Below are 56,914 nucleotides of genomic sequence, written 5' to 3' on the forward strand. Positions count from 1 at the left end.
CTGGTCAAAAGGCGAGACGTTGCGTGAAACGATAGATTGCAGCGCCAGCACAATATGGCAGGCCACCAGCGTCGCATCGGTGGTTTTTTCCGGTATCGCGCCGTGCCCGCCCTTGCCGATTACCTCAATATGCAGCGTATCGGAGGAGGCCATCATCGCGCCGGTTTTAAAATGAAAATGCCCTTTTTTCAGGCCCGGCATATTGTGCAGCGCATAGATGGCATCGCAGGGAAACTGTTGAAACAGCCCATCCTCCAGCATCAGCCTGCCGCCATACAGCAGCTCTTCGCCCGGCTGGAAAATAAGATGCAGCGTGCCGTTAAAACGGCGGGTGGCGGCCAGATATTCGGCGGCGCACAGCAGCGTCGCGGTATGGCCGTCATGGCCGCAGCCGTGAAACTTTCCTGCAACGGTGCTGCGCCAGGCGGGATTGCCGCTTTCCGCCATCGGCAGCGCATCCATATCCGCGCGCAGCCCCAGCGTTTTGCCGCCGTCGCCCACCTTCAGCGTCCCCACCACGCCCGTTTTCGCCATGCCCCGGTTTATCTGATAGCCCCACTGTTGCAGTTTATCGGCAACGATGTCGCTGGTACGCGTTTCTTCCAGGCCAATCTCAGGATGCTGATGCAGATCGTGACGCAGCGCGATAAACTGCGCCTGGCTATTAACGATATGTTGATATAATTCTTTCATTATTTTTCCTGTTTCCTGTCCGAAGATGAAAATAAGGCAAAATCACTCGCTATATTTACGCGCTCCGCACTAATTAAAATGCGCTCGTTTTCACATAATATAGAAAAAAGCAAACAGGCCGTTAACGATAAGAATTATTATATTATCCGTTCTGGTTAATGTTTAAATCCCGCCTGAATACCCTGTAAATATATCGCCGCTCACGCCATTCCCGTCGCAATATTCTTCATCTGCGGCGAAAAATAAACTTTTACCCTTAATAAAAATTAGATTTAAAGCGACGGATAAAACAATTAATAATGCCGTTAATTAAGAAAAGTATGCGGACTGTATTCGTTTCACCCTTTCGCTGACAAAATATAATAACGGCAGACCTATAGTCTGCCGCCGTTTCTGCTTAACTCAGCTTATCTTCAGTGCGCAGATCGAAATCGGAAGCGTCATGCCGCTCGCGCAGCTGCCGATCGGGCGCGCCTGAGGTGCGGTTAACGATGCGCCCACGCCGCACCGCCGGACGATCGGCGATGTCCTGCGCCCAGCGTTGCAGTTGGGGATAAGAAGCAACATCGAGGAACTCCGCAGCCTCATACAGCTCGCCCTGCGCCAGCGCGCCATACCAGGGCCAGATAGCGATATCGGCGATGGTATACTCTTCGCCGGCGATATAGCGCTGCTGCGCCAGCTGGCGTTCCAGCACGTCAAGCTGGCGCTTCGCTTCCATCGAGAAACGGTTAATGGCGTACTCGATTTTTTCCGGCGCGTAGTGATAGAAATGACCAAAGCCGCCGCCCAGATAGGGCGCCGATCCCTGTAGCCAGAACAGCCAGTTCAGCGTTTCCGTGCGTGCGGCGCGCTCCTGCGGCAGGAAGCGACCAAATTTTTCCGCCAGATAAAGCAGGATCGCTCCCGATTCAAATACCCGCACCGCTGGCGTTTCCGAACGATCGAGCAGCGCCGGTATTTTTGAGTTGGGATTCACCGCCACAAAGCCGCTGGAGAACTGATCGCCCTCACCGATGCGAATCAGATGCGCATCATATTCCGCGCCGCTTTCTCCCAGCGCCAGCAGCTCTTCCAGCAGGATCGTCACTTTCTGACCGTTGGGCGTGCCCATCGAATAGAGCTGCAGCGGATGCTTGCCGACCGGCAGCTGAGCGTCATGGGTCGCTCCGGCGATCGGGCGATTAATTTTCGCCCAGCTGCCGGCCCCTTCTCTGTCCCACTTCCAGACCTTCGGCGGCTGATAATTTTTCTCTGACATGATGTCCTCTCAGGTAATCAGGCAATGTGGATGGTGCTGCTATCGAGTGTAGCAGCCGCATTTCAACAAACTTAACCCTGCTGGCTTTTACCGCCGGCTACGCGGCGGGCATTGTCAAAAATACAAATGATTGTCATTTTCACTTGCTATGACCGCATCAAAAAGACAGCGTTCCCGCAGCGCTTCCTGCTATTTCAATAAGTTACTTCTGGCATGGCCTTTGCAGTTGGAGCACAGAGTCGCTTTATGCGTTGTTAAGCTCACCGTTAAGGAGCCCGTATGTCCTGGTATGATGATTTACAATGTCAGGTAGAAAAATGCATCTGTCATGCACCGAATCCGTTAATGAGCGAGATGCTGGCGGATATCGGCGTGGAGGCGATGATTAACCAAAATGAAGATCGGCGTTATCTCCCTTGCGCACGCCGGACGCTTGTAAGCCGCTTACGCCGCTATTTATTACGCTTATAGCCAGGGTACGGCCGCGCCGCACACAAAGCCCCCTTCCCGCTACACTGAGAACTCTTTTTATGAAAATTATTGCAGTTGAAGCCAACATCGCCGCCGGTAAAAGTACGCTTATCGGGCCGCTGGCGGAAAAACTGACGGCGCTGACGGGCGAGAAATGGCAGCTGATGGTGGAACCGGTGGATGCCGATGCGCAGTTTCTGGCGCTGCTGAAGGATTTCACCGCGCATCCCGGCGACGCCAATATCCGTATCCGTTTTCAGCTCTACATTACCCGTATGCGCCAGCGTCTGTTGCAGAACCTGCCGGAAGGCAACTACGTGATTGAACGTTCGCTTTACAGCGATATGGTGTTTTGCCACGCCAATTTCCTGCAAACGGAGCGCCCGGACGCCAGCTACATGGATTACTACTACACCATTAAAGCCTGCTTTGCCGATTATCCGCCGATCGATGTGGTGCTCTATATCGATCGCGATCCGCAGGCCTGTTTTGACAGCTGCATGCGGCGCGCCCGCCCCGGCGAGACCGACTACCCGCTGGACTACTTCTTCGATTTAAAACGCTTTCACGACGCCTGCCTGCCGCAGCTGGTGCGCCAGTACCCGGCCCGGCTGATTAGCTGGCCGGTGGAGAAAGATTTTGCCGATGTGGATCGCCTGGCAGCCAGCCTGCTGGCGCAAACCGGCTGGTAATTGCCGGCGCCGCGCCTTAGCGACGCAGGGTTAACAGCGTAAGTTGCTTGCCGGGTGAGTGAAACCTTTATATCCGCCTGACAAAGCTCGCGCAGTTCAGGCGCGTTCAGCATCTGCCGCAGCGCGCCGTTTGCGGCAATCCGCCCAGCGTTAAGCAGCAGAATGCCGATCGCCGCCCCGCGTAGCGCAGCGCATTTCAAGCGAAGCAAACGCTTACCCAACCGATGCCGCAAATACGCAAAAAAATCAGCAGGTAAAACGAGGAAACCCGCTTTCGCCGGCGCGAAAAAATGACTTCCCGTTGGTAACGGAGGCGTAAAAACAGGGGCGGCGCGCAGGTTAGCAGGAGATAAAGGCGTGCCGACGGAAAACGCCTAAGATTTTTTTTTCGGCTGATATTTTTCCGGCAGCGGCGGAACGGGACGTTTATCGTCGATCAGATGGCGGATCGCCAGAATCGGATGATACAGCAGCATTCGTGGCCCAGCCCAACGCATAATCTGTTTCATCTCTTCGCGCGGCGCAGGTTGATAGCAGTGAATCGGGCACTGTTTACAGGCGGGTTTATCTTCGCCGTAAGCGCAGCGATCGAGACGCTTTACCGCATACTGATACAGCTTTTGATAACGTTCAGGTTCAGGCATCGCCTGGGGACAGCCGGACTGATACAGCGCGATCATTTTCTCAATGGTGCGCTTTTCTCGCTGAATACGCTTTCCTGACATCACGATATGCCTACAACATAAATGATCTAATAACGGCGACCCTCAATCAAAGCGGCCGTCGACCAGGCTGCTTTTTATAGCAAATCGCCGCTGCGGACTTTAATCCTGATCAACAGACTTTTCTTATTTGCCGCAGACGAATCTGACGCCGCCGTGATGAATGGCGCGCCATCTCCTTGCTGATAACAGGGTTTTTAACTTTGGCCTCGCCCGAATCCCTGCTGATAACAGGGTTTTTATCTTTGACATCGCCCGACTGCGGCTGCGCAATGGCTATCGCCAGGCTAAACATTAATGAATCTGACAAAACCACCGATAAATTTAACAGCGGGAAAATTAATAAGCGCCAAACGGACAATCGCGGCTTTACCGATGATGTTATTCTCATTTGCGCCGCGTCTGCTATATGAATTATTCCTCTGGCGATAAATTTCCGGCGCATGCTGAATAACCAGATTTTACCCTAAGCCGCGCGGCTCGCGTCTTTAAACCGTCGGGTAACGGGGTTCAGCAATAATGAAAGAATCTGCGCAGAAGCTGTTGCCAGATTGTCGAGTTGCTTTCTACGCCCGGTTTGTTGACAGGGATATTTAAGCCGCGAAAAAAGGCCGCTATATTTGTAACAAAATATTACATTAAATTCCATACCGAACGAATGCCTTTTATTTTATCCTTACAAGCACTTAATTGTCAGAATTAAATCCTTAAGTCAAATTGAGATAATAGCTTTAAAAATCAAACAAATAACCGCAAACGCGCGTAGCCATGCGCCGCATAAAGGCCATATGGTTTGTATGCTTATTTCAATTTCCTATCAATGCTGTATTTTTAATAGCCGCTTTCTCATTTTTCATGCTCGTCGCCTTATGTATAAAATTGCCGTCACAAATATTTCCGTCTACAGCAATAACCATTTAGCCCTTTTCGGCACTAATAAGATCAGGATCCACAATGAAAAAGATAAAAACTTTGCGTAAGCTGTTGCTTACGGCAGCGGTGAGCGGCGTTTTGTTTTCCCCCAATACTTTCGCCACTACGGCAAATAATGTTAGCGGCGGTATTATTACCTTCAGTGGCTCGGTAACTGATACCACCTGTAATATTACTACCAACGACGGCAACGATTTCACGGTAAATTTAAACCCTATCAGCACCGAAGATTTAGGCACTGATATCGGCGTCGTAACGGCGCAGGCGGCACAATTTACTTTGCATGTAGCAGGCTGCACCGGTTACCGCAATGACTCCACCTCAGCGCAGCAGCTTGATATTACCTTCAGCGGCGCCAATATATCCGACGATGAAAAATATCTGAAAAACGATCTGGGCAGCGCGCGCGGCGTCGGTATTACCATAACCAGAGATGGCGGCAATACGCTGGTACCGCTTAATCGCGCGGTACAGACTGGTTTAGCCACCACCAAAAGCGGCGAAACGAATTATGACACCGCGCCCGAAGGTGATATTACCTGGTTTGCTAATTACTATAATTACGGCGGCGCGTCTGTTACTACAGGTTCTGTTATCACCACAGCGACCTACTCCTTTAGCTATGAGTAACCCAGGGCGGGCCGCTGCTGCCCGCTACTCATTGGATAAAGCGCGTTTATGAAAAAAAGAATCGCTATTCTCCTGCTGCTTGGTGTTCAGCATACAACTTTTGCGGGCGTAATCATTGAACAAACGCGAGTGATTTTCCCTCAGGAGAATCCATCCGTTGCAATACAACTCTATAATAAATCGCGTACCACTCATCTGGTGCAAAGCTGGATTGATGATGGGCGTCCTGAAATTAAACCTGAGAATATGAGCGTGCCGTTTTTTGTCTCTCCTCCGGTGGTTAAAATAAATGCTCATGAAGGCCAGATGCTAAAAATTATACCTAATGAAAAAATAGCTTCTTTGCCAGCAAACCAGGAGCAGGCGTACTGGTTAAATGTTCTGGACGTTCCTCCGGAGCCTGAGGTCAAACCTGCCGGGAAACATTACCTTCAGGTGGCGCTTCGCCATCGTATTAAGCTGCTGTGGCGTCCGAAAAAGCTTGCTATGCCGCCGGAAAAGATTCCTGCTCACGTTGGCTTTTCATATACGCGCGCGGGGAAAATCTGTCTGAATAATGAAACGCCTTATTATCTGACGCTGACGCATCTCTTCATCGGCGGGCAAAAATCCGAGCAGGAAAATCTGTTGACCCATACGGCTTTTATTCCGCCCTACTCATGCAGCGCGGACTTTATAAAAGCTAAGAAAATTATCAGGGGCGAATATCGCGCTACCTATATAAACGATGACGGAGCCAAAGTTAACTTTACATTCCTCTACTAAATAACACAATAAACTCATCATTTACTTGTGGCTGTTATGAATACTAATAAAAAAGCGATAGTCGTGCGCTACGTCTGTTCTTTGCCAATGGTGGTATGTTTCATTACGGCTACTCCTGCACTGGCTGAAAGTTTTAACAGCAGCTTTCTGTTAGGAGAGGCAGCGAACAACAGCTGGAATGATGTAAAAAAAGTCATATCGCCGGGGATATATGACTTTGATTTATTCATTAACAACAAATGGCAGGGAAAGTACCGGATAAAAGTAGACGCACAGGACATTATTTATATCGATGCTGAATCAGCTGGTCAGCTGGCCTTAAGCGATATCAGGGAAATTATCAATAATAAAAAAGGCTGGATTCCCGTCGAGTTTTTTTTACACGGCGGCACCAGCCAGCTTAGCCCTGCGCAGATGAGACTGGAACTGGCGATTCCTCAGGCCTGGGTGCTGAGCCAGGATAATCGCTGGATAACGGCTGGGCAGTGGGATAAAGGGATTAACGGTCTCTATGCTAATTATAATTTTAATTACTATCACACCTGGCATAAGGGCGATATGCAGAATGCAGATAATCTCTACTTATCCTTACGCAGCGGGTTTAACCTCGGAGCCTGGCATATGAAGGATCGTTCCACCTATCAGAAATCGCGTAACGGCTCAGGAAGGTGGAAAACCAGCGAGCGTTACCTGGAAAGAGCGCTGCCGGATTTTCATGCCACGCTAAAGCTGGGCGACACTTTTTCGGAATCACTATGGTTTGATAGCGTTAAGTTCAGAGGCGTAGCGCTAAAGAAAGAAAACCGGATGTATCCCGATATCTATAGCACCTATATGCCGGTTATCCGCGGCACCGCCGCTTCAAACTCGGTAGTGAGGGTGTATCAGGATGGAAATACCCTTTCTGAGATAACTATTCCAGCCGGCCCCTATGCGATCCGCGATCTGATGCCGACAGGATCCAGAAGCGATCTTAAGGTAGAGCTTGAAGAGGCATCAGGACGACGCGAATCTTTTATCGTCCCCTATTCTACGGTGCCGGATATGCTGCGAGCCGGTTCTTCTGACTGGCAGCTTAGCGCCGGAGAGATGCAGCTGGACGGCAGCAGCTATCAGCCCAACTATATACAGGCAGGCTACGCCTATGGCCTGAACAACTACTTCACTCTGTTCGGCGGGGCCAATATAAGCCAGAAGTATCGCTCATTTCTGGCGGGTACAGCTATCTCCGCACCCTGGTTTGGCTCAATATCTTTCAACACGGAACGTTCTGACGCGCAGTTATTTAACCAACGCACCTATAGCGGCAACCGATACAAAATCGCCTGGAGCCGCTATTTGCCAACCAGAACCAATATTTCACTGGCGACTTACTATTATTCGACGGAAAATTATCTGTCGCTGTATGACCATGTCATGTTGAATAATCTGCTGCAGCACCAGCAAAGCGCCAGCCGTTATCTGAGAAATAAAAGCACCCTGAGCTTTACCATCGATCAGCCTCTGCCTGAGGGCTGGGGCAGAATAACGCTGAACGGCTACTGGCAAAGATACTGGCGCTCGCCCGAACGTACGCGCCAGTACCGGCTGTCGTGGTCGGATACGCTGTATGGAATATCTTACGGCCTGGCGGCAAGCCGCACGCAATATGAATATGGCCGCAACCAAAGCGCGAACGCGTTTGATGAGCTGTTTTACGGCAGCAGGCGAAATAATGAAAATCGCATTGAACTTACCATTAGCATCCCCGTCACGCTGTTTAACGGTTACGGCAGCGTCAACACATCGATGGTCGCCAGTAATAACAGGCTGAGCGGTTACTCTGCCGGAGTCAACGGCTCCAACCAGGTGTTTGACTATAGTCTTAATCTGACGGGCGATCGCGAGCGTGGATATCACTCTGTTAATACCTTTGACACCTGGCATTCTGACTACAGCACCCTTACCGCTAACTATACGGAGTCGGAGCACTACCGTCAGCTGGGCGCTGGCGCATCCGGGGCCTTGCTGGCGTGGAAAGGAGGCGTTCTGGCCTCTAACAAGACTGGCAATACCTTTGTCATTCTTGAAGCGCCGGGGCTGAAAAATGCCCGCGTAAACAGCGACCCCACCCTTAAAACCAACGCTAAAGGCCGTATACTGATACCTTCTGCCGCAGCCTGGCGAATAAATACCTTCAGATTAGAGGGCGAAGAAAAAGAAAGCGGCGGCGCCGAGCTTATTAATAATATTGCCCGTACCGCGCCCTGGGATGGCAGTATCTCTTACGTAAAATATAAAACCGATCGCAGAAAAACTTATACCTACCGTGCCAGATTACCGCAAAACAGGCCGCTGCCTTTCGGCGCCGATGTTATCAACCGCGACGGCAAGGTGATTGGTTATGTTGCCCAGGACAGCCTTATCTATCTTAAAGCCGATAAGGCTCCTGAAACGTTTAGCGTAGTTTTATCGGCATCCTATCCTGCCGCTATCTGTACCGTTAATACGCCTGACGCTGCTGCTGCCAATCTCTGTCAGCCTGCAATGGAGCAACGGGGAGAGATTAAATGAAAGCTGATACTTCACTTAAGCTTGCTTTTTTGCTGATGATTTCAGTCTGGGCAGTCAGAACCCAGGCTTCCTGTACGACCTTAAGGAATGGCGTTAGTAATGATTATATTGCCAACTCCGTCAGCTATCTGAATCTGAAAAAAGCGTTTATCTCCAGCGCCGAGTACACTACGCAATTAAATACTAACTGGGCGTCAGATTTTAGTTTGCTGTGCTCAGGGATATTCCCCGTTACGCTCTATTATCACTCGGCAACCGGCAGTGGTTTTGCGGTTGAGTTTATCGATAAAAGCAAAGGGCTCGATCAGTGGATTACATTTATCGCGACGCCGCAGCAGAGCAGCGTCGTCAACTCTCCCGGAACGCATGTCTTTTCCGGCAAAAATATTGACTACAGATTGACGGCGAAGCTGGGGAAAAGCGGGGAAGATTTTACCCAGGCCAACGGCAACCGTTATCAGCTACTGACGGTGGCTTTAAGCGATTACGATAAACATACGCCCGCATGGTTACGCAGCTATTACAACAAAGATACCGGCGTTAAAGGCTACGCGCTGCTTGACGTAACATACGATCCCGACGCGACAACATGTACTATCGATAATCAGACCTTTGTTTTACCCGCTATTACGCTGGGGCGGCTGCAGCGAGGGGAGACAGCCAGCAGCGTCTATCCGGTTGCGGTAAATTGCCAGGGGGTTATTTTAGAAAAAACCACCCGCAGCGTTACCGCCCGGCTTTACAGTAATGATTTAATCGATGGCGGCAGCTACATTATCCGCAATCAAAGCTCTACTTCTGCAGGCGTTGGCTTTCAGCTGTTCAATGATAAAAACGATCCGCTTATCTTTAGCAGCAGCGAAGATCGCAACGCAACCGTTATCTGGCGTAAAGAGCAGAACAGCGCTATTACCGGCGATGAGCAGTTTTTACTGGGCGCCAGATATAAACTTTATGATGAAAAAAAGTTTAAGCCGGGAACGGTAACAGGAACCGTTATCGCCTGGTTTGAATATGATTAATAGCAGCCTCAACTAAAAATATAAAATACGTTAAACCACAAGCGTGCTTTTGCGCTTTTGTTACTTTACTCTAACCAGAGCGACAGCATCATGGAAATTATTTCTAATGACTTTTATTTTAAAACTGGGGTCATGGAATTGAGCAAAAAAATCTATCATCCTAACGCCCCCTCTTTTATTTTATTTGACAGAGGGGACGGGAATATTATTCTTACCTCACCGTCGGCGATATCAAAAATACTTAAAAATCAATATGCTTTTCTGGAGTTTATATCATACCCCTTCTTTACGATAAGTAAGAAAGATTCGCTTAACGATATCAGGCTGGCCATGATGGTTTTTTCCATGAACCACATGGATAATAAAACCCACAAGCCGTTACTTACCAAATCAGAAAGGCGCGTACTTTACTACTTGCTGGTTCATCAATCAAACAAACAGATTGCAGAATCGCTTGGCATGAAGACCCGCAGTATCAGTAATCATAAATATAATATTTTGAGGAAGTTAAACTTACACTCAACTTCCTGCCTGATAAAAATACATCATCACTGGCAGCGGTTTTTAGCCCTGCACGGCGGAGATTTTTACTATATCTGACAGCTATCGCTGCACCAGAGCGAATGCTGGCTGGCTGGCGGCGCAGCAACCTTACCGGCCGGTAACAACCCTGCGCCAGGTATCGTTGCCGCGCCGTTACCGGTTGTTGCCTGACATGCCTCACTTAACTTTACAAGCTTAGCTGGCACTTTCAGATGAATTCTTTGTTGAGCTAGTTCCTGAGTTGTTCCCAAAAATCAGAGAGCGGATCAAGGGCGGAAAGTGCATAAGCTACTCTTATGCTCAGACGGCGATTGAAGGGGCCAGTCTCCCTGGCCTGATTAGTGGAAGCGCCATTACATCAGAAACGTGGGCGGTAAAACCAGGGGACGGGAGACTTTATATCGCCTCCCGAAGGCGATCCTCACAGGCTACCGGAAGCTTGGTAGTCGTAAAAACAACAGTTCAGCCATGACATAATTAAACCACCGTTAAAAATGCCAGCCAGAACCGATAAAGATAACCGCCAGTTACTGTATGTTATAGGTAAGCTGCACGGTTACTGGTTTTCCTGCATTTTCATAAGTCGCCGTAGGATCGAGACTGTATACCCGGCCACTGTATGCCACAGCAACCCTATCGCCATCACGTGTAATCGCCGAAATGCTGCCTGTTCCGGTCAGGAACGGCATCTGGTCATGCAACACTTTTGTGATCTGATCCGGCGAGCCAGAGAGCTGCTGCGAGAGATAGTATCGATAAACGATCGGAACGGTTGCATTGCCACTGCTGTTTTTCGTTGTGTAAAGCCATAGATCCGGGCTAACCTGGTGACTCCCCTGATATACGTCATCAGCCTTTGCATCCCCGCCAGTCAGCCAGACGAACCCGATAACAACGACCAGCAGAGCTACTGTCACCAAGGCATGCAAAACTTTAAAAACCGCACTGGCGGGCATACGCGATCCCCTCTCTGATAGCGGCCTGATCCTTCGGATCATCGCCATAGGGCGGCTTCTGCCACGGGTAACCCCACTGAGGATGTGAAGTTTTTGCTCGCAGCTGAGCGGCTCCAGCACCCATTAACAGAATGTTTTCCGGAATGCCCGCTGCGGTGCCAGTGGCGCCATAGTTGAAATTTCCAAACTCAGCCCAGTATGGATTGAATTGTTTGTAATCCCATGGCCCTCGGTTTCTCACCTTCTGATAGAACCAGATATATGTCTGCGGCGGCGTCATATTCCTGCCATAGCTGTGTTGCCTGGCTTCGGCCATATTGTTCCTGATTATCTGCGGGTCCGGACCGACAAGTGGTATTGATGCCATGCCTTCCTGTCCCTTTCCTGTTGTGACTCCATCCTGCACAGAAAATCACAGCCCTGTTTGTGGGTCAATGTCATTTACCCGATCGGGTCTTTCTTGCGGCGCATTTCCAGAGAGTGCCGCTTTGCCGTCAGTCCCACCGCCTCCGGCATACAATAGCGACTAATCTGATGAAGTCCCCGGACAGGAATATTCAGGCGGTTAAGCGTTTGCTGGGCTATTTCAGTTTGCGCTCTACGTTGGTGTACATCGATGAAGTAATTGATTCACAGAGCTAAATTCTGAAACAGGAGCTGGTAAGACGAGATGTCAGAGCATAATAATACACCCTCGACATAATTTGATATTTTCAGTCAGAAACTGTAGAAACCGAATATGAAAAAGCCCGCTTGCGGTAACAAGCGGGCTTTTCAAGAGCCATTTACTCAACAACCGGACAATGGTATTGCTGTATAGATCTACCATTTAACTCCTGGTTATTGCCTGTTCGGACTCATTTCGTACCTGTCGAACTTTCGTTCTGATACATCGACAAGTATTTCTGAATAGTGGTGCCCGGACTCGGAATTGATTTAGTTGCGTATTTGTATTGATATATATGGTTTTTATTGTGTTTTATAAATATTGAGGCCCCCAGTAAGGCCCCCATCTGCAGGGCGTCAAAATTTGACGGTTGAACGGGAATTTTTACGCCCATCTGAAGTGTTTTGGATTGCACGGTGCCCTGGCTGTTTACGGAATCGTAGTGAGCACCATCAGCGTTTGAAAATGATACCATAACCTGGCTCCTTAGTGTTTAGTGGGCAACGCCCCTGGATAGTGTCGGGCGATGATATCGTTCAGTTTATCGACCAGTTCAGGTCTCTTGAATACGATGTGCGCTGTTCCCTTCTGAAAATATTTGATTGCAAACATTTCATCCTCATAGTGATTACTGTGCCTGTTTTCATGGATATGATCGCCGAGACGACGGGTAACATCAGCTCGGTTGTCAGGAACAGGCTTTCCGTCCAGGATCATCAGCATGCGTTCAAGATCCGCCAGACGATCACGTTGCCATCCCCAGTTAAGCCCAAATCCCCAACGATCATATTTCACCAGCCCTGTCACGATGATCTTTTTCCCAAACTTACACGGGCTGTTACTCTTGTAGTCCCAGCTCAGACCTTTAAACACATTTATCGCCCCACGTTCAAATACGTCACCTTTACTAAGATGCAGCTGCTCGAATGTGTTGAGAATATTCTCTTCGCTGATAGCCGGAATATCGTCTATTTCCAGACTGTTGTACCACTGGTCACGCGCCTGAGCGTCCATGAGCGCCAGCATTCCCGACTTATTCATCAGGTCTTTCCAGATGCTGCGATCGATATTTCGGGTGATGGCTTTTATCGCTGTTTCTGGTTTTTCCATCAACCAGCAGTCGTAACGGTATTGCCGTACTCCCCATTCATTCGATTTACCTCCGCCGACACTGCTTGTCAGGGCAGAGATATCGTCAAGTTGTTGTATCAGCGTTTCAATCTGCACCAGCGCGGTATTACGTCCGGTGACGATGCGTTCAATGCTGGTGGAGCAAATCACATCGGTGTGGCCGGTGATGACTTCGGGTTCGGTGAGGGTAAGGTCTGACATCATTTTTTTCCTTATATAAAGCAAAACGCCAGCCGGTGAGGGCTGGCGCTTATGAGTAAGTGATGAGTACGGTTCGGTGGTTAATCTGTACTGGCCTGTTGCAAAAGCTGAAGATGGTGGAGATCGCGAACGTTCTGTAATGCCTGTTCAACTCGGGGCAACAACTTTGCTGAATCGGTGTTGTCTTCGTCGTTGTCGAAGATAATCTCGCTGCCACAATCGATGTTGTCCTGCAGCCAGCCAGTCAGGATGTTGAGAGCCGCTTCAGTGGTTAATTCCGGCATGTGAAAACCTTATGGAGATTGAGGTTGCGCTACCAGTCAAACGTAGCGAAGCCCGGCAGCACTTCGCCAAAGGCATCCAGATGAATGATGCCAGCGGAGTAGTGACGGATAAGCGTCACCACTAACTGACGGCAGGATTTTGACACCCCGAGGCGCTTGAGGCGTAAGACCGGAAACGACCACGCGCCCAGGTGGAGCAGATAACCCGAGCCGGTGTACAAAATCCATTCAGACTCACCAAAGTCTTCATGCTGGTGTGAAAGAGTAAACAGCAGAGCATTGTCTTCCTCCGTGATATGCGCGGTACTGCACTGAATGCCGTTAACGCGGGCGACGGGCGGAAGCGGATCTTCAACAACCAGTTTCCCCGGGGCATCAGCAACACGAAGCGAGTAGCCATTATCACAGACCATATCAATCAGTTCGGCCAGTTCAATTCCGTCGATATCAACAGCGACCCGGCCCATATTGAGGGCCAGTATATTGACGGCATCAGCCTTCACGGTCAGAGACAGCTTCATTGAGTCGCTCCGCTGTATTTGCCGGTGGTGATATCGGTTACCATTCTGTAGCCGTTGCGCGTCATCAATCCACAGGCCTTACGGGCGCGGAGGATATCAATACTGCTGATGAGCGTGGACTGTGTTTCTGCACTGACACTGCGACGATCGATACGGACAAGATCGTACTTTTCGACGATGAAATTCACCGCGTCGCACAGTGAAATACCTGCGTCAATATGTTCCGGAATGACACCATCGGTGCCAAACGGAGTGTCGTTAAGTGAAAGGCCGTAATGCTGTTCCAGCAGATATATAAGAAGTTGCTGCCAGATTTCAACGGGCGTCGGACGTGGCGAAGCCTCCTGCGTGGAGGATAGTGGTTGGGTTTGCATAGTGGGATCTTTTTGTTGATGGGTTAAAACGAGGGAAAGTAGTGCGAAAGTTTACGCGGTTGCTTCAGATGGTGTCGGGTAAATCGCTACGTACATGTATCCATGCGAGCCGAGGCTGTCCGCCTCGCAGGTCAGCCCTTTTGCGTATAACGTGACACAGTGCTGATGGCGGGGACTGAGCTCACCGGAAACCAGCATTAACTCCAGTTGTTTGAGCAGTACCGGAAATGCCTGGTCGAGATGGCGTAAATCCGCGTCGCGGAACTGCCCAGTGATACTGGCACGGTCAGCGAGATAGTGCAGCCGGTTGCCCTCCTGCACCAGGCGAGCGCCAAAACAGGGCGTGATACTGCGTTTAAGCCCCCACCAGGGGTCAGTGATATCGTGGTTTTCTGCCGGTATTTTATTCGACAATTTTAGCCTTCCTTAAACGTGTGTTAATTCAGCGTGACGCTGCGTAATACGACATAAGGGCCATTGCGGTCCTGGCGACGCTCTGCGAATACGGCCAGTACCCCTCTGATATCTTCCACCTCGCGACCGGCATAGTGGCAGACACTGCCGGACCACTTATATTTGCCGGTACAGAAGCGAAACAACCGAGACTGCGGATGCTGGCGGTATATCGCCATTGCCTGGCGTTTACTGATAATCTTCATCGCTATTTTCCTCCTTAAAGCCAGCCTCTCTCAGAAAACGAGACGATCTCCATACCGCCGACCACCAGGTGATCCAGCAGACGAATATCAACCAGTTCCAGCGCCTGCTGAATACGCGTAGTGACCTGATGATCGGCCTTGCTGGGTTCCGCCTCCCCGGAGGGATGGCTATGTGCCACGATGACAGCGGCGCAGTTATGCTTCAGACCGGCCTTCACCACTTCGCGGGGATGGACCTGCGTATGGTTGATGGTGCCGGTGAAAAGTGTTTCATGGGCTATCAGGCGATGCTGGTTATCGAGAAAGAGCGCGGTAAACTCTTCCCGCTCCAGTGAAGCAAGCTGCAGACGCAGCCAGTCGCGGACGGCATGGCTGGAAGTAAATGACGCGCCGGGTTCACGTAGCTGGCCCTCCAGCAGGGTTAAGGCTTCCCTGACCGTCTGCTGGTCGGCAGGGGCTAATTCACGGGCAAACAGTGGTAACTGTTGTTCCATAGCAGCTGACCTCAGTCGATGATGTGCATGATAGCGCTGCATTCCGCATGGTTGAGCGCGTAGTCCCGCAGGCGATAATAGTGTTCCGTCATGGCGTCGCATTCAGTGCGGCAGGCGTGGTGGCTGTATGCCATCAGACAAACTGCTATCCCGGCAGCTTCAGCGCTGAGTGCACCGCCGTTACCGTTCAGGGTGTTGAACAGCGTCCAGGGTTCATTGTTCTCCGATTCCGGGGCCATAAACGCGCCGCCGTTGTTCAGCGTGTAAAACTGCCAGATGCCGCCGCTGTAGTCAGCGCAGAAGCGGTCCATCCAGGCGAAGACGGTCGGTTCGAGGATTATCCACTGCGGTATGCTGCCGAAGTGCTGCGGCCAGAACCCCACGCGCTGCTCGTCCTGTACGAGGGTAGCGGTCAACGCGGGTGCAGAAGCGGTACCTGCAGGTTGTAACGGTAACGGTAGAGCGTCGTTGAGGTTGATAATGTCGGTCATGTTAGTTTTTCCTCGTTTATTTATCGGGTTGGGGATGCAGATTCAGCCGGAGTGACGGACAGGACTGCGCATAGCCATCCTCATCACAGTGGGAGGGCCAGTGGCCATCAGCGAGACTTAACCGGCAGAGACTGAGCTCGCCGGGGCGGTAAAGCAGATGTGCGCACCAGGCGCACAGGTCGTCATCAGAGATGGAGCGACAGCCCGGGAGGGGCTGCAGGGTGAACAGGTACGGTGGAATCGGATTAGCGCCTTCAGGGATGCGCGGCATTAACACAGGGTCTCCAGCAGGCTTTCCGCCATGACCCACAGTGCCCGGTTGAGTTTAATATCGCCGTCAATACTATTGACCGCGCGGGTGTGGCTGCGTTTGCCCTTCGCGGTGCGGCCGGGCAGACCGCCTTTCAGCAGATTTTCCTGCAGCCTCTGGTAGGTCGTCCACAGGTCATCCTGGCGGTCTTCATAGCGTCGTGGGATCAATATCTGGGATGCCGTTACCGGTTGGTGCTCTTCGCCAAAACGGTATGTCAGTGCCGCCTGTGCCAGCGCCTGTTGTGCCGGGGGCGGGAGATGCAGTGACTGCATGGCGTCACGTTTCTCTTCCACCTGGTCAAAGACGCCAAGGACTTCGTAAGCGCCTTCGATAACCTTCTCCACCACATTCCCCCGGTGCGGAACTCTGATCTCGCCAAACGACTGTCCGCAGACGAGCGAATTCGTGCACACGCTTCGAAATATGCCTGGAAGTAACTGAAAACTGGACTCACCACCGTGCGAATTCAGGATGATGATTTCCGGCACCTGCAGACTGTTTATCTGACCGGCGCGACGCAGCCGGAGCATGTGCTTGGTATGCTCCCGGCGGCCCGGATCGCGGACGCGCGACTGGCAGGCAAAAAACGGCTGAAACCCTTCACGCTGCAGGTTCTCCAGCAGGGTAATGGTCGGGATGTAAGTATATTTTTCGCTTCTGGATGCGTGTTTGTTTTCCCCGAAGACGCTGGGGACGACCTGCATCAGTTCTTCACGGGTTAACGGACGATCGTGTCGTATCTGGTTAATGTGGCCAAAGCGGCTGGCTAATCGCATGATTAACTCCTTGTATCGATAGTGAAATAAAAACAAAAAGGCCATGCTCCCGAAGGAGCATGGCCTTTTTGTAATCAGGTGTAGATGGCTTACTGGCTGGAGAGCCAGAAATGTGAGAAATTAATCGCTGTAGTGTATGGTCCGGCAGCCACTGAGGTCAGACAACTCTTTTTGCGTATTCTTCAGGCCCGGACTGAAGGTGCCTACCTTATTATCGTTGACGTACACATCAAACGTCGCGGCCTGAGCCAGCGCGTTAATAAATGACACCCAGGCGTTATCACCGTTTCGCCAGCCAAGGAATGATGGTAGCTGATACTGACTGTTATCAATAACCACCGTTATCTCTGTTCCGTCATTGCTGGAATTGACGGATGTGCCATCAGGCAGGGTGAGATAGACGCTGTGTTGCAGAATATTCTGCTCATCCGGGTTACCGGTGCAGTTCAGATTAAAAACGACTTTCTCCGGGCTGGTGATGAGATATTCGGTCACGCCCTGACCAAAGCCGCTGGTCCACATATTTGGCAGGGCATGGGCCGTTGACGCGAAAACCAGTATGGCTGCTGTGAGAATACAGTGAGGCAGTCTCATGATATTGTCCTTAAAGTAATGAATACTGTTAATATGTTGATAATAATGGTTGAAATTAAACGAGCTGATACTCAGCTTTCTTCCCGCCGAAGAATCATCAGGCGGCCAGCAGTACCAGTATCAGCGTGACCAGCCAGACCCAGAAGTAAGCCTGTTTCTGACCGAGGGCTTTTGCCCTGCGCCACAGATAAAACGGAACCAGCCAGGCCAGCCAGCCAAAGGCAGCGGTATCGACACCGGATTTACGGAGCCGCCGTTCATCCAGATATCCCAGCGCAATATTCAGTATCAGCGTGATAAACCAGTATTGCCCTTCACTTACTGCGGCATACGCCTCCTCAAATTCCATTCCGCTCAGCCCGGCTGTCCACATCTCCAGGGCATACCCAATCAGGGGGGCAAAGGCCAGCGTCCAGACCACGCTACTAGGGATACGATTGCCGGGGAGCGCAGGGGGAACCGCACTTTGTTTCAGGACGTCAACCAGCGATGTGGCTGACAGCGGCTGCCACTCTGTCATTCCCTGTTGCCATACCAGCGTTGATGCATTCAGCTCTCCGCGTTGAATGCGTTCGGTTATGTCGGCTTCGGTCACATTGTCATGACGCACGCCATTTTTCTCATAATGCCAGTTCATTTTTTTCCTTATTTTTTACTGTGTTAAATGAGTGCGGGAAGCTTATCCCGGAGGCTGGGGTAGTTTATTCTTCAAGGTATTCGAAAGAATCGATCGGTTTGCCGTTGTAGTACATCACGACGTCGGCCAGTGATTTTCTGTTCTGTGGTTTGACAAAACCAGCACTGAATGCCTTGCTGCAGTACTGCTCAAGGGACATTTTCGCCGCCGGGATCAACTCCATAGCGTCACCATTAGAACGGTCAACCACACCCCAGATACCGTTGGGGCATTTCCAGTCGGTGGGGACCATTCTGACGATGGCGACGCGCCCGTTTTCCGTTTGCGAGACCACTTCACACATCTTTCTCACCAGTTTGTACTGGTTACACCAGAAGGGTTTGTTGTGCTTCATATCGCGGGTGTAGGCCGGAATGCCGCCTTTGATGGCACCTTGAAAACCGCCAAAGACATCAGCATGGGCCGGTGTCAGCAAATACAGACTCAGGGCTGCAGCAGAGACAACACCTTTCAGCTTATGGCTCATGGATTGTTCTCATGATTATTCGGCAGATAGAGCTTCCCCATTTCCTTGCCATCATGCGAATACACCACCGATTTCTCACCCGTGTAGCTGTCGGTCTCAATCCGGAAGCTCAGAGTAATATTGTCAGCGAGGCACAGGGCAGCCATCAGCGGCTGCACCGTTTTCTGCCGCATATCAGCAATATAGTAATAATTGCCTGACTCACAGCCTTCCGGTGACTCATGGGTTTTCATGACCGTGTACTGCGGTGTACCAAAGGCATCTTTTTTTACCCACTCCTGGGCAATATCGGGTTTATGCGACACCACCTTGCTGAACGGCGGCGGGGTCAGGTCCTTAAATTTGGCTATCGCTTTAACCCCCGCATCTTCCTTACTGTCACAGCCAGAGACCCCCATGGCACCGATAATCATCAAAACGGTGAGAACAGGTCGATAAAATTTCTTCATGGCGCAGCTCCCTTATTAATCGTCCGTACCATTGCTTCAGCAGTTACCGGTGCGTCGGCACAGTTCGGCCAGACTCTGTTGAGCCACCCATTGCTGCAGTTCCCGGTCTGATTCCGAACGCTTTGCCGCTAGCGCGGCCTGCTGCTGTTTGTTGACACAGTTTTCCGGGAATGCAGCAAGCACCTGATTACTGTGAGGCTCATCAGCCAGCTTCAGCTGATACTGGGTATCAATGACAGTGAAGTAACATCCTTTCCCCTGGTCTTCGCCCTGATAGACCGATGTCAGATCGGAGTAATAACCGCTGGCAGGTTTCAGATTCAGCTTGCGCACGGTATGCGTTTTCTTGTCAGCGAGAAAATAGGCACCGCCACCACGCTGGCGTAGCAGGAACTGCCTGGTCCAGGGATAATTTCCAATGACACTGGCCTGGTAGAGCATATTGTTCAGCGTGTCGTTGTCCATGCCATCGGCAGATCTCCAGCCATCCGCCTGCATGTACTGCCAGAATTTGACGGTACCCACGACAGTTTCGGCAGACGCAGGAAAGACAGCGCCAGTGCAGAGACTGACGGCCAGCGCCGTTGTGGTCAGTAATTTCTTCATCATGATTCCTTCTGAGGTAAAAGACCGCCGCCGCTTCTGGCGAGCAGTGAGTGAAAAACGTGAAAATGGGGAAGAGCCCTGAGGACCTCCGGGCGTGCCAGCATGTGGGTGAAATGTCCGTCGGGTGTGAATGTTTCCGGGTGAAAGGTAACGGAGTGAATGGTACGCAGAGGAAAAACGGTTATCTGCCCATGATGTTCACCTGCCAGGAACCACTCACCGGAACTGAAAATCAGCCGGTAGGGCGCAAGGCTGCCACAGCGACAGCCATCGGCCAGCAGGGTGACCCGCCGCTGTTCTGAAACCGCCCTGACCAGGCGCGTGAAGATCCCCGGATGGGAAGAAGGCACGGGCATATCCTGATGCCAGATAAGGCACGGTGATCCCCCCTGGCCGCTCAGGAGTGAACTGACCAGATGGCTGTCTATATCCGGAAACAGGGCGCTAATCCCCGACTGGCGGGCAAACAGCATTGCTGCCCCTTCCCTGATTTCATGGCGCCCCCCGGTCAGCAGGCGACAGCAGCCATCCCGGTATTCAAGGTCGAGGTAAATCAGCCGCTCCCGAAAATCACGGTGCAGGGTGCGTTCTGAAACACCGAACTCTGCCGCCAGATGACGCACATTCAGCGTTTCCCCCGCGAGCAGACGGCTGATAATTAGCGACAGTCGGACAGACAGCCGATCATAACGACGCTCAGCCTGAGACATGTATTATCTCCGTATTGGGTAAGTGATTAATAAAGAAGGTATTACTGTAAATGAGGGTATTGACAGGTTGTGTCCGCAGCGCGTGGTGCAATACCTGGCGCAAAAAGGCAGCGCTGATGCACTGCAGACAGAAATGATGTACTTATGTCTGGTGGTATCTGCTGTTGGTGAGGACAGGTTGTGTCTGATGAATGAAAATCATCGGTTCAGCATCGAATAAACGAAACAATCCACTACCGACCTGAGGATGATTTATTCATTCAGAAGAAGATCCAGTCCCAGACGGCCCGCGCGACTGACATAACGGTTTCCCGCACGGTACGAATGACCGCCCGAACCGGTGCCGGAAGCAGAGGGGATGACTCAACGCCATCAAACACCTTTCCCACCGCATGGCTGAAGCTGTCCCTGGCCTGCTTTTTTACCGGCCCGGTGCAGAGCCTGCCATGCAACTGGGTTGCCAAAGGGCTGGTTGCCCGGTCAGGTAAACTGCGCATCATGGTTTCTACCATCTCCCCAATGCCCCATCCGGCCAGTGCTGACACCATGCAGACCGGATGATGTGGGTCAAACTGTGCCACGATAGCCGCCTGCTTTTCCCTGAGATTTACCCGTTGCTGCAAGGAAGGTGAATTTGTAACGGTATCCCATTCATGGCTAGGTGCCATTTTGTCCGCCTGGTTGATGACGAACAGAACCTGCTGTCGGTGATTTTTCATCACCCGATGCCAGAACTGTTCGTCCACGGATAATGCGCGATCGTCGGCTTTGATAACCCACAGCACCAGATCCATCTCCGGCAGAATACGGCGGTACAGCGCAGTATATTCATGATCCCGTTGCCCGCTTTCCCCCACACCCGGCAAATCCACGATAACGAGACTGCGGTCGCCGCTGTGCAGGCGAAAGCGTAACGCATCGCGGGTACAGGCATTCACATCGCTGACCGGAGACATTTCGCCCCGGAACAGTTCGTTGCACAGTGAAGATTTGCCTGCGCCCGTTTTCCCCATAATGCCAATTACCGGTTCGTGGTGTGCCAGCTTGTGGATGTGCTTAAGGATTTGCCCGCTAATAGCGACAGGTAGTGAAGACAGTGTTTTTTCAATGGCCTGCAGGCCGTCAGGTTTATACATACAAACTCCGTGAAGAAATTAAAAATCCCCGCTATCCGGTAAAGGATGCGGGGGATTCACGAAGATAATATCTGTCTGAAATTATTTTGAATGCTGTTTTATTTTCCTGCTTTGCTTTTGTAAAGCATATCCAGTGCGCTTTCAATTACCCGATCATTCGATATTGTTTCTTCTGTGGCGATGTACCTCAGGATATCATGGGCTTTTTGCGAAATATTCACATTCAGAGGTTTGAGATTTTTCTCAACCTTGTTTTTAATTCTGTTCTTCTGCGTCGACCAGGCACTCTTAAACTTCCTGATAAATAGTTCTACTGTATCAGGTGAATGCAGATTGTTTTTTCTCCAGATAAAATAACTGGTATAACACCAGGCCATGATTTCTTCAGGCGAGTCACCGCAAATACGGTTTGAGGAAATAATTGTGTTTTCCTGGAGGTGTTTTTTTAGCCATGAACAGACATCGACCTGTTTAGCATAAACATCCTTGAATAAATTATGCTTATCCATTAATTCAGCCCATTCTATACTTTTTTCTTTCATATAGTACGCAGGCGTAAACAGCATTAATGGCCAGTCGTCAATACAGCGTCGAATGGCATCCACTCTGACGTTATGAGCTGGTTGTAATGAGGTTGGTGATAAGTAGCTGGCGCTATTTTCAGTCCTGTAGCTTTTCAGTTCCTCATATAACTCGCAAACCAACCATAAACTGGCACGTGGATCCCGGTGATACCATTCAAGTTCATTTTCGGATGGAAAGGTTTCTGCGTATAACTGTTCCGTCTCAGCAAAGAATGTAATTACCGCCTGTTCTGCGGCACCTGCTGAAATCAGTGAACGCAGAACCCGTTGCTGATAGGTATGATAATCTTTATCCGCTGAACTGGATGGCAAATGATAATTTTTATCAGAAAGACGCTTTTCCAGATAGCTGATTTTGCCTCTGCCGTTCGACACTAATTTGACCATGCTCTTACCTCATCGCTTTTCATCACTAAGTGAATTTGTGTGACTTTGGGTCTTTTTAGCATGGTTTCAGCAGGGATATCAACCTGTTTCATGTGCATAATTTAGGGGGGAATGGAGGTTTTGTGATTTGCCGCGCGTAAATATCTTTTACCGATTGACATTCATATCATCACCCTGAAAGAGAGATGATTACCTGACAATGATGAAGGCATCGGGCGGAGGGGGCTTTCGCCCTCTGATATTTATTATTTTGTCTGCTCACTCTTGTTTCTACTATACGTAATGACAGGTACTCAGGCAATTATTCCTTTGCTGAGAGAGGTAAGAAGCGATGGAAACGATACATTTTGTTTTTTCCGATCGCGGTATACCAGTATGGAGGTGGGGAAGGGAACTGAGGTAAACATATCTCTCTTTTTTTACGTATTAGTCCGGTAAGTATGTCGGAGCAGTGGTCGTTATCAAACATCACTAATCCGGCTTACCTTTTATCACCGGAGAAAACAATCATGATTACCCGCCCCTCTCTTACCGAAGACCAGTTCGTTGACATGGCCTTTATCACCAGTCTGCTCCAGATGACAGACAAGTGGATATATAAGCTCATTAAGGATGGCTCTTTTCCCAAACCTATTAAACTGGGACGCAGTTCCCGCTGGTTAAAAAGCGAAGTGGAAGCATGGCTTCAGGAACGTATTAACCAGTCCCGCATGTAATTCACCTTACCCGCGTTAACTAAACCCGCAGCATAAAAATGATTATCCGGTTGCTCCGGAGGTTTTCTGCTGCCTGTCATTTAAGCCAGAAGGAATATGCACCATGAAAGATTACAAACCGCGTTACGAAGAACTTTATAAATATTACCAGATCTGGTTGGCCGATTTTACGAAGCTGACGGTCAGATCGGGTATGTGCCACCAGAATATCTACCACCATCATACCCTGACGGTTGGCAGCCTTAAGTTTCCGGGAGAGGAAGAGGTTATTGCTATTGTCCCTCAATGCCTGCACCGGATTATTTATGGCAGAGCTGCAGCCCCACTGACGGTTAATGATGACCTGAGCGTCAGTTTATTTACCCAGGAGCATCTGCTGGCTCACCATCCCATGCTGGAGGGGATTTTGCTGTCTGAGTGCGTGCGTTTAAAACAACGCCCTCTGGCAAATAAGCTCATCAGTTTGTTCCGGCAATTCAGCGGTAATGAGTTGCGTCTGAAGCTGGTCTGGCTGTGCTGGTACGATTTGATGCTGGGGAATTGCCTTGATGACTGGACCGACAACCTCAGGTTCAAAAAAGACAAAGAAATGGATATCTGGATCAATGACCGGCAGGCTGAAAACCCTGCGCTGACCAGTCTGATGGACGAGTATGTCTGCTTTGCATGGCGGACGACAGCTGAACCACTGAGTTAGGCTTCATCCATAGTCCTGCAAGGGATTTGAGGGTTATTGGGGAGTGAAAATTAATTTAGGTTAATTAATATAATTAATAGGCACTCCCTTTTTACAACCATCCCTCAATCCATGCAGTTCCCCCAGCCATGGCCCTTCCTGAAGGCCTGGTGTATTCCACTGGCTGGCCCTCGCCAGCACTAAAGAAACTCATCCTATGCAAAATAATCAACGATGGGAGCCAGACTGGTTTCTACAGTCACTCCTGAACAACCATATCGACAAACTGGTAGAGCGCTATTCCTGCCTGCGGGCATTCCGAATAGATCTGTTTTACCAGGATCATACCGCTAAGTATTTCCTGCGGGATCACCAGCAGCTCGAATGGGATATCCGAAAGCTGATGAACCATGTGATGCAACTCGAAGCGATGGTCGGTTTCTTCTGGGTTATCGAATGGACAGAAGACCATCACTATCATGCCCATGTCGTGTTCTGGCTGGATGGTAGTAAAACTCAGAATACCTATCCCTGGGCGCAGCAGGTCGGTTTGTACTGGAGTGATATCACTGACCGGGATGGCTGGTATCACCGGTGTGAGTTTAAAGAGCATTACGAAGCCAACATCAACATTCCGGTACGTTACAGCGACCCGGACAGTATCACCAACATCCGTCAGGTACTGGCGTATATGACCAAAATTCAACAAAAAGAGGGGATGCCGTTGTTTGGTTGCAACGAAGTTCCACCCCGCCCACCGACAGGTCGGCCACGACGCAATCTCTGAGAGTTTTTTACGTCACAACGCCTTAGTGTGACAACCACCGGACAGAAACGACTGCTAACGCAGACTTACTTCCCCTACTGACAATTCTTAACAAACCCGCCATTCACACCCAGACCACGCTGCCCGGACCGGGACGGCTGACGCCTGCGTGTCGTCTGGCGGTAAGGAACAATACTATGTACGCAAAATCTTTCATGGCCCTTGACGGTAATGGTCGCCTGACCGGAGCCCGTACTGCGCAGACTGCCCCTTACGACCGCTATACCTGCCACCTCTGCGGCAGTGCGCTGCAATACCATCCTGAATACCAGACCGAACGCCCGTGGTTTGAACACCGGCATGACACACTGACGGAGAACGGGCGACAGCACTGCCCGTATGTTAATCCTGAACTGAAAGAAATCCGACATACCCGGCAACTGCAATTTTATGTACCGGATGCCCGTCCACTGATTTTCCCTGCTGACTGGCACTGCAGTGGTTGTGACAGTGAGTACCACGGTGAACGTTACTGCCAGACTTGCCGGACCGGTGAGTACAGTCGGTTGCCTGCTGAAGCTGAAAAGCGGACTACGGAGGTGACGACATGCGTATGCTGAAATGTTACCTGGCAAATAACCGCGAAGGTCATTTTATGACGGCTGACGAGGCTATGAGCGCACCGGGGCAGGTATGGACTTGTGTATCCTGTGGTTGTCGCCTGGTGCTGCATGCTGGCACCTTCAGCGACCCGGCGTGGTTTGAACACGATACGCGGACCGTGGCCCGGGATGTGCTGATGAACTGTGCCCATCTCGACCCGGAAGTGAAAGCCGGGGCCCGGCACAGGAAGCTGCGCAATATGCTCAACGGACTGGATGCTACGGTGATGACGCTGTCCTGGTACTGTGTGTGGTGCGGCGACCATTATCAGGGCGTGAAGCACTGTTACCGATGCCAGACCGGTATCTACAGCATCGAAGAAGTGAACTGGCAGAGAAACTACTGCTGCAGTACCGGATAGTCCTCCCTCGCCTTTATGAACCAGATACCGCCGCACTGGCGGGGTCTTCCCTGATTTAACCCAAAGAGAGTCTGCATTGTGAATCATTCTTACACACGGGCTTCTGATGCTGTCAGCGCGGATGCCGTCAGTACGCGTGCATTTCTGCAACAGGCCGTTGACCATTACCCGCGACTGGCGGCATTCAGCTTTACGCTGAAATTGCCGTATCGAGAAACCATGAGCGAATACCGGTCATTGATTCTGCGTTTTCATACTGAAGTCTGGCAGCGCACCGGCGAATATTCGCGCCAGCGTCAGCAGGCGCGCCAGAGTTCACCGCCAACGATCCTGCGATGGATGTGGGAGTCTGCCAGTGCACCAGAGCGCAAAATACTGCTGCTGATGAATCTTGATACGCTGGGGGCCTTGCGCGATGGGGTCGTACAGCAAGACATGAGCAGGATACTCAGAGAGGCATGGTGTGCGGTGATACACACTGATAATAACGTTACCAGCATGTCATCTTTCAGATAAGAACGCTTTTACCGTGCCGTTTGGCCGGTTGAAGGCCGGAATGGATAACATGGTACCTCCCGTGATTACGGCCAGAACGGGTGTTATTTGCCCGTGAGCGTACTGGTTACCGTGATGATGTTCCGTCTGACCCCACACGATCACTTTTTGGTCTTTTCCGGTACCCTCAGCACCGATATAATTCCCTGATGAAAAGAACTCACGATACTCTACCTCCGGAACAAACCGTCGCTGAACTTGCACATTTTGCCTGGTGCGCCCTTGTCGCATTACGTACCGTGCAGCAGGATGGCAAGGCATTGTCGCCACTCAGCACGCATACATTTTTGCTACGCTGGTTAGCGGTGGCGTATAAGCAAAAACGGTTTCCACGAGCCATTGCATCCGATATTGAAGGGTTACTGGCACTGGGGCGCAACAACGGCCTGGCTGCCAGTTTGCTTAATCGCCTTGAATATCTGTGGCGTTCCTGCACAGGTTCTGTTTCCGCTCAATCGGATCTGTATCGACTGACGTACGCAATTGAACAGCTTAAATCTCAGGGCTGGATCAATGCCGTGGTAAGTGACAAAGACTGGGGCAGTGAAGCGCTTCTGGTCTAGGAATACAGCGATACGAATGCACTGCTGGTAAGGAAGTCGGCTCTGACCTGTGGATTTTCGGATGAGGGCAAACTGGTTGCGCCGGTTGAGTTTCTGGTGACGGGCAACCTGTCAGCATGTACAGAGGTTTTTCAGACCCATCTCCTCCCGTCTGTCATGATGGCATCGAACCGGATCGCATTACAACCTGAGCAATAGGACAAATATTCTCAACGCATCAGGTAATCTGAAATTCCCTGAATGGCAGGTATCCAGATCGTGCTCACCTCCTGGTATTAAGGGATGTGTTAAGGGCTGTCGTGAAATTTCCTTTCTTCTGTCGAAAACAAAGAAGCCCCGTTTAAATGAATAATAAGAAATGATGAAAACCTGAAAATGTCGTCAATTTTTCACTTGCTCAGTCACGTCTGCTTCTCATTTTTGATAAAAGTACAAAATCAGATATTTTACGTGATTGGTGGTATTTTGTACAAAACCTTCCCCTAAGCTAAATTGATCATTTGCTGCACACCCTTATCCCATAAGGCCTGAAGGGGTTATGCAAGAAAATCCTTATAAATCAGAAAGATGATCTTTTATTGTTAAAGCTTATAAATGTAAAGTTTTGTTACATTTTTTCATTTCCGATCTGGCAGGGAACGTTCCTACACTCCGGCTATTGGGTCTTATCCGAAATTTTTCATTTCAGACAAATGCTCAAAAATACAGTGTCGGCATGCTGGTGGATGGAATGGCGCCCGCTTTTTAGTTCCGGTATTTTTATTTACGTCGGATGACGCGAACCGGAAAGTTGTTCTGGCAGGGTAATTTTTTCTTATTTTATTTCTCACTGGCATTGACCGTTTCTATTACTCCATAGAACAGGGACAGCCATGTCTAACTCTTCCTTTCAGTCCGAAATCCCTAAAGCGCGTATTAATTTAAAACTTGATTTGCACACAGGTGGCGCGAGCAAGAAAACGGAGCTCCCCCTGAAATTGCTGGTGGCGGGCGACTTCAGTAATGGTCAGGAGTCTGCGCCCCTGTCTGAGCGCAAAAAAGTTGATTTGAATAAAAATAATTTCGATTCAGTGTTGTCCGAATATTCCCCAAACGTCAGTCTGACCGTTAAAAACACGCTTGCTGATGACGGCAGCGAAGACAACATAAGTCTCACCTTCCGGAGCATGAAAGATTTTACCCCAGAGCAGGTCTCCCGGCAAATCCCTCAGCTGAAGGCGATGCTGTCCATGCGCAATCTGCTTCGCGATTTAAAAGCGAACCTGCTGGACAACCAGGCTTTCCGTAAAGAGCTGGAAAAAATTCTGCTCGATCCGGCGTTAAGCGCAGAACTTCGCTCAGAGCTGTCTGCTCTGGCACCGAAACAGCCATAACGGTCACGATGATTTAACGGATTAATAAGGAAGATGCTGATGTCTGTAAAAAATGAGAATGCGGCTGGTGGCGAAAGCGTGGTGCTGGAACGTCCTGCTGCGGGCGGGGTTTATGCGTCCCTGTTTGAAAAAATCAACCTGAACCCGGTGTCCGAGCTGAGCGCGCTGGATATCTGGCAGGACGCGCAGGCGATGTCGGATGCAACGGCGGATGAACGTTTAACCGCGGGGATGCAGGTGTTCTTGGAGTGCCTGACCAAATCGGGCTCAAAAGTTGAAAAACTCGACAAAAACCTGATTGACCACCATATCGCGGAGCTGGACTACCAGATTAGCCGTCAGCTGGATGCGGTCATGCACAGCGAAGAGTTCCAGGCGGTAGAGAGCCTGTGGCGCGGCGTTAAATCATTGATTGATAAAGCGGATTTTCGCCAGAACGTAAAGGTGGAGCTGCTGGATATGTCCAAAGAAGACCTGCGTCAGGACTTCGAAGACAGCCCGGAAATCATCCAGAGCGGACTGTATAAACATACATATATTGATGAGTATGATACCCCGGGTGGTGAGCCGATTGCCGCACTGATTTCTGCCTACGAATTTGATGCGTCTGCGCAGGATGTTGCCCTGCTGCGCAATATTTCAAAAGTTTCCGCCGCTGCCCACATGCCGTTTATCGGCTCCGCTGGCCCGAAATTCTTCCTGAAAGACAGCATGGAGGAAGTGGCAGCCATCAAAGATATTGGTAACTACTTCGACCGTGCGGAGTACATCAAGTGGAAATCCTTCCGCGAGACGGACGATGCCCGCTATATCGGCCTCGTGATGCCGCGCGTGCTGGGTCGCCTGCCGTATGGCCCGGACACCGTGCCGGTGCGCAGCTTCAACTACGTTGAAGAAGTGAAGGGTCCGGATCATGACAAATACCTGTGGACCAACGCCTCGTTTGCCTTTGCATCCAACATGGTTCGCAGCTTTATTAATAACGGCTGGTGTGTACAAATTCGTGGCCCGCAGGCGGGTGGTGCCGTCCAGGACTTACCAATCCATCTGTATGACCTGGGCACCGGCAATCAGGTCAAGATCCCGTCAGAAGTGATGATCCCGGAAACCCGCGAATTTGAATTTGCCAACCTCGGTTTCATTCCGCTGTCCTACTACAAGAATCGCGATTACAGCTGCTTCTTCAGCGCTAACTCTACCCAGAAGCCGGCACTGTATGACACCGCGGATGCCACGGCCAACAGCCGTATCAACGCCCGTCTGCCGTACATTTTCCTGCTGTCCCGTATTGCGCATTACCTGAAGCTTATCCAGCGCGAAAATATTGGCACCACCAAAGACCGCCGTCTGCTGGAGCTCGAGCTCAACACTTGGGTGCGCAGCCTGGTGACCGAAATGACCGACCCTGGCGACGAGCTTCAGGCTTCCCACCCGCTGCGCGATGCGAAAGTGGTGGTGGAAGACATCGAAGACAACCCGGGTTTCTTCCGCGTGAAGCTGTATGCCGTGCCGCACTTCCAGGTGGAAGGGATGGACGTCAACCTGTCACTGGTTTCCCAGATGCCGAAAGCCAAATCGTAAGGCGAGGGGAAATCAGGGATGAAAATTCATCGTCCGTTATGGAACGAAGGGGCCCTACTGGCCCCGCAGCAGTTCCAGCAGCAGTCTGAGTGGGACGCACTTTCCCGGGCCGGTGTTGCCGCCCGTGGCAGTGCGTTCCCCTGGGGCGTCGGTCAGATAGAGCTGGATGAGGCGATGCTGGCCTCCGGTCGGGTCCAGGCGCAGTCGCTGCGTCTGTGGCTTCCGGATGACACGCTGGTTGATACCCGGTTCAGCGACCTGCCACCGGAGCCGCGGGAAATCGAGGCTCCGGCTTCTGCCGGTAATGGCCCGGTGACGGTGTATGTGGCGTTGCCGGTTATGCAGGCCGGGATCGTGAATGTGCAGTCTGACACGGTGCCGGCAGAGCGTCCGCTGCGCTATCGGGAAGCCTGGGAGACGATCGCCGATCGTTTCGGCCAGGAAGAAGAGTCGATGGCGGTGGCCCGCTTTAATCTGGCCTTTCGTTTCGGACATGAAGACAACGGTGCATGGGATACCTGCGCCGTTGCCCGTCTGTTACGGGACGGGCAGGGGGGCTGGCGTCAGGATCCGGATTTTATCCCGCCAATGGCGCTGTTCTCGGCCAGCCGTGGATTGTGTGAGCGACTGGCGCTGTTAAACCGTCAGCTGCGCTCACGCCGTCAGCGTCTGATGTCCATGCGCCGCGAGAGTAATGACCGGATGGCCGATTTTGCGGTCGCCGACGTGTCGCTGTTCTGGCTGCTCAATGCCCTGAACTCTCATGCCCGTGTGCTCTCGGAATATGAGCGCTTCCCGGACCGACATCCTGAGCAGGTCTGGGCGGAGCTGGCGCGTCTTGCCGGCAGTATGCTGACCTTCTCGCTGGAGCATGACCTGGATGCCATTCCGGGGTATAACCACCGCCTGCCTGAAAACACCTTCCCGCCATTGTTTGATCTCATCAGCGAACTGCTGGAAGCAAGCCTGCCGTCACGCGTGGTGGCAGTCAGAATGGACCGGATGGATCCGGAAACCTGGAAAGCGGTACTGCACGATATCCGTCTGCGTGATGAAGCCGATTTCTATCTGTCTGTTCGTTCTAACCAGCCTGCCTGGCAGATTGCCGAACGTTTTGCGGAAGTCTGTATTGCCGGAGCCCCGGCAAATGTAGGTGAGGTCTCGGGCGTGGCCGTGGAAGGGATCGGCCTGATTGCGCTCAGCCGCGTACCAGCTGCACTGCCGGTACGTCTGGAGAATCAGTATTTTGTGCTGGATATGGAGAGCGATGCCGCGCGTGAAATGCTCGATCAGGGGGTTTGTGTGTTCTACGTTCCGTCCGTGCTTGGTGAGCTGGAGCTGGAACTGTTTGCGGTGCTGCGCTCATGAAAAAAGACACCGATATTGATGCCCTGATGGCTGAAACCTGGCTCACCGTGGCGCAGTTGCGTCACGGTGGTGAGGTCACCGATGGCCCGGCGCTTTACGCTGCCTGTAAAGGGCAGGTGGACAGCGTGCGGGAAGCGCTGGAGCGTGCTGGGTATGACAGTGAAAGCATTGATCACATCACCTATGCCCAGTGCGCCCTGCTGGATGAAACCGTCCTGAACCGCAAGCCTGTAGATAAGTCGCCTGCATTCGGGGCCGGTAAGCTGCCGTCGCCAGTGGCTGAAGAAGCAGACACCACTCCGGTCGTCACGCTGGATGCGGCCCAGAAAGCCTGGCGTTCAGCGCCGTTACAGACCGTCTACTTCGGCACCCTGCGTGCCGGTGGTGCGCTGTACGACCGTATCGCAGAAGTGTTGCGCCAGCCAGCTCCGGAGCCTGCGGTGCTGACGTGCTACCAGCGGGTACTGGCGCTGGGATTCCAGGGGCAGTACAGCCTGTCCGGGGTGGGGCAATCCCGTCGTGATGAGGTGATCGCTGCACTTAATGAACGCGTCCCGGCGCTGGAAATTGCTGCCTCCCTGGTGGTGCACAAAACCGGACGACGTCGCTACAACCTGCTGCGCTCGGTCTGGTTCTGGATTGTGCTGGCCGTCGTGCTGACCGGTGCGGTGTGGCTGGGTGGTCATCTCTGGCTGCAGGACCTGCTGCACCAGCAACTGCCGGAGCTGCGCTGATGGGAGGACGAACGCTTGCCCGTGCGGCGTTACCGGTGCTGGTTTGTCTGGCTGCCGTGCTGTGGCTGGTATGGGGCTTTCTGGCCTGGGGGGGAACAGGTAAATCACTGCTGACGCTGGCGGCGCTGCTGGTTTGCGGGTGGATAATCCTCCGACGTTACCGTCACCTGCAGCCGGCTCAGCAGGTGGAGAATGCCGGTGACTTTCCACCGGAAGATCATACCGGACCGGTGGTGCTGGTCTGCGGGGATGTGGATGACAACATGTTCGCGCCGGGACCTTTCCGACGCACGACCCAGGGCTGGTACCTCCGGGTGGCAGAGCTGACTGAGCTGATGACGCTGGCCACCCGTTTGCTGGCTCGCTCCCCGGTAATGGCTGGTCAGCTGTCGGTGATGTACCGCTGCCTGCCGGACAGCCATGACGACGAGGCGCAGCTGCGGGCGTCCCTGAAAGCACTGCGCCTGCAGGTGAAGCAGCTTCGCGGACTGACCGGGTATGACGTTCCGGTGGTGCTGAATGCAGAATTCAGTGGCCCGGAGACGCCGTGGATAGTGGTACGGGGTACGACGTCTCTGGTGTGCCCGGAAGACGAACCGGCGATGACGCTCAGTGAGTGGCAGCGTACGGCACAGACTGCCACCGTTCAGCCGTTTCTCACCCAGGCCACCGCGATGCTTCACTCGGTCATGCTGGATGAACTGGGCAAATCCGACCGACTGTGTCCGGCGATACGCCCGTTTGCCGTCACACTGCGTCTGGGGCTGATACAGACTGCTGCCAGCGCTCTGTGGTCGCAGTGGCTGTTCCGCCTGACCCGCATTTCTCCTGCGATCCGTGTCTGTGCGCATGAGCAGCGCTGGCATTTTGCCGATCCGGTGTTGCCGCTGCTGATACCGTACACCACACCGTTACAGGGCGGTAAAACCGGACGTCGGGTGGTGGTGGTCCTGATGCTGTGCGCACTCGGTGCCCTCGCGCTGTCTGTTATGCATAACCAGACCCTCATCCGCCGGGTGGCTGCCGATCTGCACCGCTGGCAGGCCATTCCGATGGATCACTACGCGCCGAAAGCCCGGTCGCTGCACGCCCTGCAGCAGGATGCATTGCTACTGGAGCGCTGGCAGCGTCAGGGGGTTCCGCAACGCTATGGTCTGGGGCTGTATCCGGGCGAACGCCTGTGGCTCGCGGTTCAGCAGACGATTGATACGTATGTGCCACCGCCGCTGCCACCGAAGCCGAAACCCAGACCGGTACCGAAGATTATTCGTCTCGACAGCATGTCGCTGTTCGATTCCGGCAAGTCCGTGTTGAAGAGCGGTTCGACCAAAATGCTGGTCAATTCCCTGGTGGGGATCAAGGCCAAACCGGGTTGGCTGATTGTGGTCAGTGGTTACACCGACAACACCGGTAACCCGGAACTGAATCAGACGCTGTCTCTGAAGCGTGCTGAGTCGGTACGTAACTGGATGCGGGATACCGGTGATGTGCCGGAAAGCTGTTTTGCGGTGCAGGGCTATGGCGAAAGCCGTCCCGTCGCAACCAATGACACCCCGGAAGGGCGTACGCTCAACCGTCGTGTCGAAATCAGTCTGGTACCGCAGGCCGACGCCTGCCAGATACCGGGCAAACCCTCAGCGTCATCGCAGGATGATGACGCATCACAACACAATGGAGAGTAATTCCATGGCAATTCCTGTTTATCTCTGGCTGAAAGACGATGGCGGCGCGGACATTAAAGGGTCTGTTGACGTTCAGGATCGTGATGGCAGCATCGAAGTGGTGGCGCAGGAGCATAACCTGTATATCCCGACCGATAACAACACCGGCAAGCTGACCGGTACGCGTATCCACACGCCGTTCAAATTCACCAAAGAAATCGACTCCTCCAGCCCGTACCTTTACAAGGCGGTGACCACCGGTCAGACCCTGAAGTCTGCGGAATTCAAGTGGTACAAAATCAACGACGCAGGTCAGGAAGTCGAGTACTTCAACACGAAGTTAGAAAACGTGAAAGTGGTGAAAGTGAATCCGGTCATGCATGACATCAAGGATCCTTCTTACGAGAAGCACAACCACCTTGAGCAGATCGAGCTGCGCTACGAAAAAATCACCTGGACCTACAAAGACGGCAACATTATTCATTCCGATTCCTGGAACGAACGCGCCACCGCGTAAGTCACGAGCGGACGGAGTCTCTCTGTCCGCTTTTTTGTTTTGCATAACGCCTGCCTCGCGGACGTTCTGCAAAGCAGCCATACATTTTATCAGCACTGACCTTATGGGCATCGGGTAACGGCCAGGGGCGGTAGCGTGTCAAAAAGAGAGGGAATGAAATCCATGGAAAATCCAGCCGTTCTGTTACGCCGCCTGAATCCTTACTGTGCCCGTGCGATGGAAGGGGCGGCCTCGCTCTGCCAGACCCGTGCGCATGCGGAAATCCTGCCTGAGCACTGGCTGCTGAAGCTGCTTGAGCAGGGTGAAGGTGACCTGACGGTGCTCGCCCGTCGCTACGAGTGGGATATGGATGCGCTGTGGCAGGATTTGCTCGGCTGGCTGGATAATCAACCGCGCTCGGTGCGCCACCGCCCACAGCTCTCGGAAAACATTCAGATGCTGATGCAGGAAGCCTGGTTGCTGGCCTCTCTCAATGGTGAAGAGCACATTCGCGGCATTCATCTGCTGATGGCCCTGACCGGTAAACCGAAACTGCTGCGTTGTGACGGTCTGTGGCCGATGCTGACCCTGGCACAAAGTCAGCTGGAGCGTCTGCGTCCACTGCTGGATGCGCAGTCGGACGAACGTCCGGAAGTGCAGCAGGAAGCGGAACTGGCCAACACGGGTGACGATGTGGAAATGGTCGGCCGTCCGGTCGGTGCCAGTGATAACACAACCATAAAGGACGGTGAACTGTCACCGGCACTGCAGAACGCGCTGGATAAGTTCACCCTCGACGTCACCGCCAAAGCCAGAGAGGGCAAGATTGACCCGGTGTTTGGTCGCGACACCGAAATCCGCCAGATGGTGGATATTCTCTCCCGCCGCCGCAAAAACAACCCGATCCTGGTCGGTGAGCCGGGCGTCGGTAAAACCGCCCTGGTGGAAGGACTGGCGCTACGCATCTCAGAAGGCAACGTGCCGGAAAGCCTGAAAACCGTTATGCTGCGAACTCTGGACCTCGGTCTGCTGCAGGCGGGCGCGGGCGTAAAAGGTGAGTTCGAACAGCGCTTTAAAAACGTGATTGATGCCGTGCAGCAGTCACCTGTGCCGATTTTGCTGTTTATCGACGAAGCGCACACCATTATCGGGGCGGGCAACCAGGCGGGCGGCGCAGATGCGGCCAACCTGCTGAAACCTGCTCTTGCACGTGGTGAACTGCGTACCATTGCCGCCACCACCTGGTCTGAATACAAGCAGTACTTCGAGCGTGATGCTGCGCTGGAGCGTCGCTTCCAGATGGTGAAGGTGGACGAGCCGGACGATGATACCGCCTGCCTGATGCTGCGCGGCCTGAAATCCCGCTACGCCGAACACCACGGCGTGCACATCACTGACGATGCAGTACGCGCCGCCGTTACGCTTTCACGCCGCTATCTGACGGGCCGCCAATTGCCGGACAAAGCCGTTGATCTGCTGGATACCGCCAGTGCCCGCGTGAGGATGAGCCTCGACACGGTACCGGAGGCACTGACCCAGTACCGTGCGCAGCTCACCTCGCTTGAAATCGAAAAGCAGGCCCTGCTGGAAGACATCGCGCTGGGCAGCAACCAGCACGGCGAACGTCTGGCGGCGATTGAACAGCAGCAGAACGACCTGATTGTCGAACTCGATATTCTGGAGAGTCAGTATGGTCGCGAGCTGAGCCTGACGGAACAGCTGCTCGAAGTGCGCCAGGACATCAGCCGCCAGGCCGATATCACCACTCTGCAAAACCAGCTGTCGGCGCTGCAGGGCAACTCACCGCTGCTCTCTATGGATGTGGACACCCGAACCGTGGCGAACGTGATTGCCGACTGGACCGGCGTGCCGCTCTCCTCGCTGATGAAGGACGAACAGACCGAACTGCTGACCCTGGAAGCTGAAATCGGTAAGCGCGTGGTCGGTCAGGAAGCGGCGCTGAATGCTATTGCCCGGCGTCTGCGTGCGGCCAAAACCGGCCTGACGTCTGAGAACGGTCCTCAGGGCGTGTTCCTGCTGGTCGGCCCAAGCGGCGTGGGTAAAACCGAGAGTGCGCTGGCGCTGGCGGATGTGCTGTACGGCGGTGAAAAATCCCTTATCACCATCAACCTCTCCGAATACCAGGAGCCACATACCGTTTCCCAACTGAAAGGTTCCCCGCCGGGGTATGTGGGTTACGGCCAGGGCGGTATTCTGACCGAGGCGGTACGAAAACGTCCGTACAGCGTGGTGCTGCTTGATGAGGTGGAAAAAGCGCACCGCGACGTGATGAACCTGTTCTATCAGGTTTTCGACCGCGGCTTTATGCGCGACGGCGAAGGACGTGAAATCGACTTCCGCAATACCGTCATTCTGATGACCTCCAACCTCGGCAGCGACCACATTATGCAGCTGCTGGATGAACAGCCGGACGCCAGCGAAGGTGATCTCCATGAACTGCTGCGCCCGATCCTGCGCGATCACTTCCAGCCCGCGCTGCTGGCCCGTTTCCAGACCGTGATTTACCGCCCGCTGGCGGAAGCGGCGATGCGCACCATTGTGGAAATGAAACTCGACCAGGTGAGCAAGCGCTTACAGCGTCACTACGGCTTGACAACACACATCGGTGACAGTCTCTACGATACGCTAACCGCTGCCTGTCTGCTGCCGGATACCGGGGCACGTAATGTTGACAGCCTGCTCAACCAGCAAATCCTGCCGGTACTGAGTCAGCAGCTGCTCACTCACATGGCTGCGAAGCAAAAACCGCACAGTCTGACGCTTGGCTGGGATGAGGAAGAGGGCATCGTGCTGGAGTTTGATGCCGAGCAGAATACCCAACAGGAGGTGAACGATGACTGAACGCTTAAGCAGCCTGGCGCAGAAGGCGACTGATGAAGCCCTGGGTCTGTCACGCTACCGGGTGGATGTGCATGAGTGTCCGCATTTCCTGGACGTGCTGCGCTTTCGGGCCAGCGAATCACTCAGCCAGCCGTGGCGTTACGAGGTCACCGTTACCTGTGCGGCAAGTATTGCCAGCAGTGAAGTCATGTTGAAACCGGCATCCTTCACCTTCCAGACACCTTTGTTTGATGGTACGCCAGCGGTGCCGGTACGCACAGTATACGGCGTGGTGGATACATTCCGTCGGATCTCGATGTCAGGGGATGAAATCACCTATGCCCTGCGCATCGTGCCGCGTATAGCCCTGATGCAGCACACTCATCGCAGCGAAGTGTATCTGAATCAGTCGGTGCCGGAAGTGGTGGAGCAAATTCTCCGCTCCCATGGTCTCGAAGGGGCGGACTTTGAGTTTCGCCAGTTGCAGCATTATCCGGTCCGTGAACTGATCACCCAGTGGCGCGAGACGGATCTCGAATTTATCCAGCGCCTGCTGGCGGAAGTGGGCATTTTCTGGCGTTTTGAGATGGACAGCCGCATTGAACAGGATGTGGTGATTTTCCAGGACAGCCAGATGCAGTATCAGTTTGGCGTAAAACTCCCGGTGATCCCGCCCTCACGCACCAGTGATAACGGTCAGGAGAGCGTCTGGGATATCAGCCCGGAAGACCATGTGGTCACCGGAAGTGTGGCGAACCGCGACTATAACTACCGTGAAGCGCTGACGCCGCAGGACAGTTCGGCGACCGTCCGCCAGGAAGGCGGGGCCACCACCGGCGAGACCTACCACTACGCGGAGCCGTTTTTGAGTGAAGGGGATGCAGACACCCCGGAAGGCGGTGCCTGGTTTGCCCGTCTCCGTCATGAGCGCGCACTCAACGCACAACAGCTTGTCACCGGGCGTTCCAGTAGTCCGGTTCTGGCCCCCGGCGAAGTGCTGGAAGCCCAGGGCAATGTCCCTGAATCGCTGAAAGATGGCATTGTCATCACCGGTGTTCATACCTCCGGGGCACGCGATAAAGGTTTTCAGCTGCGCTTCACGGGGATCCCTTACAGCGAAACCGTCTGCTATCGCCCGGCACTGTTGAAGCGTCCGGTTGTCGCCGGTACGTTACCTGCCCGGGTGGAAAGCGACGAGAAGGGCGACACTTATGCGTATCTGGACAACCAGGGCCGTTACCGGGTTCGTCTTGATTTTGACCGCAGTGAGACGGAGCAGGGATACGCCTACCTCTGGCTGCGAATGGCCAAACCCTATGCCGGAGACACCTACGGCTTTCACTCACCGCTGCTCGATGGGACTGAAGTCTCCGTGATGTTTGACAGCGGTGATCCGGACAGGCCCTACATCGCCCACGCCCAGCATGATTCTGAACACCCGGATCACGTCACCCGCGACAATTACACGCGAAACGTCTGGCGCACGGCGGGGGATAACAAACTTCGCCTGGAAGATAAGCGTCAGGAAGAGCATTTCAAGCTCGCCACCCCGTTTGGTAAGACCCAATTAAATGGTGGTCACGTCGTGGACAACCAGCGTGAGCAGCGCGGGACCGGTTTTGAGCTGCGTACCGATGAATTCGGGGCGCTGCGTGCAGGACGGGGAATGTTCCTGACCGCAGATGCACAGCCGGCAGCGCAGGGAAAAGTGCTGGACATGGCACCGGCTATTGAACGCCTGAACCAGTCAGCAGCAGAAATGAAGCGGCTCAATCTTCTCGCGCAGCAGGCTCAGGCGCTCACCTGTGACCTGGAAACCCAGAACAGCCTGCTGGAAAACCGTCTGAGAGACCTCCAGTCAGCTGCACTGTTGGGGAGTGCGCCGCAGGGCGTTGCTTTCACATCGGGTGAGCACCTTCAGATGACGAGTAAACATAACACCATCCTGAGTGCGGGTCAGCATCTCGATATGGGGGCGATGAAGAACATCACGCTGTCCGCCAGCGAGTCTGTCGGGCTTTTTGCTCATCAGTCCGGGGCGAAGATGATTGCTAATCAGGGTGATGTTGAAATCCGCGCAGAGGCGAGTTCGATGGAGATGACATCGGAGCTGCTGTTTACCATCAGCAGTAACAAGGATGAACTGCTCATCAGTGCGCCTAAACTGCGACTTAACGGCGGCGGCTCCAGTATCACGCTGGACAACGGCGGCATTCTGGAAGAAACCCCGGGGGATTACCTGGTCAAATCTGCGCATTATCGCTCACCGATGGCGGGTGGCAGCATGGACATTACGCCGCCTAAGTTTAGCCAGACAAACGCCAGCGTGACGCCGCCCAAAACACGTAATATCCCTTCACGTTAAGGATAACCGAAATGAAGATCTGTTTTCCTGCCCGAAAAGCGAATGGTGAGCAGTACACCACAGTGGATGACATGATGCAGCCGCTCTGTCAGGAGCCGCATGGCTCCTGGCTGGCCGGAACAAATAACATGTGGCACGGCGGGATCCACATCACCAGCAAGAGCGCCCCGGGTTCCGTGCTGACAAGCGAGACGGCAGACACGGCGGTACCGCTTCAGTTTATGGCGGGCGGTGAAGTGGTGGCCTGGCGTATTAATCAGGACTATCTGACCGGTAAATACATCAATAACCCGCTGCAGTATTCCAGTACGTTTGTGCTGGTCAAATCGACCTGTACCCCCGATCCCGAAAAGAAGGACAACAGCCTCGATTTTTACGCGCTGTATATCGGGCTTGCTCCGCTGTCTGCCTTTCCGGAGCACAAGCTGTATCAGGTTACTGACAAGGGGGACGGGCTGAGTCAGCGTGAATACACCGGCCAGGAAAAAGACGGAGATAAGGCACCGGTTGCGAAGAATAAACTGAAAACGGGCGACTGCGTCATTGTGCTGCGTGAGATCACTTTCGATCTGAAGGGGCAGACACAGACGTTCGGGCTTGCCCGGATGCTGAACAGCAAATCCGAAATGATCGGCGGGGCGTTCTGGATGGCGCTTGACCCGCAATATGTGACCCCCGCAGGTGAGCAGAGAGCGCACTTGCCAGCCTGGATGCAGCAGGCGGTTGCACAGGGCACATTTGATACCGTTGTTAAACCTGCAACCAGACTGGAGGTTGCAGCAGGTGATGCTGTGGGCTACCTTGCGGAAGACATTGCCCCCTGCGACTTACACGGTGTGGAGAAAAGTGCGTTCGTACACATTGAAGTGCTCAGCACCGACAGCCGGATGATCGACTTTCTCAGCAATAAGGCACAGGTGAAGAGCGGCCCGAAATACGTTTATATCCACCCGGAAAGTTTCATTTATAGCCGTTCCGGCGATAACTTCACCCAAACCAAAGGACAGGTGAAGAAAGATATTCACAAAATTATGGTGCAGGATAAATGCCATCCGTTCAAAGACAGCAGTGGCAAGCGCTGGTTTGATATCGGGGACGGGGCCTGGCTCAGCGAAGACGATGTCGATGCGGATATCGGCCAGTACGACCTGGATAAACTGGGCTTTAAAGCATTTGAAGAGCCGTCCACATCCGATATGACGAAATCCCTGCATGAAGGCTGGATTAAAGACGGGTTTACCAGAATTGCAGAGTGGGTACGCCCTGAGCGTGGTATCCGGGAAAAACAGGTCTCTGACTACTACAAAGCCCTGCTGCGGAAAATGGACAGCGATAACAGTGGCGACCTTTCCGGCGAAGAACTGCGTCATGCGGTTAATTACGCGGAGCTGGATGTCAGGGATATTGCGGCGCGAATGGTGGTCAGACACGACAGTGAATGGTTCGGTGGCAGCAGCCATCATCGATGGAGAACGTTTTTAAAACAGTTGGATCCCCTCTGTGTCAGCTATGTCAGACAGTGGTTTGACGACATGGAATGGATGAGCAAGGTGGAGGGATTCAGCAGTGGGGAACCTGTCTGGCATATGCATCCGGTGATTTTTTTGAATGCGCTTTCTGATGGCGAGGAAATGATCACCTACGAGCAATTAAAAGCAATGCTTCCTGCCGACAAAGAAAAATATGTACAGATTTATCTTGAACCTCTAAATGAAACAATGAAGCTGTTTGAAATAAATACCCCTTTGAGAAAAGCGCATTTTATGGCGCAGATCCTTCATGAAACTGGCTTCTTTAAATATACTGAAGAAACTGCATCAGGAAAAGCCTACGAAGGTCGTAGTGATTTAGGTAACAATCAAGCTGGAGATGGTCCCTTGTTTAAAGGGAGGGGGTTATTACAAATTACAGGCCGTGATAATTATACAAAATGTCAGCGGTATCTAAGAACCAAACTTAACGACAACTCATTCGATATAACATCAACAACAGCTAAGGCTAGCCACCTTTCAAACAACCCAAGGTATGCGGCATTAGCATCTGGTTACTTTTGGAGATACATAAAACCTAAGTTAAACAGTTCGGCTGATAAAGATGACATATACTGGGTGTCAGTTTATGTTAATGGCTGGGCTGTACAAAAGAAACCTTATTATCCTGACAAAGCTAAAGAACCGAACCACATGGATGATCGAGTGGCAAAACTATCGATAGCTAAGAATGCATTTGGTCTGGAGTGATTGAAATGAAAAAAATACTATTATTGTCTGTTTGTGTGTTTTCTTTTTTTTGCAATGCATCCGAAGAAGTTAATGCTGAATATACTATAACTTCCTTATATAACGGCACAATAGGGAAAAGTAACATCACAATGAGCCTTACTGCATCCAGCGGGACGTATTCTGGTGTTTATATTTATAATAAATTCAAGAAAAACATATTGCTAAACGGAACGTCCTCTGCCGACTCGGTTGTATTGAATGAGAAAGTAGGTGAAAGTACAGCAGTGATAACGCTCAAACCTACAGTAGATGGATACAAAGGTCAGTGGTGTGGGAAAAAATGTCTTCCTATAACCCTTTTAACTCATGATTCATTTAAAGACGGTCTGTTGAGTGGTGTAAAAATATCTGATTCTGAGAATGGTGGTTCCGAACTGAAGTTGGAATTCAATGGTAAAGTTGAAAATATATCCTTGCCGGAATCTATTGACACTCCTACCATCGATTTTATAGATGTTAGTGGTGATGGTTTTTATGACGTAATTGCCAGGACTGATCACAGGCCAAATAATGGGAGTCAGAGTGTGTATATTTCAACCAATAAAGGCTTTGTGGAGCAGAAGTTATTAAGCGGCGTAAATGGTACGTTGACATACAGACCATTCACTAAAAATATAGTGTTTGATTCAAAGGATGATTGCTGCGAGAAGTATAGCAAAGCTATTTACTCATTCGACAATGACAAGCTTGTTAAAATTAATGATATGTCTTTTGATTATTCAAACGATAAAGGTCATTCTGAAAATGGTAGTGAAGTTTCAAAATCCATGTTTGAGTCTTATTGACTATAAATAATATCAAGGGAAGTATATGCAAGGAATAATCCGGTTAGGCGATAAAACCACTCACGGTGGTGCAGTGCTGTCCTGCTCAACAACCATGTTCTTCGGTGATATCGGCGTAGCTCGCAAAGGTGATCGTGTTTCCTGCCCTGAGCATGGCGACACCACAATCGTCGAAGGTCACCCAAATTATCGCGATCGGGGTGTCCCTGTGGCGTTCCACGGCCACAAGTGTGGCTGTGGCTGCACGCTTATCAGCTCACTGCCCAATGCCCTGGTGGGCTAAACGTGCCGGTTGAACTTGAGCGCATTCCCGCGCAGGAGAAACTGCCGCCCCGTCCGCGTTTTAAACGCTGGCTGCTCCTGGGTATTGTGATGCTGCTGGCAGGGACTGCGGCCACCTTCCCTTTATGGAAAAGCGAGCGCGCTGGTGCAGCTTTTTGGGGGCTGGCAACAGGATTGCCTGTCGTGTTGTGGGGCTTACTGGTTGTCGGGCGCTATTTTGGCTACGTGCTCCTTCGTGACCGTTGTGAAAGAAAAAACGCCACAACCGCTGCCCGGTACCGCGCAGACGTTGAGCGCGGGCAGCGCTTTGCCTGGCTTATCGGTGAAGGCCTGATTAACGGGTTGGGGTCTGCCAGTCTGATGACGCATGAGGCTGTGTTAGCCAAAAAGCCCCTGATGATGCCCTGCGAACCCGTTAATGGTGGCAACCCGGTTCGTCACCGGGCGCTGGCCGCTACCGGAGAGATGACTGACCGGGAAGCGCATTATTTTCAGGAGGTAATCGCCCATGTCCGGAATCTGGTGGCGTTGCTCCCTCCGACGCTGACCTGCTATCTGGCGGTGGATACCGGTGAACAGTTTTCGACACTGCCGTCGCTCCTGCAAAAAAGCGTTACTCATCCACTGGTGCGCATTCGCGACCTGACGGGGCTGGAAATCCTCGACTACTGGCTGGACTGCCATTATGACCGTGCTGCTGCGTTACTGGTGGTCAGCGCTCAGCTTTACGAACACCCGCCAGAGGACAGTGGCGAGGCCATTTCCGTGTTACTGCTGACCAACTGCCGTCTGAAGGATATCCCGGACGTGTCAGTCAAAGTTCACCGGCCGCAGATATGTCGCGATGGCAATCTGAATCTGGCATTTGAGCGCGTCATGATGTGGTCAGGGCTTGATAAAACCAGTCTGAAGCGGGCCTGGACCAGCGGCGGTCAGATGGCCTCCGGCGATATCTTCAGCAAGGCCCGGGAGGCACATGCCCCGGGGCTTAAAGCCGATAAAATTACCCATATTGATACGGTTGTCGGGTTTGCGGGTGTTGCCGCTCCCTGGCAGGCGTTACAGCTGGCGACCCGTCAGTGTTTGAGCGACAGCGAAGCTCAGCTAATTGTCACCGAACTTTCAGAAGACAACCGACAACTCTGTATTGTCACCCCGGAATAACTCTCAAGGGATTGCTCTCCTCCGTTATGAAAATCGCATCCACTTTTCTCCTTACGCTGCTCCTGGGCGTGTTATCTGTCTGCCTTATTGGCGGCGTACTCTGGTTCTGGCCGGAGTGGGTCAGGGACACCTTCAACATCGGGCCGTTCAGTACGACCGGCATAGTGATTATCAGCCTGCTGCAGATGCTGACAGCATTGATTATCGGCTGGGTGCTTGAAACCGTATTCACCAGGAATGGTGAGAAACAGGGAAAGCTGGATGTGGTCGCCTTCGGACAGCAGGCTGCTGCATCCCAGCCTGAAGCAAAACATACCGACGCGGACACCTCCCGGTTTGTGGCAGAGACTCTGGTCGATCACCTGCGTCTGCGCTACCGTCGCCGCTGGAAAGCGAAAGTGCGTCTGCTGCTGGTACAGGGTACCGACAGCGATATCGAAAAGGTGGTACCGGGTCTTAAGCGCGATCACTGGCAGGAAAGTGACGGGGTGGTGCTTATTTACGGCGGTCTGGCGGAAAGCGTGCCGGATGATGAGTTCCTGTCCGTGCTGAAAGCAGTGCGACCACAGCGTCCGCTGGATGGCGTGGTGCAGGTAATGAACACGGCTGCACTGCCCGATACGGCGAAGCAGGACACGCTGGTGCGTGTACGTCAGAAAACCGATACGTTGTTGGGCTGGCAGCTGCCGGTCTGGCTGTGGCTTATCCGGGAAGATACCTGGGCCCATGACGGGGAAGGTGTGCCCCCAACCGGCGCGTTGTTTGGTCCGGGCGCAACAACGGAAGAGACCCGCGAGACACTCACCACACTGTCGTCAGAATTGCAGACGCCCGGCGTGGCAGCATTGCTGGAGAATTCACAGCATCACTGGCTGCTGAGTCTGTCAAAAGCCCTGCGTGGCTCGCTATGGCGCTCCCTGGTCCCGCTGCTGGCCACGCTTATGTCGGGGCCGGCCCCTTACCGTCTGCGTGGGGTGATGTTCAGCCCGGCATTGCCGGGAACCGAAACAGTACCGCATGCGCGCCTGTCACCGGCAGTCTGGCAGGAACTTGAGAATGACAGCCTGCAGGTGCATACCCGTAAAATCGGTTTCCACTGGCAGAAAGTGCTGCGCCTGGTGCTGCTGGGGCTGGTTCTGCTCTGGGGCGCAGGTACGCTGCTGTCCCTGTCCGTTAACCGCACCCAAATCTGGCTGGCGCAGGATACGGCCCGGGTTGCCGCTGACACAAAACAGCCTCTGCCGGAGCGCCTGCGTAACCAGCTTGCGCTTCAACAGACTATTGCCCGCCTGCAGAACCGCGAAGTGCACGGTGCGCCGTGGTACACCCGCTTTGGCCTGAACCAGGACAGCGACACGCTGAAGATGCTCTGGCCACTGTACGCCCGTAACAACCAGACGCTGATGCGTGATGCGCTGGCCGAAGAGCTTCACCGCCAGCTCAATGCCTTTGTGCAACTGCCGCCGGCAAGCGATGCGCGTACGTCTGCGACCCAAAAAACCTATAACCTGCTGAAAGGCTACCTGATGCTGGCCCGTCCCGATAAAGCAGATGCGAACTGGCTGGCCGGCAATATGCTGAAAGCCTGGCCGCACCGCAGCGGTGTGCCGGACAGCGTGTGGCAGACACAGGCCCCGAAACTGCTCGGCTTTTGGGCGCAGAACTTACCGGCACACCCGGAGTGGAAAACTACCCCCGACCGCAAACTGGTGGGTACGGTGCGCCAGATTTTGCTCAAGCAGATTGGTCAGCGTAATGCCGAATCCGGTCTGTATCAGGAGATGCTCGGGCGCATTGCGCGCAACTGGCCGGATTTAACCCTCGCGGACATGACCGGCGATACGGACGCCTCATCTCTGTTCTCCTCGGAAGAAGTGGTGCCGGGGATGTTCACCCGCCAGGCCTGGGAAGAACAGGTGCAGGATGCGATTGATGAGGTGGTGAAAACCCGCCGCGATGAAATCGACTGGGTGCTTACTGATAAAACCCATCAGCCGGGCAGTGATGTGTCACCGGAAGCGCTTAAACTGCGTCTGACGGAACGCTATTTCACCGATTTTGGTAACGCCTGGCTCAACATGGCCAACAGTATCCAGTGGCATGAAGCCGCCTCGCTCTCCGAAGCGATTGCCCAGTTGAACCTGCTGGCGGATGTGCGCCAGTCACCTCTGGTGGCGCTGATGAATACCCTTGCCTGGCAGGGGCAGACGGGTGCCAAAGGAGAAGCCCTGGCTGACACCCTGGTGGACTCGGCGAAAAAACTGGTCGTTCGTCAGAAGAGTGCAAAACAGTTTATTGAGCAGGCTCAGGGGCCTAAAGGTCCGCTGGACGGTGTGTTTGGCCCCCTGACCAGCCTGATGGCCGGTAAGGACGGCACCGGGCGTAACGGTAACCTCAGCTTCCAGTCGTGGCTGGCCCGCGTGACTCAGGTGCGGCTCAAACTCCAGCAGGTGACCAGTGCCCCCGATCCGCAGGCGATGGCGCAGATGCTGGCCCAGACCGTCTTCCAGGGTAAAGCTATCGATCTGACCGACACCCGTGACTACGGCAGTCTGGTGGCGGCAAGTCTTGGCCAGGAATGGAACGGCTTCGGGCAGGCGCTGTTTGTGCAGCCACTCGATCTGGCCTGGCGTCAGGTGCTGGCGCCAGTTGCAGGCAGCCTCAACGCCCGCTGGCAGAGCACCATTGTTTCACAGTGGAATACCGCCTTTGCCGGACGCTATCCGTTCAAGGCCACCGGCAGCGATGCTTCTCTGCCACTGCTGGCCCAGTTCCTGCGCAGCGACTCCGGGCGTATCGCAGCATTTATCAAAACTAACCTTGGCGGCATCCTCCATCAGGAAGGCAGCCACTGGGTGGTGGATCCGGCTGCCAGTCAGGGAATGAGTATCAGCCCCGCATTTCTTGCCGCTATCAATAAGCTGGCCGATATCTCGGATATCGTCTTTGCCCAGGGCGATGCCGGTGTGCATTTCGAGCTGATGGCCCGCCCGTCGCGCGATGTGGCCCGCACCCAGCTGACGCTGGATGGTCAGAAACTGGATTACTTCAACCAGATGGAAAGCTGGCAGAGTTTCACCTGGCCGGGTAATACGTATTACCCCGGTGTGGACCTGAGCTGGCGTTCAGTGAACACCGAAATGCGCCTGTATGAAAGCAACCAGGGGAACTGGGGCTTTATCCGCCTGCTGGATAAGGCGCTGCTCACTCCGCTCGACAGCAGCCGCACCCAGCTGGTGTGGATCACCCCGGACGGTAATCCGCTGAAATTCATTATGCGCAGCGAACTCGGTGACGGGCCACTGGCGTTACTTAAACTGCAGGGCTTCAGCCTGCCGCAGACCATTTTTTCCGTGGGCGCGACTGACGGCTCACTGACCCTTGCCGGAGACGAATAAATGGCGACGGCAGAAACGCTCCTGACCCTGTGTCTTCCGGATGTGGACCAGCGTACCGCACTGCTCGCTAAGAGCCGGGAAAGCCTCTCTCTGTGGTCGCCGTGGCTGACACCACTCCCGACCGGTAATGGAGCCGGGGACGACCCGACCTATGAGGATGATTTCCAGCTGATGCGCGAGGAGATCAACAAGCTTTCCGGCACTGATACCGACGTACTCTGCTGCCTGGCGGAAAGCATTCTGACCCGACATGCCCGCGATATCCGGGTGGTGACCTGGTATGCATGGGCCCGCCTGCAGCGTGACGGCGATGCGGGTCTGACCGATGGCGTCCTGCTGCTGACGGCCATGCTGGAGCAGGCGGGGCAACACAGCCATCCGCAGCGCAGTACCGCCAGGCTGGCAGCACTCGACTGGCTGAACAGTGAGAAAGTGCTGGATGCATTCTCACGCTGGCCGGACGTGACGCGGGAAGAGACCGCCAGAACGGCGGCGGCCCTGTGCCTGCTGGAGCCCGCGCTGGAAAAATTGCCGGAGACTGAACGCCCTTCGTTTAGCGGTCTGCTGCGCACACTGGAAACCCGCCTTGCCGGTAGTGGTGGGCTGGATACGCCGGTGGCTTCATCCGGCCCGGACTGCACAGGTGAAGGCACACACAGCACACCGACGTCGGTTACCGCAGTGCCGGAAACCGCGGCCGTCAAATCGGAAGTGGAGCTGGTCCGTCAACTGCGCGTACTGTCCGGCTGGGTGGTCGATCAGCCTCAGGGCTGGCTTGCCGCCCACCGGATGATGAAAGCCGCCCGCTGGGACCTGGTGACGCAACTGCCGGCGCTCGATGCGAGCGGCCGGACACGCCTGCTGCCACCAAAAGCTGACTACCGCGCCCAGCTTAAACGCCTGTATCTGCAACAAAGCTGGACCGAACTGGTGGAGCAGGTGGACGTGATGTTCACCGAGGGCGGGAATCGTTTCTGGCTCGATTTGCAGTGGTATCTGTGGCAGGGGCTGAGCCGTGCCGGCGCTCCCTGGGAGCAATGGGCCGACTATATTCTGAGCGACCTGAAGCTGATGCTCAAACGTCTTCCCGGCCTGGAGACACTTGCCTGGAATGACGGTACGCCACTGGCCGATGAGGTGACGCTGAACTGGATTGCCGAAAAGGTCAACGATGACATGCCCGGCTTCAGTGACGAGCCGGCAGTGACCACCGCCGCTCAGGCAGATGACATTCTGGCACTGGAAGCGGAGGCGATGGAGAAGGGCGACAGTGAGGGCCCGGAGGCGGCACTTAGCTGGCTGCAGAATCGCCCGGACATGGCCTCACCCCGCAGCCGCTGGCTGCTCCGTCTGCTGATGGCAAAGGTGGCAGAGCAGTACGGACGTAATGAACTCGCCCTCCATTTGCTGGGTGAACTGACCGACAGCGCCCCGCAGCTGACCCTCAGCGAGTGGGAGCCTGGACTGCTGTTCGATGTACAGGCCCGCCGTCTTCGTCTGCTGCGCATGAAAGCCGGTCGCTGTGAAAGCGACAGAGCCCGTTTCGCCCCTGAAATGGACAGCCTGCTGGCCGGGCTGATTGCTCTCGATCCGGCACGAGCGATGGTGCTGTGCGGTTAAGCATCCCCTGACATTACGGGTCATCACCTCCGATGGCGCCGTCTGTTTTCTTTTTGATATTTTCTACACTCAGGATCTCCGTACATGGATGATTTAACCCTTCGCTATTACGAAGCCGAAATGCGCTACCTGCGCGAGGCCGGTAAAGAGTTTGCCCGCGCCCATCCCGACCGTGCGGCCATGCTCAACCTGGATAAATCCGGGGCGCGTGACCCGTATGTTGAGCGCCTTTTCGAGGGCTTCGCTTTCCTGATGGGTCGCCTGCGTGAAAAGCTCGATGATGACCTGCCGGAGCTGACCGAAGGGCTGGTGAGTCTGCTGTGGCCGCATTATATGCGCACCATCCCGTCACTCTCTGTAGTGGCGTTTACGCCGGACTGGCGGCAACTGCGTAAAATGGAAGTGCTGGAAAACGGCTTCTCCGTGCTGTCGCGCCCGGTCGGACCTGATAACACCGTCTGCCAGTACCGCACCACTCGCGAGGTGTCTCTGCAACCACTGCATCTGGCAGAAGCCCGTCTGCAGACCGAGCCGGATGGTCGCGCCGCCATTCGTCTGCGCTTTGAGTGCCCGGACAAGGTGGACTGGTCGAAAGCCGGAATTGATAAGGTCGCCATTTATCTCGATGCCGACAGCCCGGTAGCTTCTGCCCTGCATCTGGCACTGACCCGCCGGGTTCAGGCGATGTATGTTCGCCACAGCGAAACCCGTACTGATCGGGTCCGCTTTGACGGCTGGTTCAAGCCTATGGGCTTTGATGACACTGACCGCCTGTGGCCGAAAGGGGATTCTGCATTCAGCGGCTACCAGCTGCTGCTGGAGTATTTCAGCTTCCGCGAGAAGTTTATGTTCGTGGAGCTTAAAGGTCTGGAGCTTGCCGGGCTGAGTCAGAAAACCACCTGGTTCGAAACTGATATCGTGCTCGACGGTGGCTGGCCCTCTGACATGCCGTTTGAGACCGACAACTTCCGTCTGCATTGCGCGCCGGTCATTAACCTGTTCTCACTGGAAGCCGACCCGCTGACGCCTGATCCGCTGCAGAACGAATACCTGCTGCGCCCGATGCGTGTTCAGGACGGGCATACTGAAATCTACAGCGTGGATTCCATTCACGGGGCGGTGAAAAACGGCAAACACCCGTATGTGCCGTTCACCAGCTTCCGTCACCGTGGGGGCATGATGCGCCACGATGCACCGGAGCGTTACTTCCATACCCGCGTGAAGCGTGGTCCGTCGGGACTATATGACACCTGGCTTATCCTCGGCGGCAAGTCGTTCGAGCTGGAGCAACTGTCGCAGGCTCCGGAGTCGCTCTCCATCCGTATCACTGGCACCAACGGTCAGCTGCCGCGCCGCTCACTGGAAAGTACCCTGCTTGACCGGGTGGTGAAAGCGGGCAAGGTCCCGGTCAGGGTCCTGAACCTGAAAGTGCCGACCCTGCCGCTGTATCCACCGGCGAACGACCGCTTCCACTGGCGGGTAATGAGCCACCTGGGCTCCAGTTTCTTAAGCATGATGGATAACCCGGAGGTACTGCGCGGCACACTGGCGTTGTATGACTGGACGGATGATGAGATGAACCGCCGTCGCCTGGACGCTATCGTGGCGGTGAAGCACACCCTTATTCGTCGCTTCGAGAAGGGCTTTATGCTGCGCGGGGTGGACATTGAAATCACTCTTAATGCCGATAATTTTGCCGGGGAAGGGGATGTCACCCTGTTCGGTGAAATGCTGCACCGCTTCTTTGCACTGTATGCCGATGTCCACCTTTTCAATCAGCTCACACTGGTACTGCAACCCACAGGGAAACGACTGCGATGGAAAGAGAATCACAGCCAGCACATTCCGGGCTGACAGAAGCGCTTCGCGGCGACATCTGGCGGGTTAATTTCTACCGATTCTGCCAGTTGCTGGAGCAGGAGAACCCGGACGCGCCGAAACTTGGCAGTACCGAGAAACTGTCTGCCGACCCGGTGCGCTTTCGTCCGTGGCCGGGAATGGGCTTCCCGGTCAGCGAACTGAAAGCGGTTGAAACCGATGAAGATTACCCTGACCTGTCGCCGACGGTGCGCACCACCTTCCTCGGAATGTACGGCGTGGACTCGCCACTGCCGACAGCGTATCTCGATGATATTGCTCAGCGTCGGGAAGGGCATGAAGCTACCACCGCGTTTCTCGATATCTTTAGCCACCGTATCCACACCCAGTACTACCGTATCTGGCGTAAGTACGCCTACCCGGCGACCTTCGAAGCTGGCGGGGTGGATAACACCTCCCAGTGCCTGCTGGGGTTGGTTGGCCTGGGTATCCCGGGCACGGCAGAGCAGGTGGCTACCCCGGTTTCCCGTTTCCTGGCACTGCTTGGCACCATGCGGCTGCCGACCCGCAATGCCGAAGGGATACGCCAGCTGGTGAGCCTGCTGGCCCCGGAGACCCGGGCCACTGTTATCAGCCCGGACCCGGTAAAAGTCCCCGTGGAGAACCGCAGTGGACTGGGCAAAGCCAACCGCGTGTCGCTCTCACAGCGTGCCACACTCGGCAAAACCGGCAAAGAGGCCTGCAGTCGTATCCTGCTGATGCTGGCAACCGACAACCCGGAAGAGGCGCAGGGCTGGCTGCCCGGCGGTCAGCTGCACACCGACCTGATGGTGCTGCTGCGGGTATACATGGGTTACCGCTCTGATGTACGCCTTCGCCTCACGGTGCCGGTCAGTTGTCTGCCTGAACCCCGTCTGGGTAAGACCCACCGGGTACAGCTGGGTCGCACTGGCGTGCTGGGTCTGAAGCGTGACCATCCTGCGACGCGCACTCATCTGACCGTGAGCCTTGGCACTTATGAAGGCCTGACCTGCGAAACCCTGCTGCCGGCACAGCCCGGCGGCTACCGGTTCGACTGATATTTCGACTCACAACACATTCAACACGCCCCTGTTTCTGAACGCTGAAAAGGACTCCCCGAATGACTTTCGCTTCCCTGTCGCGCAGTGCCGCACTGATGCTGCTCTGTTCCCTGTTGACCGCATGTGGCCTGACCCAGGCCGTGTCGGACGGCACGGTCAGTGCCACCAAAGCCATCTTCTACAAAAAAATAAAAGTGCTGTATCTGGATTTTGAACCGCGTTCGGCCATCAACGCCGATGAGGCGCAGGCGCCACTGGCCACCATGGTGCAGATTTACCAGCTGAAAGACCGCCAGAAGGTGGATGCGGCGGACTACCAGAAGCTGCTGCGTGATGCAGATAACACCCTGAAAGAAGACATTGTGGCCAGCAAGTCACTGCTGGTGATGCCAAAAGGCAGCGTGACCCTCAATATGCCGATGAACGAGGAGGCGAAATTCGTGGCAGTGGTAGGGCTGTTCAACCGCCCGGATATCAGGAACAACACCTGGAAGCTGGTGCTGAGTCTCGACGACCTCGACCCGGACAAGCCGCGCACTATCCAGCTCAACAGCACCGGGCTGACACTGGTTCCGGTGAAGGAGTAAGCTCATGGACACCACCCTCGATAACTGGCTGGCGCTGTTTGACGGGCAGACCCGCTACAGCCTGGAGATTAACGACAGTACCCTGAAGCCGGATGTGCTGAACTTCCACGGACGCGAAGCGCTGAATGAACCGTTCAAATGGCGCATTGAGTTCACCACGCCGCAGAGAGGCATCAGTCGCAAGGATGTGATGCTGAAGTATGCCACCCTCAGCATGCTCTCAGGCCGTGTGGTGCAGGGCATTATCACAGACTTTGAACACCTCAACGAAAGCGCAGACCAGACGCATTTTGCCGTGACGCTCTCCTCACGCCTGGCGCTGCTCGCCCATACCTGTCGCTGTGCGGTGTACCAGAATGTCTCGGTACCGGAACTGGTGGAGCAGATCCTGCGCAGCCACGGGCTGGAAGGGGCCGATTTTGAATTCCGGCTGGAACGGACCTACCCGGTCCGCGAGCTGATCACCCAGTGGCGAGAGACTGACCTGCAGTTTATTCAGCGAATACTGGCCGAAGATGGCATCTGGTTCCACACCGGCGTCAATATCACCACCGGGCTGGACACGGTGACCTTTGGCGACAGCCAGTTGCAGTATCAGTTTGATGTGAACCTGCCGTACCGAGAGCCTTCTGCCCTCCATGATGGAGCGGTGGAAGCTGTGTGGGATGCCAGAGTGTGGCACCACACGGTGACCGGCAGTGTGGCCACCCGGGATTATAACTACCGCACCGCCAGCACGCCGATGGATGCGACCGTCAGTGTCAGAAACGAGGCGGCCACCACCGGCGAACACTATCGCTATGCGGCCTCGTACCGTGAAGCGGGCGATGACACCACCTCTGAGTCGGAAACCGAAAGCGGGGCTTTTTACGCCCGCATTCAGCATGAACACGCCCTCAATAATGCTGTCCGCCTGCACCTGTTCAGTAATGCCAGTCACCTGACGCCGGGGATGGTACTGGAGACCGGCGACAGTGATGTGCCGGAACTGAAAGAGGGGATGGTCATCACGCTCACCACCTTCCGTGCGGCCCGGGACACCCGTCTGCACGTTTCCGTGTGGGGCATGCCCTACAGCGAGCAGTTTTGCTTCAGACCTGAGCCTGCACCGCGCCCGCTTATTGCCGGCACGCTGACGGCCCGCGTCGAGAGCGATGAGAAAAATGCACTGTATGCCCATCTCGATGAAACGGGGCGTTACCGGGTGAAACTGGATTTCAGCCGTGAAGATGCGGAGCAGGGCTACAACTACCTGTGGGTTCGGCAGGCCAAACCCTATGCCGGGGAAACCTGTGGCTGGCACACGCCGCTGATTGATGGCACCGAGGTAGGGATTGCCTTTGACGGCGGTGACCCGGACCGGCCGTATATCGCCCATGCGTTTCATGACTCTGAACATCCGGACGTGGTCACCCGGGACAACCGCAGCCAGAACATCCTGCGCACCGCGGGTCAGAACGAGCTGCGGATGGAAGACCAGCGCAAGAGTGAACATATCGCACTCACTACGCCGTTCGGGGCCACTGCCCTTAACCAGGGCCACATCGTGGACGCGGAGAACGCGCTACGGGGCACCGGCTTTGAGCTGCGCACCGATGAGTTCGGAGTCATCCGTGTGGCGAAGGGGTTGCTGGTCACCGCCGATGGCAAAGTGCACGGCGAAGGCGATGTGCTGGATATGGACGTGGCTCTCAGAGAGATTGAGACCCTCCGCACGCAAATCGAGGGACTGGCCACAGCAACCCGACAGGCGAAAGCCCTCGAAGCTGATATCGCCAGCCAGCAGGCAATGTTCGCCGCACGCCTGAAAACCCTCAATGAGATGATCCACTTTTCAGCACCCGAGGGGATGGCTTTTACCAGCGCAGAGCATCTGCAGCTGGTGGCCACTGACAATATTGCCCTGAATGCCGGTGGTGATATCAGTATCGGGACCCAGGGGCATATCACCGGACTGGCGGGCGATAGCGTGGGAATGTTTGCTCAACACGGCAAGCTGAGCCTGATTTCGGCTCAGGGGCCGGTACAGTTTCAGGCGCAGCACGGCGTGATGCACCTGAGCGCCGAGCAGAAACTGACCCTTATCTCTGCCAGAGAGATGCTGCTGGCCGGGAAGAAGCGAATACGTCTGGTGGGCGGCGGGAGCTCCATCCTCATCGAGCAGGGGCAAATCAAGTACGAGACTGCAGGTACCTATACCCGCAAGGCCAGCCGGCTGGACACGGAAGGGGGAAGCAGCCGGCCACTTGTTTTCCCTGAGATGGGCATTTCACATGCTTATTCTGCTGTTTACCAGTTGCAGGATGAGCAGGGCAGGCTCCTTGCAGGAAGGCCCTATCACCTGAAGACCCCTTCCGGACAGGAAGCAAGCGGATTCAGTGATGCAGAGGGCCGGACCGTAGCGATATATACCCGTGAGCAGGAAGCTGTAGACCTTCATGTCGTACCGGACAAGCCGCAGCCGGAAGAATCCATGTGGTTTATCGGTGATGGAGACCAACAGCAACTGACAACCGAATACAGGGAGGATGTGTAATGGAACTGCCCGATTTACCCGATACCCCGGGCGTTGACATTCCCACCGGGACCAATAATCAGCCGTGGGACTGTACGACAACCGGCGTTGAGATGGTGGAGAAACAGTCGCGTTTGCCGACGAGCGATAACCGGCAATACCTGCACATCAAGGTGGAGTACGCGATGCGTTTTCCACGGTTGTCTGCAGAAATCCGTCGCAACGGCAAAAGCTATCAAATGAGCCTGAAGCAACTGATGCTCAGTGGACTTATTCGCGTGGATGAGATCAAACGCGATTACCGGTGGTGGTATAAAGCCGAAGTCCCGTTTGATATGCGCACCACTCCGCCACGTCCGTTTCTCAGCAGCGCGTTACTGGGCGAAGGCGCTGGCAGGCGGCACACCACCAATCCTTTCCCGGTGCCGGGCAAGGGAATTTACCGCCGTCCGGATGTCATTATTGTCAAAAATATGAATGACCGCTGGCCGGGGCTCGCGGGGCCGGACACGGAAGGTCAGATGCACGCTGATAATCTGGAGCGCCTGGTAGAGGTGAAGTTTCCGGGGGATGAATTAAAGTATGACCAGTACAACGAGTATATGACTATCGTTGGAGGGGTTGGTAACGAAGAACGCATGACCATTCTGGAGATCCATGACTGTCGACCTGAGGAACAACAGTGGAGCGATCAGGTGGTCAATGTCACGATGAAAGCCTGGAAGGCCAGTGGGGCGAAATACTGGCCGTTGTTCCTTTACCCGCCAATTTTCACCCCGCGTCCACCTGCCACCCCAGTGCCTGCGAAAATTGAACCCTGGACATATGCCGGGAAAGTCGTTGCTGACCTTAGCGAAGGGGCTGTCAACAATATCGCCGCCGGCTGGCATGCGCTGTCAGAAGAGATGCAGCAAAAGCTCAGTCAGGCTGCAGGCTGGCTGAACGACAGTGGAGAGTGGGTATACTCTCAGGGGTATCAGGCATGGCAGTGGGTCAGTCAGACAGGACATGCAGTAGCGTCATGGACGGATGAACAGCTTCGGGCTGCGTGGCTGAAAATCCAGAAAGCCACCGATATGACACTGGATATGCTGAAACAGGTCGACTGGGTTCAGGTACTGACGGATGTTGCTGTCACGGTTGGCGTTGTGTTGGTCTCCGTCGGTGTAGGGGTGTTGGTGGTGACGCTAGGTGTCCCGGAAGCGCTGCTGGCCGCGTTTTTACTGATTATTCGTCTGGCGATCACTGCCTGGGAGGCACTGGCAGCAGTACTGGGAGCCGGAACCGTCGGCGCACTGGCAACCCAATAAGGAATGAGAATGGAACTGAATAATTTAGACCTGAATTATATCGAGAAGTGGCTACCGGAGGCTTCTGTGAAGTACAAGGACGGTCGTCAGGCGGTAAATCTTGGGCTGATAATTACTGTATTTTTTAAAGAGGGCCATACACCGGAAGTCCGCCAGAAGATGGTGGAGTGCGTGGATCGCTACTACGGGGAGTTTAAATCGCACCTGAAAAAAACGCTACCCGTAAAAAAATGGACTGCGATAACGGAAAAGAACTACGCAAAACTACGCCAGGAGATTCTGGATTCTTCCCCGGAAGAAATATTCAGTTGGGTACTGAGTTCAGGGATGGAAACTTATCTTGCGCCTGATTACAGCATTCTCATTATGGGAAAACGAATATTCCATAATAATAATGATCGTTCTGTTATCAAACTCACTTTCCCGTTATCCCTGCTGAAAGAGCCAGATGGGAAAGAGCGTTATCAAGCCTGGTTGATGTGGCTGTGTGATACCTTCAGTGTTGAAAGTGGTTATGCGGGTCTATCGTTTATTCTGCCCTATGCGTTCGAACGCATGTTCCCTTACGAAT

Annotated in this window: 60 protein-coding genes and 1 pseudogene (2 of these 61 running past the window's edge); 36 read left to right on the forward strand and 25 right to left on the reverse strand. The window is 53.8% G+C overall.

What is annotated here, in order from left to right; genetic code table 11:
• Positions 1-696: the 5' portion of a M20 aminoacylase family protein gene (locus FKM52_RS13420; protein WP_377091606.1), read on the reverse strand. The gene continues 477 nt to the left of window position 1, outside the view; the window shows 696 of its 1,173 coding nt (coding positions 1-696); its start codon is at positions 694-696; its stop codon lies off the left edge, out of view.
• A 394-nt stretch (positions 697-1,090) separates the two neighbouring features.
• Positions 1,091-1,954: a glutathione-dependent disulfide-bond oxidoreductase gene (gene yghU / locus FKM52_RS13425; protein WP_141176684.1), complete on the reverse strand. Its 864-nt coding sequence runs from the start codon at positions 1,952-1,954 to the stop codon at positions 1,091-1,093.
• Between the two features lie 279 nt (positions 1,955-2,233).
• On the opposite strand from yghU, the gene FKM52_RS13430 reads away from it, so the two are divergent.
• Together FKM52_RS13430 and FKM52_RS13435 are read left to right on the forward strand one after the other, a co-directional pair.
• Positions 2,234-2,425 (forward strand): hypothetical protein, encoded by a 192-nt coding sequence (locus tag FKM52_RS13430; RefSeq protein WP_141176685.1) that lies wholly within the window; start codon positions 2,234-2,236, stop codon positions 2,423-2,425.
• Between the two features lie 59 nt (positions 2,426-2,484).
• Positions 2,485-3,117: a deoxynucleoside kinase gene (locus FKM52_RS13435; RefSeq protein ID WP_141176686.1), complete on the forward strand. Its 633-nt coding sequence runs from the start codon at positions 2,485-2,487 to the stop codon at positions 3,115-3,117.
• Between the two features lie 374 nt (positions 3,118-3,491).
• Here FKM52_RS13435 and FKM52_RS13440 read toward each other — a convergent pair whose 3' ends face one another.
• Together FKM52_RS13440 and FKM52_RS13445 are read right to left on the reverse strand one after the other, a co-directional pair.
• Complete coding sequence (locus FKM52_RS13440) at positions 3,492-3,842, reverse strand: nitrous oxide-stimulated promoter family protein (protein WP_141176687.1); 351 nt, start codon at positions 3,840-3,842, stop codon at positions 3,492-3,494.
• A 109-nt stretch (positions 3,843-3,951) separates the two neighbouring features.
• Positions 3,952-4,284, reverse strand: a complete 333-nt coding sequence (locus FKM52_RS13445) for a hypothetical protein (RefSeq protein ID WP_141176688.1) — start codon at positions 4,282-4,284, stop codon at positions 3,952-3,954.
• A gap of 509 nt (positions 4,285-4,793) precedes the next feature.
• Here FKM52_RS13445 and FKM52_RS13450 point away from each other — a divergent pair.
• The 5 genes from FKM52_RS13450 to FKM52_RS13470 all read left to right on the forward strand — a co-directional run bounded on the left by FKM52_RS13450 (position 4,794) and on the right by FKM52_RS13470 (position 10,342).
• The gene (locus tag FKM52_RS13450) at positions 4,794-5,402 is read left to right on the forward strand and encodes a fimbrial protein (RefSeq protein WP_141176689.1); all 609 of its coding nucleotides are present in this window, start codon (positions 4,794-4,796) and stop codon (positions 5,400-5,402) included.
• Between the two features lie 48 nt (positions 5,403-5,450).
• Complete coding sequence (locus tag FKM52_RS13455) at positions 5,451-6,167, forward strand: fimbrial biogenesis chaperone (protein ID WP_141176690.1); 717 nt, start codon at positions 5,451-5,453, stop codon at positions 6,165-6,167.
• A gap of 36 nt (positions 6,168-6,203) precedes the next feature.
• Complete coding sequence (locus FKM52_RS13460) at positions 6,204-8,720, forward strand: fimbria/pilus outer membrane usher protein (protein ID WP_141176691.1); 2,517 nt, start codon at positions 6,204-6,206, stop codon at positions 8,718-8,720.
• Entirely contained in the window at positions 8,717-9,742 is a 1,026-nt protein-coding gene (locus FKM52_RS13465) for a fimbrial protein (RefSeq protein WP_141176692.1), read from the forward strand. The genes FKM52_RS13460 and FKM52_RS13465 overlap by 4 nt, the downstream gene beginning before the upstream one ends.
• A 90-nt stretch (positions 9,743-9,832) precedes the next feature.
• Positions 9,833-10,342: a helix-turn-helix transcriptional regulator gene (locus tag FKM52_RS13470; RefSeq protein WP_141176693.1), complete on the forward strand. Its 510-nt coding sequence runs from the start codon at positions 9,833-9,835 to the stop codon at positions 10,340-10,342.
• Positions 10,343-10,812: 470 nt separating this feature from the next.
• Here the strand turns inward: FKM52_RS13470 and FKM52_RS13475 are convergent, their stop codons facing one another.
• A complete protein-coding gene (locus FKM52_RS13475) occupies positions 10,813-11,241 on the reverse strand; it encodes a hypothetical protein (protein WP_141176694.1) in 429 nt (142 codons plus the stop codon).
• Positions 11,219-11,608, reverse strand: a complete 390-nt coding sequence (locus FKM52_RS13480; RefSeq protein WP_181407940.1) for a polymorphic toxin type 44 domain-containing protein — start codon at positions 11,606-11,608, stop codon at positions 11,219-11,221. Before FKM52_RS13480 ends, FKM52_RS13475 begins: the two co-directional genes overlap by 23 nt.
• Positions 11,609-11,686: 78 nt before the next feature.
• On the opposite strand from FKM52_RS13480, the pseudogene FKM52_RS22235 reads away from it, so the two are divergent.
• Positions 11,687-11,883, forward strand: a pseudogene (locus FKM52_RS22235) (tyrosine-type recombinase/integrase); the annotation flags it as partial.
• Positions 11,884-12,098: 215 nt separating this feature from the next.
• Here the strand turns inward: FKM52_RS22235 and FKM52_RS13490 are convergent.
• The 17 genes from FKM52_RS13490 to FKM52_RS13570 form a co-directional block, all read right to left on the reverse strand.
• Entirely contained in the window at positions 12,099-12,383 is a 285-nt protein-coding gene (locus FKM52_RS13490) for a hypothetical protein (RefSeq protein ID WP_141176696.1), read from the reverse strand.
• A gap of 11 nt (positions 12,384-12,394) precedes the next feature.
• Positions 12,395-13,240: a DUF4942 domain-containing protein gene (locus FKM52_RS13495; RefSeq protein ID WP_141176697.1), complete on the reverse strand. Its 846-nt coding sequence runs from the start codon at positions 13,238-13,240 to the stop codon at positions 12,395-12,397.
• An 80-nt stretch (positions 13,241-13,320) separates the two neighbouring features.
• On the reverse strand, positions 13,321-13,524 hold the full coding sequence (locus tag FKM52_RS13500; protein WP_141176698.1) for a DUF957 domain-containing protein: 204 nt from the start codon (positions 13,522-13,524) through the stop codon (positions 13,321-13,323).
• Between the two features lie 29 nt (positions 13,525-13,553).
• Complete coding sequence (locus FKM52_RS13505; RefSeq protein ID WP_141176699.1) at positions 13,554-14,045, reverse strand: DUF5983 family protein; 492 nt, start codon at positions 14,043-14,045, stop codon at positions 13,554-13,556.
• A complete protein-coding gene (locus FKM52_RS13510; protein ID WP_141176700.1) occupies positions 14,042-14,419 on the reverse strand; it encodes a TA system toxin CbtA family protein in 378 nt (125 codons plus the stop codon). The genes FKM52_RS13505 and FKM52_RS13510 overlap by 4 nt, the downstream gene beginning before the upstream one ends.
• Before the next feature lie 51 nt (positions 14,420-14,470).
• Entirely contained in the window at positions 14,471-14,833 is a 363-nt protein-coding gene (locus tag FKM52_RS13515) for a type IV toxin-antitoxin system YeeU family antitoxin (RefSeq protein WP_141176701.1), read from the reverse strand.
• A 23-nt stretch (positions 14,834-14,856) separates the two neighbouring features.
• The gene (locus FKM52_RS13520) at positions 14,857-15,078 is read right to left on the reverse strand and encodes a DUF987 domain-containing protein (RefSeq protein ID WP_041036761.1); all 222 of its coding nucleotides are present in this window, start codon (positions 15,076-15,078) and stop codon (positions 14,857-14,859) included.
• A gap of 14 nt (positions 15,079-15,092) precedes the next feature.
• Positions 15,093-15,572, reverse strand: a complete 480-nt coding sequence (gene radC / locus FKM52_RS13525) for a RadC family protein (RefSeq protein ID WP_089591840.1) — start codon at positions 15,570-15,572, stop codon at positions 15,093-15,095.
• Positions 15,573-15,583: 11 nt separating this feature from the next.
• Positions 15,584-16,063, reverse strand: coding sequence for an antirestriction protein (locus FKM52_RS13530; protein ID WP_097455392.1), 480 nt, complete (start codon positions 16,061-16,063; stop codon positions 15,584-15,586).
• A gap of 16 nt (positions 16,064-16,079) precedes the next feature.
• The gene (locus FKM52_RS13535) at positions 16,080-16,334 is read right to left on the reverse strand and encodes a hypothetical protein (RefSeq protein WP_141176702.1); all 255 of its coding nucleotides are present in this window, start codon (positions 16,332-16,334) and stop codon (positions 16,080-16,082) included.
• Positions 16,334-17,152 carry a DUF932 domain-containing protein gene (locus FKM52_RS13540; RefSeq protein WP_141176703.1) on the reverse strand — a complete coding sequence of 273 codons (819 nt, stop codon included), beginning with the start codon at positions 17,150-17,152 and terminating at the stop codon, positions 16,334-16,336. Before FKM52_RS13540 ends, FKM52_RS13535 begins: the two co-directional genes overlap by 1 nt.
• A gap of 120 nt (positions 17,153-17,272) precedes the next feature.
• The gene (locus tag FKM52_RS13545) at positions 17,273-17,746 is read right to left on the reverse strand and encodes a hypothetical protein (RefSeq protein ID WP_141176704.1); all 474 of its coding nucleotides are present in this window, start codon (positions 17,744-17,746) and stop codon (positions 17,273-17,275) included.
• 97 nt (positions 17,747-17,843) lie between these two features.
• Positions 17,844-18,383: a DUF4339 domain-containing protein gene (locus FKM52_RS13550; RefSeq protein WP_141176705.1), complete on the reverse strand. Its 540-nt coding sequence runs from the start codon at positions 18,381-18,383 to the stop codon at positions 17,844-17,846.
• A gap of 64 nt (positions 18,384-18,447) precedes the next feature.
• Positions 18,448-18,909, reverse strand: a complete 462-nt coding sequence (locus FKM52_RS13555; RefSeq protein WP_141176706.1) for a hypothetical protein — start codon at positions 18,907-18,909, stop codon at positions 18,448-18,450.
• The gene (locus FKM52_RS13560; RefSeq protein ID WP_141176707.1) at positions 18,906-19,358 is read right to left on the reverse strand and encodes a YfjS/YafY family lipoprotein; all 453 of its coding nucleotides are present in this window, start codon (positions 19,356-19,358) and stop codon (positions 18,906-18,908) included. The genes FKM52_RS13555 and FKM52_RS13560 overlap by 4 nt, the downstream gene beginning before the upstream one ends.
• A 36-nt stretch (positions 19,359-19,394) precedes the next feature.
• Positions 19,395-19,964, reverse strand: coding sequence for a hypothetical protein (locus tag FKM52_RS13565; RefSeq protein ID WP_141176750.1), 570 nt, complete (start codon positions 19,962-19,964; stop codon positions 19,395-19,397).
• On the reverse strand, positions 19,964-20,674 hold the full coding sequence (locus FKM52_RS13570; RefSeq protein ID WP_141176708.1) for a WYL domain-containing protein: 711 nt from the start codon (positions 20,672-20,674) through the stop codon (positions 19,964-19,966). Before FKM52_RS13570 ends, FKM52_RS13565 begins: the two co-directional genes overlap by 1 nt.
• 22 nt (positions 20,675-20,696) lie before the next feature.
• Between FKM52_RS13570 and FKM52_RS13575 the strand changes: the two genes are divergently transcribed.
• Positions 20,697-20,894, forward strand: coding sequence for a hypothetical protein (locus FKM52_RS13575; protein ID WP_141176709.1), 198 nt, complete (start codon positions 20,697-20,699; stop codon positions 20,892-20,894).
• A gap of 40 nt (positions 20,895-20,934) precedes the next feature.
• Here FKM52_RS13575 and FKM52_RS13580 read toward each other — a convergent pair whose 3' ends face one another.
• Both FKM52_RS13580 and FKM52_RS13585 read right to left on the reverse strand, forming a co-directional pair.
• Positions 20,935-21,810, reverse strand: coding sequence for a GTPase family protein (locus FKM52_RS13580; protein WP_141176710.1), 876 nt, complete (start codon positions 21,808-21,810; stop codon positions 20,935-20,937).
• Positions 21,811-21,908: 98 nt separating this feature from the next.
• The gene (locus FKM52_RS13585; RefSeq protein ID WP_141176711.1) at positions 21,909-22,781 is read right to left on the reverse strand and encodes a hypothetical protein; all 873 of its coding nucleotides are present in this window, start codon (positions 22,779-22,781) and stop codon (positions 21,909-21,911) included.
• Positions 22,782-23,290: 509 nt separating this feature from the next.
• Between FKM52_RS13585 and FKM52_RS13590 the strand changes: the two genes are divergently transcribed.
• The 27 genes from FKM52_RS13590 to FKM52_RS13720 form a co-directional block, all read left to right on the forward strand.
• Complete coding sequence (locus tag FKM52_RS13590) at positions 23,291-23,497, forward strand: helix-turn-helix transcriptional regulator (RefSeq protein ID WP_141176751.1); 207 nt, start codon at positions 23,291-23,293, stop codon at positions 23,495-23,497.
• Positions 23,498-23,600: 103 nt separating this feature from the next.
• Positions 23,601-24,194: a hypothetical protein gene (locus tag FKM52_RS13595; protein WP_141176712.1), complete on the forward strand. Its 594-nt coding sequence runs from the start codon at positions 23,601-23,603 to the stop codon at positions 24,192-24,194.
• A 196-nt stretch (positions 24,195-24,390) separates the two neighbouring features.
• Complete coding sequence (locus FKM52_RS13600; RefSeq protein WP_141176713.1) at positions 24,391-24,960, forward strand: YagK/YfjJ domain-containing protein; 570 nt, start codon at positions 24,391-24,393, stop codon at positions 24,958-24,960.
• Positions 24,961-25,136: 176 nt separating this feature from the next.
• Positions 25,137-25,559, forward strand: coding sequence for a putative zinc ribbon protein (locus FKM52_RS13605; protein ID WP_141176714.1), 423 nt, complete (start codon positions 25,137-25,139; stop codon positions 25,557-25,559).
• Positions 25,547-25,963, forward strand: a complete 417-nt coding sequence (locus tag FKM52_RS13610; RefSeq protein WP_141176715.1) for a putative zinc ribbon protein — start codon at positions 25,547-25,549, stop codon at positions 25,961-25,963. The genes FKM52_RS13605 and FKM52_RS13610 overlap by 13 nt, the downstream gene beginning before the upstream one ends.
• A gap of 78 nt (positions 25,964-26,041) precedes the next feature.
• Positions 26,042-26,479, forward strand: coding sequence for a YagK/YfjJ domain-containing protein (locus tag FKM52_RS13615; RefSeq protein ID WP_141176716.1), 438 nt, complete (start codon positions 26,042-26,044; stop codon positions 26,477-26,479).
• A gap of 188 nt (positions 26,480-26,667) precedes the next feature.
• On the forward strand, positions 26,668-27,081 hold the full coding sequence (locus FKM52_RS13620; protein WP_246085530.1) for a DUF2913 family protein: 414 nt from the start codon (positions 26,668-26,670) through the stop codon (positions 27,079-27,081).
• 872 nt (positions 27,082-27,953) lie between these two features.
• Complete coding sequence (tssB, locus tag FKM52_RS13625) at positions 27,954-28,454, forward strand: type VI secretion system contractile sheath small subunit (protein ID WP_032664111.1); 501 nt, start codon at positions 27,954-27,956, stop codon at positions 28,452-28,454.
• Positions 28,455-28,487: 33 nt separating this feature from the next.
• On the forward strand, positions 28,488-30,035 hold the full coding sequence (tssC, locus tag FKM52_RS13630; protein ID WP_141176717.1) for a type VI secretion system contractile sheath large subunit: 1,548 nt from the start codon (positions 28,488-28,490) through the stop codon (positions 30,033-30,035).
• Positions 30,036-30,053: 18 nt separating this feature from the next.
• A complete protein-coding gene (tssK, locus tag FKM52_RS13635) occupies positions 30,054-31,403 on the forward strand; it encodes a type VI secretion system baseplate subunit TssK (RefSeq protein WP_141176718.1) in 1,350 nt (449 codons plus the stop codon).
• Positions 31,400-32,137: a type VI secretion system protein TssL, short form gene (gene tssL, locus FKM52_RS13640; RefSeq protein ID WP_032651250.1), complete on the forward strand. Its 738-nt coding sequence runs from the start codon at positions 31,400-31,402 to the stop codon at positions 32,135-32,137. The genes tssK and tssL overlap by 4 nt, the downstream gene beginning before the upstream one ends.
• The gene (locus FKM52_RS13645) at positions 32,137-33,819 is read left to right on the forward strand and encodes an OmpA family protein (protein WP_141176719.1); all 1,683 of its coding nucleotides are present in this window, start codon (positions 32,137-32,139) and stop codon (positions 33,817-33,819) included. The genes tssL and FKM52_RS13645 overlap by 1 nt, the downstream gene beginning before the upstream one ends.
• A gap of 4 nt (positions 33,820-33,823) precedes the next feature.
• Complete coding sequence (gene hcp / locus FKM52_RS13650; protein WP_141176720.1) at positions 33,824-34,315, forward strand: type VI secretion system effector Hcp; 492 nt, start codon at positions 33,824-33,826, stop codon at positions 34,313-34,315.
• A gap of 162 nt (positions 34,316-34,477) precedes the next feature.
• A complete protein-coding gene (gene tssH, locus FKM52_RS13655) occupies positions 34,478-37,156 on the forward strand; it encodes a type VI secretion system ATPase TssH (RefSeq protein WP_141176752.1) in 2,679 nt (892 codons plus the stop codon).
• The gene (locus FKM52_RS13660; RefSeq protein ID WP_141176721.1) at positions 37,149-39,500 is read left to right on the forward strand and encodes a type VI secretion system Vgr family protein; all 2,352 of its coding nucleotides are present in this window, start codon (positions 37,149-37,151) and stop codon (positions 39,498-39,500) included. Before tssH ends, FKM52_RS13660 begins: the two co-directional genes overlap by 8 nt.
• Positions 39,501-39,511: 11 nt before the next feature.
• Positions 39,512-41,740, forward strand: a complete 2,229-nt coding sequence (locus FKM52_RS13665) for a hypothetical protein (protein ID WP_246085531.1) — start codon at positions 39,512-39,514, stop codon at positions 41,738-41,740.
• Positions 41,741-41,745: 5 nt separating this feature from the next.
• A complete protein-coding gene (locus FKM52_RS13670) occupies positions 41,746-42,567 on the forward strand; it encodes a hypothetical protein (RefSeq protein WP_246085532.1) in 822 nt (273 codons plus the stop codon).
• Between the two features lie 25 nt (positions 42,568-42,592).
• Positions 42,593-42,850, forward strand: a complete 258-nt coding sequence (locus FKM52_RS13675) for a PAAR domain-containing protein (RefSeq protein ID WP_032651267.1) — start codon at positions 42,593-42,595, stop codon at positions 42,848-42,850.
• Positions 42,851-42,852: 2 nt separating this feature from the next.
• Positions 42,853-44,013: a hypothetical protein gene (locus tag FKM52_RS13680; RefSeq protein WP_141176722.1), complete on the forward strand. Its 1,161-nt coding sequence runs from the start codon at positions 42,853-42,855 to the stop codon at positions 44,011-44,013.
• 26 nt (positions 44,014-44,039) lie between these two features.
• On the forward strand, positions 44,040-47,411 hold the full coding sequence (locus FKM52_RS13685) for an ImcF-related family protein (protein ID WP_141176723.1): 3,372 nt from the start codon (positions 44,040-44,042) through the stop codon (positions 47,409-47,411).
• The gene (gene tssA, locus FKM52_RS13690; protein ID WP_141176724.1) at positions 47,412-49,031 is read left to right on the forward strand and encodes a type VI secretion system protein TssA; all 1,620 of its coding nucleotides are present in this window, start codon (positions 47,412-47,414) and stop codon (positions 49,029-49,031) included.
• 84 nt (positions 49,032-49,115) lie between these two features.
• Complete coding sequence (gene tssF, locus FKM52_RS13695; RefSeq protein WP_141176725.1) at positions 49,116-50,885, forward strand: type VI secretion system baseplate subunit TssF; 1,770 nt, start codon at positions 49,116-49,118, stop codon at positions 50,883-50,885.
• A complete protein-coding gene (gene tssG, locus FKM52_RS13700) occupies positions 50,849-51,928 on the forward strand; it encodes a type VI secretion system baseplate subunit TssG (RefSeq protein WP_141176726.1) in 1,080 nt (359 codons plus the stop codon). The genes tssF and tssG overlap by 37 nt, the downstream gene beginning before the upstream one ends.
• Positions 51,929-51,990: 62 nt before the next feature.
• Positions 51,991-52,518 (forward strand): type VI secretion system lipoprotein TssJ, encoded by a 528-nt coding sequence (tssJ, locus tag FKM52_RS13705; RefSeq protein ID WP_141176727.1) that lies wholly within the window; start codon positions 51,991-51,993, stop codon positions 52,516-52,518.
• 4 nt (positions 52,519-52,522) lie between these two features.
• Entirely contained in the window at positions 52,523-55,054 is a 2,532-nt protein-coding gene (locus FKM52_RS13710; protein WP_141176728.1) for a type VI secretion system Vgr family protein, read from the forward strand.
• Positions 55,054-56,343, forward strand: coding sequence for a VRR-NUC domain-containing protein (locus tag FKM52_RS13715; RefSeq protein WP_141176729.1), 1,290 nt, complete (start codon positions 55,054-55,056; stop codon positions 56,341-56,343). Before FKM52_RS13710 ends, FKM52_RS13715 begins: the two co-directional genes overlap by 1 nt.
• Positions 56,344-56,352: 9 nt before the next feature.
• Positions 56,353-56,914, forward strand: the start of a protein-coding gene (locus FKM52_RS13720; protein ID WP_141176730.1) for a DUF3396 domain-containing protein. It continues 668 nt past the right edge of the window; the window shows 562 of its 1,230 coding nt (coding positions 1-562); its start codon is at positions 56,353-56,355; its stop codon lies off the right edge, out of view.

The organism is Mixta tenebrionis, from assembly GCF_006517625.1.
GTDB classification, from domain to species: domain Bacteria; phylum Pseudomonadota; class Gammaproteobacteria; order Enterobacterales; family Enterobacteriaceae; genus Mixta; species Mixta tenebrionis.

Excerpts from the sequence above, each read along its gene's own strand:
- yghU (WP_141176684.1), bottom strand. The coding sequence starts at position 1,954 with ATGTCAGAGAAAAATTATCAGCCGCCGAAGGTCTGGAAGTGGGACAGA.
- FKM52_RS13430 (WP_141176685.1), top strand. The coding sequence starts at position 2,234 with ATGTCCTGGTATGATGATTTACAATGTCAGGTAGAAAAATGCATCTGT.
- FKM52_RS13435 (WP_141176686.1), top strand. The coding sequence starts at position 2,485 with ATGAAAATTATTGCAGTTGAAGCCAACATCGCCGCCGGTAAAAGTACG.
- FKM52_RS13440 (WP_141176687.1), bottom strand. The coding sequence starts at position 3,842 with ATGTCAGGAAAGCGTATTCAGCGAGAAAAGCGCACCATTGAGAAAATG.
- FKM52_RS13445 (WP_141176688.1), bottom strand. The coding sequence starts at position 4,284 with ATGCGCCGGAAATTTATCGCCAGAGGAATAATTCATATAGCAGACGCG.
- FKM52_RS13450 (WP_141176689.1), top strand. The coding sequence starts at position 4,794 with ATGAAAAAGATAAAAACTTTGCGTAAGCTGTTGCTTACGGCAGCGGTG.
- FKM52_RS13455 (WP_141176690.1), top strand. The coding sequence starts at position 5,451 with ATGAAAAAAAGAATCGCTATTCTCCTGCTGCTTGGTGTTCAGCATACA.
- FKM52_RS13460 (WP_141176691.1), top strand. The coding sequence starts at position 6,204 with ATGAATACTAATAAAAAAGCGATAGTCGTGCGCTACGTCTGTTCTTTG.
- FKM52_RS13465 (WP_141176692.1), top strand. The coding sequence starts at position 8,717 with ATGAAAGCTGATACTTCACTTAAGCTTGCTTTTTTGCTGATGATTTCA.
- FKM52_RS13470 (WP_141176693.1), top strand. The coding sequence starts at position 9,833 with ATGGAAATTATTTCTAATGACTTTTATTTTAAAACTGGGGTCATGGAA.
- FKM52_RS13475 (WP_141176694.1), bottom strand. The coding sequence starts at position 11,241 with ATGCCCGCCAGTGCGGTTTTTAAAGTTTTGCATGCCTTGGTGACAGTA.
- FKM52_RS13480 (WP_181407940.1), bottom strand. The coding sequence starts at position 11,608 with ATGGCATCAATACCACTTGTCGGTCCGGACCCGCAGATAATCAGGAAC.
- FKM52_RS13490 (WP_141176696.1), bottom strand. The coding sequence starts at position 12,383 with ATGGTATCATTTTCAAACGCTGATGGTGCTCACTACGATTCCGTAAAC.
- FKM52_RS13495 (WP_141176697.1), bottom strand. The coding sequence starts at position 13,240 with ATGTCAGACCTTACCCTCACCGAACCCGAAGTCATCACCGGCCACACC.
- FKM52_RS13500 (WP_141176698.1), bottom strand. The coding sequence starts at position 13,524 with ATGCCGGAATTAACCACTGAAGCGGCTCTCAACATCCTGACTGGCTGG.
- FKM52_RS13505 (WP_141176699.1), bottom strand. The coding sequence starts at position 14,045 with ATGAAGCTGTCTCTGACCGTGAAGGCTGATGCCGTCAATATACTGGCC.
- FKM52_RS13510 (WP_141176700.1), bottom strand. The coding sequence starts at position 14,419 with ATGCAAACCCAACCACTATCCTCCACGCAGGAGGCTTCGCCACGTCCG.
- FKM52_RS13520 (WP_041036761.1), bottom strand. The coding sequence starts at position 15,078 with ATGAAGATTATCAGTAAACGCCAGGCAATGGCGATATACCGCCAGCAT.
- radC (WP_089591840.1), bottom strand. The coding sequence starts at position 15,572 with ATGGAACAACAGTTACCACTGTTTGCCCGTGAATTAGCCCCTGCCGAC.
- FKM52_RS13530 (WP_097455392.1), bottom strand. The coding sequence starts at position 16,063 with ATGACCGACATTATCAACCTCAACGACGCTCTACCGTTACCGTTACAA.
- FKM52_RS13535 (WP_141176702.1), bottom strand. The coding sequence starts at position 16,334 with ATGCCGCGCATCCCTGAAGGCGCTAATCCGATTCCACCGTACCTGTTC.
- FKM52_RS13540 (WP_141176703.1), bottom strand. The coding sequence starts at position 17,152 with ATGCGATTAGCCAGCCGCTTTGGCCACATTAACCAGATACGACACGAT.
- FKM52_RS13545 (WP_141176704.1), bottom strand. The coding sequence starts at position 17,746 with ATGAGACTGCCTCACTGTATTCTCACAGCAGCCATACTGGTTTTCGCG.
- FKM52_RS13550 (WP_141176705.1), bottom strand. The coding sequence starts at position 18,383 with ATGAACTGGCATTATGAGAAAAATGGCGTGCGTCATGACAATGTGACC.
- FKM52_RS13555 (WP_141176706.1), bottom strand. The coding sequence starts at position 18,909 with ATGAGCCATAAGCTGAAAGGTGTTGTCTCTGCTGCAGCCCTGAGTCTG.
- FKM52_RS13560 (WP_141176707.1), bottom strand. The coding sequence starts at position 19,358 with ATGAAGAAATTTTATCGACCTGTTCTCACCGTTTTGATGATTATCGGT.
- FKM52_RS13565 (WP_141176750.1), bottom strand. The coding sequence starts at position 19,964 with ATGAAGAAATTACTGACCACAACGGCGCTGGCCGTCAGTCTCTGCACT.
- FKM52_RS13570 (WP_141176708.1), bottom strand. The coding sequence starts at position 20,674 with ATGTCTCAGGCTGAGCGTCGTTATGATCGGCTGTCTGTCCGACTGTCG.
- FKM52_RS13580 (WP_141176710.1), bottom strand. The coding sequence starts at position 21,810 with ATGTATAAACCTGACGGCCTGCAGGCCATTGAAAAAACACTGTCTTCA.
- FKM52_RS13585 (WP_141176711.1), bottom strand. The coding sequence starts at position 22,781 with ATGGTCAAATTAGTGTCGAACGGCAGAGGCAAAATCAGCTATCTGGAA.
- FKM52_RS13590 (WP_141176751.1), top strand. The coding sequence starts at position 23,291 with ATGATTACCCGCCCCTCTCTTACCGAAGACCAGTTCGTTGACATGGCC.
- FKM52_RS13595 (WP_141176712.1), top strand. The coding sequence starts at position 23,601 with ATGAAAGATTACAAACCGCGTTACGAAGAACTTTATAAATATTACCAG.
- FKM52_RS13600 (WP_141176713.1), top strand. The coding sequence starts at position 24,391 with ATGCAAAATAATCAACGATGGGAGCCAGACTGGTTTCTACAGTCACTC.
- FKM52_RS13605 (WP_141176714.1), top strand. The coding sequence starts at position 25,137 with ATGTACGCAAAATCTTTCATGGCCCTTGACGGTAATGGTCGCCTGACC.
- FKM52_RS13610 (WP_141176715.1), top strand. The coding sequence starts at position 25,547 with ATGCGTATGCTGAAATGTTACCTGGCAAATAACCGCGAAGGTCATTTT.
- FKM52_RS13620 (WP_246085530.1), top strand. The coding sequence starts at position 26,668 with ATGAAAAGAACTCACGATACTCTACCTCCGGAACAAACCGTCGCTGAA.
- tssB (WP_032664111.1), top strand. The coding sequence starts at position 27,954 with ATGTCTAACTCTTCCTTTCAGTCCGAAATCCCTAAAGCGCGTATTAAT.
- tssC (WP_141176717.1), top strand. The coding sequence starts at position 28,488 with ATGCTGATGTCTGTAAAAAATGAGAATGCGGCTGGTGGCGAAAGCGTG.
- tssK (WP_141176718.1), top strand. The coding sequence starts at position 30,054 with ATGAAAATTCATCGTCCGTTATGGAACGAAGGGGCCCTACTGGCCCCG.
- tssL (WP_032651250.1), top strand. The coding sequence starts at position 31,400 with ATGAAAAAAGACACCGATATTGATGCCCTGATGGCTGAAACCTGGCTC.
- FKM52_RS13645 (WP_141176719.1), top strand. The coding sequence starts at position 32,137 with ATGGGAGGACGAACGCTTGCCCGTGCGGCGTTACCGGTGCTGGTTTGT.
- hcp (WP_141176720.1), top strand. The coding sequence starts at position 33,824 with ATGGCAATTCCTGTTTATCTCTGGCTGAAAGACGATGGCGGCGCGGAC.
- tssH (WP_141176752.1), top strand. The coding sequence starts at position 34,478 with ATGGAAAATCCAGCCGTTCTGTTACGCCGCCTGAATCCTTACTGTGCC.
- FKM52_RS13660 (WP_141176721.1), top strand. The coding sequence starts at position 37,149 with ATGACTGAACGCTTAAGCAGCCTGGCGCAGAAGGCGACTGATGAAGCC.
- FKM52_RS13665 (WP_246085531.1), top strand. The coding sequence starts at position 39,512 with ATGAAGATCTGTTTTCCTGCCCGAAAAGCGAATGGTGAGCAGTACACC.
- FKM52_RS13670 (WP_246085532.1), top strand. The coding sequence starts at position 41,746 with ATGAAAAAAATACTATTATTGTCTGTTTGTGTGTTTTCTTTTTTTTGC.
- FKM52_RS13675 (WP_032651267.1), top strand. The coding sequence starts at position 42,593 with ATGCAAGGAATAATCCGGTTAGGCGATAAAACCACTCACGGTGGTGCA.
- FKM52_RS13685 (WP_141176723.1), top strand. The coding sequence starts at position 44,040 with ATGAAAATCGCATCCACTTTTCTCCTTACGCTGCTCCTGGGCGTGTTA.
- tssA (WP_141176724.1), top strand. The coding sequence starts at position 47,412 with ATGGCGACGGCAGAAACGCTCCTGACCCTGTGTCTTCCGGATGTGGAC.
- tssF (WP_141176725.1), top strand. The coding sequence starts at position 49,116 with ATGGATGATTTAACCCTTCGCTATTACGAAGCCGAAATGCGCTACCTG.
- tssG (WP_141176726.1), top strand. The coding sequence starts at position 50,849 with ATGGAAAGAGAATCACAGCCAGCACATTCCGGGCTGACAGAAGCGCTT.
- tssJ (WP_141176727.1), top strand. The coding sequence starts at position 51,991 with ATGACTTTCGCTTCCCTGTCGCGCAGTGCCGCACTGATGCTGCTCTGT.
- FKM52_RS13710 (WP_141176728.1), top strand. The coding sequence starts at position 52,523 with ATGGACACCACCCTCGATAACTGGCTGGCGCTGTTTGACGGGCAGACC.
- FKM52_RS13715 (WP_141176729.1), top strand. The coding sequence starts at position 55,054 with ATGGAACTGCCCGATTTACCCGATACCCCGGGCGTTGACATTCCCACC.